Genomic DNA, 57,671 nt, shown 5'->3' with positions numbered 1-57,671 from the left:
AGCTTAGCTGTTTCACCAACAGTCATCGAGCCACGCACAATAATTTTCTTCGGTGTGTTATCCACTTTTTCTTTCTTAACCTGATCTGCACCACGGTTATTTTTACCGTACTTCTGATTGCCACGCTGTCCACCTTTGAATGCACCTGGCTTGTTGTCATCAAATCTGCGTGGTGCTGGTTTAGATGAACGCTTGTTCTTATCATCAGAATCCGTACGTTTAGAATCTACATTACTTCCTTGACCTTGACGATCAAAAGATGGACGTTGACCCGCATCGCGGCGTTGTCCTTGCTGTGCAGCAGGTGCTGGACGGCTGGATTGCGATGTAGATGTACCTTGTCCCGGACGTTGTGGAGGTCTGCTTGCGCCTTGACCACCTTGACCTTGTCCTTGGCTATACGGTCTGTTCTGTCCGCCTTGACCAGCAGGCCCTCTCGAAGCACCATCACGGTTGTATGACGAATTCCCTTGTCCTTGACCTTGTGGACGACCATCATTACGTCTTGGTTGCGCTCCACTTCCAGTTGGACGTTGTCCACTACCCTGTTGATTCCCTTGAGACGAACTACTCGCTGGTCTGTTTTGCTGTTGTGCAGAAGCAGACGTAGGTTGAGATGGGGATGAAGGTCGTGATTGAGTTGTTGATGACTGAGCTTGGGCTGGAGCAACTGCAGGCTTAGCAGTTACATTAGCTTCTTTATCAGCCGCAGGCACTGCTGCAGGTTTCACAGGCGCGTTATTAGCCGAACTTGGGCTCTTAGGTGCATCAGTCGCACGTTTAGCAGCTGCATTTGATTTAAGATCAGAGAAAAATTTCTCCACACCAGAAACCGCATCATTCTCCATTACGCTCATATGATTATTTACAGGGATATCCAATCTTTTAAGTATTGTTATGATTTCCTTAGAACTCATATTTAAAGATTTGGCATATTCGTATACGCGAAGCTTATCTTTATTATTGTCGTTTTTGTTTGTCAATACCTTTCACCTCCGAGATTTATAGCAAGCTCTTACGCAGCATTTGCACGAACCCTGGGTCCACTACGGCAATAGAAACACGAGCTTCTTTGCCAATGCTTGCTCCGAGCAATTCACGTGTTCCATACACAAGAATTGGAACGTTGTAGGACGTACATTTATCATTAAATTTCTTACGAGTACCCTCAGATGCATCTTCAGCTATGATCACGAGTTTGGCTTCACCAGATCGAATCGCCTTAAGTACCGTTTCCTCACCAGTAACAAGCTTGCGAGCCCGCGTCGCTAGTCCGAGGCCTGAATAGAATTTAGCAGTCATCTGAGTCATCCGTCATTTCTTGTTGATTTTGAATAAATTCATCTTCCACTTTCACAAAGTCGGTTTCTAGCCGATCGTAGATGTCAGGACTAACATTCGCCTTAAGTGCACGATCAAGCGCTTTGCTTTTCTTTGCTAATTTGAAGCATGACTGCTTCCCACACAAATAAGCTCCGCGGCCAGATTGCTTACCCTTTAGATCGATCATGATTTCTTCTTCGGGTGTTCTAACGATGCGAATCAGATCTCGCTTCGACATCATGACTTGGCATGCGACACATTTGCGTAGAGGAATTTTGCGCTGTTTCATCGTTTTTCACCTCTTAACCTGAAATCAAACAAATTAATCTAAAGGAACAGCGTCAGGACGAGCATCTTCGGAAAGTGAACGTGGTCTTCCGTATTCCTGCTCAGCTTGTGCTTCACTTTTAATATCAATTTTCCAGCCAGTAAGTTTAGCAGCCAGCCTTGCATTTTGACCTTTGATCCCAATTGCGAGTGAAAGCTGATAGTCAGGAACGATTACTCGTGCCATTTTCTCACTTTCAAACACTGTGACCTCAAGTACCTTTGATGGAGATAAGCTATTTGCTACATACTCCTTGATATCTTCCATCCAGCGAACAATGTCAATTTTCTCACCACGAAGCTCATTAACAATCGTCTGAACACGCAATCCCTTAGGACCAACACAAGATCCGACAGGATCAACTTCTGGATTACGGGAATGAACGGCAATTTTGGAACGGAATCCAGCTTCACGAGCAACAGAACGAATTTCCACAACACCTTGGAAAATTTCTGGAACTTCAAGCTCGAATAAACGTTTAAGCAGACCTGGATGTGTACGTGAAAGAATAATCTGTGGACCTTTAGTCGTATTCTCTACTTTAGTTATATAGGCTTTGACACGCTCACCTTGTTTAAACGTCTCGTTCGGCATAATTTCATTTAGTGGCAATACAGCCTCTACTTTACCAAGATCAATATAGACATTGCGAGTATCCTGACGTTGAATAATACCAGTAACAATATCCTCTTCTTTCTCAATAAAAGCGTTGTAAATGAGTCCGCGCTCTGCTTCACGAATACGTTGAGTAACAACTTGCTTCGCTGTTTGTGCAGCAATCCGCCCAAAGTCACGCGGTGTAACTTCAATCTCAACGATGTCATTTAGTTGATAGTTTGAATTCATCTCACGTGCAGCATGCAATGAGATTTCAGTTCGCATATCAAGCATTTCTTCCATAACCGTTTTGCGAGCATATACTTTTACGACTCCGGTTTGGCGATTGATGTCAACGCGCACATTTTGCGCAGAATTAAAGTTACGTTTATAGCTAGAAATCATAGCTGCTTCAATTGCATCGATAAGCAGCTCTTTGGATATACCTTTCTCACGCTCAATGTCAGAAAGTGCTTCAATAAAATCGATACTCATTAGAAAACAGTTCCCCCTTTCAGAAATACGCGTATGCGTTTTTGGGCATTTAAAATACGATTGCAAGACGTGCGCTTGCCACTTTGGCATAAGGAATTGCGCTTTGCGTCTTGCTGGTTTGCACGACTAACTGTACACCGTCGAAAGATAACAATTTACCCTCGAATTCTTTGGTACCGTCGATCGCTTCATATGTAGTGATAAACACATTTTTCCCAACGGCTTTGCGTACATCTTCTGGTTTCTTGAGCGGTCTTTCTGCACCAGGTGAAGATACTTCAAGGAAGTATGCAGTCGAAAACGGATCATTCGCATCAAGCTTAACTGATGCATATTCCGAAATACGGGAGCAATCTTCGATATCGATTCCACCTTCTTTGTCCACATAAATGCGTAAGAACCAATTGCTGCCCTCTTTAACGTATTCTACGTCAACAAGTTCGTAACCGTTCTCTGTCAAAAATTCCGTCAACATTTCATCGATGATCGTTTGAATTCCAGTGCTCAATCGTACTACCCTCCTAAAATTCTTGTGCGCGATGCTAATTCGCAATTGAATGTGTGTGAGTTATAACCAAAAAAGTCTATAGCAAAATGTAAAGAGTGGGTTTCCCCACTCTTTGTTCACGAGAAGATATCTTCATTATTGCCAATATCAAGTATACCATAACCGCCAAGGCATTGACAATACAATTTCCAAAAGGTAAACCGACCTGAATCACTCTTAAACGCTTGTTTTTCTTAGAATAATGACAGCTGATTAGACTCTGGCAAACCGCGGAAGCAGCCCATTTCGTTCAGTAATTCAACGACAGTTTTGGATGCTTTGGCACGAATTTGAAAATCTTCAATTGACAAGTAATCGCCATCCTCACGAGCAGCTGCAATATTCTTAGCTGCATTCTCACCAATTCCAGGCATAGCTGAAAACGGAGGAATAAGTGAGTTACCATCAATGATAAAACGACTTGCATCAGAGCGATATAGATCAATTGGTTTAAAGGATAAGCCGCGTGAAGTCATTTCAAGTGCCATTTCTAGAATAGAAATCATCGACTTCTCTTTTGGCAATGCAGCGAAGCCTTTTTCTTCAATTTCTAATAACCGCTTGAGAATCGCTGAATGTCCTTGACAGAGTAGATCAAGTTCAAAATCTTCGGCCCGTACTGAGAAGTAGGTTGTGTAATACTGAATAGGATAATATACCTTGAAAAATGCGCAACGCACTGCAGAAATGACATAAGCAGCAGCATGTGCCTTTGGAAACATATACTCGATTCGTTCACACGATTCAATATACCAAGCAGGTACTTTATGCTCCTTCATATTATCTTTCCATTCATCTGTAAGCCCCTTACCTTTACGTACGCTCTCTGTAATCTTGAAGGCAAGACCAGCATCCATACCAGCTTTATAGATTAAGAACAACATGATATCATCACGGCAACCAATAACCGTCTTAATGTTACAAATCCCTTTACGAATCAGTTCTTGCGCATTACCAAGCCATACGCCTGTTCCATGAGATAGACCTGATATTTGTAGAAGATCGGCAAAAGAGCTTGGCATCGTCTCTTGAAGCATTTGTCGTACAAATTTTGTCCCCATTTCGGGAATACCATACGTGGCGACTGGCGTTCGAATTTGCTCCGGCTTAACACCGAGTGCTTCTGTTGAGCTGAAAATACTCATCACCTTAGGATCGTTCATCGGAATCGTCGTTGGATCGACACCCGTAAGATCCTGCAGCATTCTCATCATAGTCGGATCATCATGACCCAGAATATCGAGCTTGAGCAAGTTTGCATCAAACGCATGGTAATCAAAATGTGTCGTCTTCCATTCTGCATTTACATCATCTGCTGGAAACTGAACTGGAGTAATGTCTTCTACTTCCATGTAATCTGGAACAACAACAATTCCCCCAGGATGTTGACCTGTTGAACGTTTCACACCAGTGAAGCCCGATGCTAGTCGACTTACTTCAGCACTACGCCAGCTTTTATTGTTCTCTTCTGCGTATTTCTTCACATAACCGAAGGCTGTCTTATCTGCGATCGTACCTATTGTACCTGCACGGAACACAGCTTTGTCTCCGAATAATATTTTCGTATAATTATGAGCAATTGGCTGATAATCTCCAGAGAAGTTAAGATCAATATCCGGAACTTTATCTCCCTTAAATCCAAGGAATGTCTCGAACGGAATATCCTGACCTTCGCCCTTAAGCTTACCTCCACACTGTGGACAGTCTTTATCTTTGAGATCGAAGCCACTTGGTATGCTGCCATCTGTAAACCATTCATTATATTTACATTCTCCACAGACATAATGCGGTGGTAATGGATTAACTTCAGATATCCCTAAGAAGGTTGCGACAATGGATGATCCAACTGAACCACGAGAGCCTACTAGGTAACCATCTTCATTCGACTTCTTCACAAGCCGCTCCGAAATTAAGTAGTTGGCAGAAAAGCCGTATTTGATAATCGGTACAAGCTCCTTCTCCAGCCGAGCTACAACGATTTCAGGTAATGGATCTCCGTAGATTTGTTTAGCTGTATCGTAGCATGTATTACGTATTTCATCATCCGCACCCTCAATGATTGGGGTATACAGCTTATCATTAAACAGATCAAAGGACTCAAAATCATCTGCAAGTGAATTCGTATTCGTAACAACGACTTCTTTGGCTTTCGTCTCACCGAGAAAAGTGAATTCTTGTAGCATTTCATACGTTGTTCTAAAATGTGCATCCGGCTTATTCATCCCCTTCAAAGGAGAAAAGCCTGTAATGCCATTTATCGTAATATCGCGGCAAAGCTTATCTTTGGGATTCAAATAATGGACGTTTCCTGTAGCTACAACTCGTTTGCCAAGCTTCTCTCCAATTTGGCAGACCCGTTTGATAGCATCCTGAAGCTCAGTCGTAGAAGCAACAAATCCTTTTTCAATTAAGTGTTGATTATAGCTTACTGGTTGAATTTCAAGTACATCATAATATTCAGCAACAGATTCAGCTTCTTCAACGGATTTGTTGAGTACTGCTTCAAAGAACTCGCCTTTCTCACAACCTGATAAGATGATAAGACCTTCGCGAAGCTCTGTTAGTTTGCTTTTGGGAATACAAGCGACCCGGTGGAAATATTCGGTGTGAGATAATGATATAAGCTTGTACAAGTTCTTTTTGCCAATTTCATTCTGAGCATAAATACAGCAATGGAAAGGTCTTGCAGTTTTGAGGTTAGATCCAACAAAATCATTCAGCCTTTGAAGGTCATAAATACCACGTTCAGCCGCCTCGTTAATTAGATGAAACAGAATAGATCCTAATGCAATCGAGTCATCAATCGCCCTGTGATGGTTCTCCAGTGATACTTTGAACTTATCCGCAAGTGTATTTAGTCGATGGTTCTTCATATCTGGGAATAACAATCTAGCGAATTCAAGCGTATCGAGTGCAGCGTTCGTCATGTCTGGATGCCCTAATAGCTTTAAGTTAGCTTGGATAAAGCCCACATCAAACCGTGCATTATGTGCTACGAGAATAGAGTCCTCACAGAACTCAACAAACTTCGGAAGCATTTCAGATAGTTCAGGTGCATCCTGTACCATCTCGTCTGTTATATTCGTCAATTGCTGTATATGATAAGGAATTTTTTCATGCGGATTAATGAAGGTTGAGAAACGATCAATTTCTTTGCCATCTCGCATTTTGACTCCTGCAAGCTCAGTAATCTTATTATTAACGATTGATAATCCAGTTGTCTCGATATCAAATACCACATAAGTTGCTGACTTCATTTCGGCATCAACAGGCGCCATTACGATCGGTACCGAATCGTTAATGACATTCGCTTCTACACCAAATATAACTTTAATTCCATGCTTTTTGGCATTTTTGTTCGCATCAGGGTAGCTTTGCACACCGCTGTGATCGGTAATTGCGATTGCTTTGTGTCCCCATTTAACTGCTTGTTTAATGTATTGATCAACAGAAGTGATCCCATCCATCGTACTCATCGATGTATGGAGATGGAATTCCACCCTTTTCTCAGGCGCATCATCTTTACGTGATATTTCTAACGAAGCAATTTCATTAATATCCGAAGGAATCATGACAAGCTCAGGCGTTTGCATAAAGCGATCATACTCTACACGTCCACGAATTTTAATCCAAGTTCCATTAGACAGCAAGCTAAATATTTTCACATCTTCCTTGGTTTTCGCAAAAGCTTTCACCATTAGTGAATCTGTGTAATCCGTTATATTAAACGTGAACAAGGTTGATCCATTACGAAGCTCCTTAGAATCTAGAGCAAAAACAGTACCTTGCAACGTAATTTTCTTCTCTTCGTCTTGCACATTCATAATCGGCACGGCTACATCACGAATATCATATCCAACCATTAACTTTACATCTGCTTCAGGCGTGCTTGAGCTCGAATCATTTTCCTGGGAAGCTGAAATCATCATTTCCTGCGTAACGTTGCGTTCTTCTTCTTCAATTTGCTTAGCAAATTTCTCGAATTCTGCATTAGAGGCCTCATTTACTTGATAACGAACATGTAACTCCACACCGAAGAAATCGCGAAAAAACGAAACGATAAAATTGTCAATGTTGCGTTTTTTCGCCAGTTCCATTCCAATCGCATCGAGCATGTGCAGTGTTAATTGATTTCCCGCAACATCGACCTTTGCTGTCGTCATCCATCCGTTAATGCTGACTGCTTCTCGTTGTACCCATGTAATGAACATCGCCCAGTATTCATCCACCAGATCAGCTGTCGTCACACCATCAAAATGCGTGACAAAACGTATTTTCGCAATATGTGCATGCTTGTCCGCGATCATTTGACAGAATGGACGAAATACATCATGTGGTACAAGCTTTGGAACAACCATGTGAAATTTCCAATCAGCTGTCTTACGGCTAACCTCCACCTGATCCAAGTACGCATCTGCAAAATAGTTCTGTGCGATGTCTGCTGGAACACCTGATTGGTTCATAAGCAGCTCAAATCGCTTGCGTTTCTCCCCCATTTGGCTCATGCGTGAAATCCTCCTTCAATAAGAAAGGGCAAAGGAATAATTGCATCGCTTTGCCCATCCATTATATTTATTAATCACATTAATTACTAAACTAACAAAAACAAAAACAAAAACTAATAGGAACGTCCAAAAACTACAGTATGTTTAGCTGCTTCTCCACAAACTAGACATTTCGTTTTCTCTTCAATTGGAGAGAATGGAATGTTACGCGAAGTTGCACCAGTTACTTCCTTAACATGTGTTTCGCATGCATCAGAACCACACCAGCCTGCTGTAGCAAATCCACGCTTCTCTTCTAAGAATGCTGCGAATTCATCTACAGTATCGACAGCAACCATATTCTCATCACGGAAGCTCTTCGCACGCTCAAACATTTGGGTATGAATTTCTTCCAGCATCTTCTGAACTTCTACAACGAAATCCGTTTGCTGTACGATACGCTTCTCACCTGTAATACGAGATACAAGGACAACAACACCGTTCTCCATATCACGTGGTCCAAGTTCAACGCGAAGCGGTATACCACGCATCTCGTACTCGTTGAATTTCCAACCTGGGCTTTGATCCGGGCGAGCGTCTACTCTTACACGAACGCCTGCAGCTTTAAGCTCAGCATACAATTCATCTGTGCGGGCAATAACTTGGTCTCTCGTCTTCGCAGGACCAATCGGAATCATGATAACCTGTGTTGGCGCAACCTTAGGTGGCATTGCAAGTCCACGATCATCACCATGCACCATGATAAGAGCACCAATGAGTCGTGTAGACACGCCCCAAGATGTTGTATGTACAAACGTATGTTGATTCTCACGATCTAAATATTTAATATCAAAAGCGACAGCGAATTTAGTACCTAAATAATGCGAAGTACCTGCTTGGACCGCTTTACCATCACGCATCATCGCTTCGATCGAGTACGTATCAACAGCACCTGCAAATCTCTCAGATGGTGTTTTTTGACCAACGATAACAGGGATTGCAAGGAAGTTCTCTACAAAGTCACGATAAATATCTAGAATCTGCATTGTTTCTTTGCGTGCATCAGCTTCATCTTCATGTGCTGTATGCCCTTCTTGCCATAGAAACTCACTTGTTCGTAAGAACGGCATCGTACGTTTCTCCCAACGAACAACGTTAGCCCATTGATTAATTAGAAGCGGCAAATCACGGTATGAATTGATCCATTCTGCGTACATATGTCCAATCATCGTCTCTGAAGTTGGGCGAATGGCTAGACGTTCTTCTAGTTTCTCTCCACCTGCTTCAGTTACCCATGGTAATTCTGGATTGAAGCCTTCAATGTGCTCTTTCTCCTTTTGAAAGAAACTCTCAGGAATAAAGAGTGGGAAATAGGCGTTACGGTGACCCGTTTCTTTGAACCTACGATCTAGCTCGCGCTGAATGTTCTCCCATAACTCATAGCTATCAGGTTTAAATACAATACAACCGCGTACAGGTGAATAACTCATTAAATCGGCTTTCTTAATCGTATCCAAATACCAGCGAGAGAAATCTTCGCTTTGTGGAGTAATTTCTTTAACAAATTGTTTATCTTGTTTATCGTTCGACATAATATCCTCCCAAAAGCTTTCCAAAGGAAAACTTGCATCGTAAGCATTAGCTATAAACTTGCTTCAACCATTATAACCGAATAAGTAGTTGTTTGACTACTTTATATTAGCTTGTAAATAAGCGAACAATGTCATTATAAGTAACAACAACCATTAACAGCATCATCGCCGCAAACCCGATAAAATGCACGATACTCTCACGCGCCGGATCAATTGGTTTCCCTCTAACTGCTTCAATTCCAAGGAAGACGAGTCTAGAGCCGTCAAGCGCTGGAAATGGAAGTAAGTTAAATAAGCCAAGATACAAGCTGAAGATTGCAGTCCACAATATATAGTAAGATAATCCATGGGAGGCAAAATCAGATGTAATTTGAACAATTCGAACAGGTCCACCAAGATCATCCATCTTCACTTCACCGAAAACGAGTTTCTTAAAGCCGTCAATAATGTTAACTGTCCAGCTAGAAACTTGATCCCATGTGCCCTCAAACACTTCACCAACTGAAGCCGTTCGCTTATCGCTACCAAGTACAACCCCAACAAGTACACTGCCTTGAGCTTTATCCATTTGCGGAGTAACTTGTAAACTTAATGATTGACTATTTCGAATCACAGACCATTCCATTGGTTTATCAACGGATTCTTGAATCATTTGTTTTAACTTAACTGTGTCTGATCCGACTTGCTGACCATTGACAGATGTTACAACATCACCAACCTGCAATCCCGCTGTCTGTGCAGGTGTAGCAGCGTTAACTTGATCAAGCTTAATATTCGATGGAATCCCTTGCATCATGACAACAACGGCAAACAACACAATAGCCAGCAAGAAATTCATCACAGGTCCCATGAAGATTGCGAGTGCACGCTGGCCAACTGTCTTAGATCCAAACTGACGATCATAAGGAGCAATTTGGGTTTCTGCCCCTCGTGTTACCATCATAGCTTGCTTATCAATATCAAACATTACATGCTCGTCATCTACCAGAAGACTTACTTGTAATTTCTTATTTAGATCAATATCTACCACTTCGCCTTGAATCACATTTGCACGCTGTTCAAGTTGATCCAAGTATAAGAAGGCTACTTGCTCCTGCTTGTTTAACTTAACTGCAATCGTCTGACCTGGCTTAATTTCAATAATCTCAGGATCCTCACCAGCCATACGTACGTAACCACCAATTGGAAGTAAACGAAGTGTATAGCGCGTCTCCCCTTTTTTGTATGAGAACAGCTTGGGTCCAAACCCAATCGCAAATTCACGCACGAGAATACCTGCACGTTTTGCAAAGTAAAAATGTCCGAATTCATGTATCGTAACCAAAACAAAAAACAACAAGATAACCTTAAGAGTCAATTCTATAGCAGACAAAACGTACCTTCCTCCTTTGAACTTATACCCGAGTATGTGAAATAACACAAAGCATATTAGCACCAATGTTACTCGAGGAAATTTTTTATGTTATTAGATTACATGAATTGATAAGCCAAAACAAGTAAACAGCTTCTGAAGAAGTATACGTAAGTTAATCCTTTTGGTAACAAAAAATGTCTACTATCATATTCATTAACCTTTGTAGAAGCTTCAGGTTGTTTATAAAGTCTATATACAATTTATGTGCCAAGCCTGTTATTCATTCGTTAACAGAAACAAAATAAGAGAGTTTGACAGCATCAAAGCTATCTCACTCTCTTGATCTAACCTATATTTGTAATTACTTTGGCGGCTGTTATTCGTGCCCAGCTATCCGTTTGCATGATCGAATCCAAATCTGGATTTGCAATGATATCATGCTGATCAATTGTCCGGAGAATAACTTCCTCAATAGCTAAGAAAGAGATGCCTCCATCCAAAAACTTAGCTACCGCAATTTCATTTGCAGCATTATATACTGTTGGTGTAGTCCCGCCTGCTCGTCCACATTCATAGGCCATTCGCATACATGGATAACGATTCATATCCATCTCACGAAAATGTAGCTTACCAATCTGCGCTAAATCTAAGTGCGAAGTAGTGTTTGAAATCCGATTTGGATAGGTAAGTGCATATTGAATAGGTACACGCATGTCTGGATTTCCGAGCTGGGCTATAATACTATGGTCATTAAATTCTACATACGAGTGAATGATACTCTCGGGATGAATAATAACATCAATATCATCAAAAGGCATATCAAACAGCCAATGAGCCTCGATTACTTCAAGACCCTTGTTAACCATCGTAGCAGAATCAATGGTAATTTTCGCTCCCATCGACCAATTCGGATGCTGCAGTGCTTCTTGGACAGTTACACCCCGTAGCTGTTCACGTGTTCGATCACGGAAAGATCCGCCAGAAGCCGTTATTGTTAGCTTACGAACATCTCCGCGCCGCTCACCGTTCAAGCATTGAAAGATTGCGGAATGCTCGCTGTCAATTGGAAGAATGGCAACACCGTTCTTACGAGCTGCTTCAGTTACAATGTGACCAGCGCTCACTAACGTTTCCTTGTTAGCAAGTCCGATTGTCTTTCCAGCTTGAATCGCCGCTAATGTTGGCCTTAGTCCTTGACTACCGACAAGTGCTGAAACAACATAATCAGCATCAGTCCCAGCTGCAACCTCCTGCAAACCCTCATCACCGTAATAAACTTCCACATGAGCTGGTACATGCTGTCTTAGCTCATCCGCCAGTTGTTTAGTCGAAATAGATACCTTTCGAGGTGAGAACGTCTTAATTTGCTCTAGCAATAATTTTATATTTGATCCTCCAGCTAGCCCTTCTACACGAAACTGTTCTCTATGCTGTGCAACCACATCTAGAGTTTGTGTTCCTATAGAACCAGTTGAGCCTAGGATCGCAATTGATTTATTCATCATACACCTCTAAACATTACAGGTTAAGAGTTAATAAGCCTAATACATGAACAATTGGAAAGGCAATTAGCCAAGAGTCCACACGATCTAGCACACCGCCATGTCCAGGAAGAATTGTGCCAGTGTCCTTAATACCTTTAACACGCTTGTAGGCTGATTGAATAAGATCACCAAATTGTCCGAATATGGCAACAACGAGCCCAATCAGAAGCGCTTGAGGCACAGTAAGAAGCTCTGGAGCTAATAGTGCAAAGCAAACAGCTCCAACAAGAGCAATCACAATTCCGCCTACGGAGCCTTCAATTGACTTCTTCGGCGAAATCGTTGGCCATAGCGGGTGTTTACCAAATTTAACTCCGACAAAATAAGCACCTGCATCAGTAATCCATACACAAACGAAAATTAGTAATGTGTAGAACAGCCCACCAGATTCAAGTAATCTTATGGATATCATATAGTGAAATCCATAACCGATATATACTGCGCCAAGAAATATGGCAGCAGCTTGATCGATTACAAAACGATTTTTACTTATCACATTAACCGCTAGTAACAGAAACATAGCAATCCACAGGATATTATAATTAAGGGTAATCCCTAGATCAAATTGCTTAACTTCCCATGGAATAGCAATCCATAGCAAAAGTAATAAACCAACTAACGAAGCAAGCTTGAATTTTAGCAGATCAAACATGCGTATGTATTCATAATATCCGATCGTTGCCATCAACAGAATCAGCCCTGAATACCAATAACCACCCAAATATAATAAAGACAAGAACGCTACTGCCGCAATTACGCCTGTAATGATGCGTTGCTTCAACGCAAACTCCTCCAATCGCTATTTCCGATTGATACTACAATCCCCCGTATCTTCTACCCCGCTGTTGATATTCAACAATTGCTTGATAGAAATGGTCCTCTGTAAATTCAGGCCATAGAGCATTCGTAAACCATAACTCGGAGTAGGCAATTTGCCACAGCAAGAAATTACTTAATCGCTGTTCACCACTTGTACGAATTAAGAGATCCGGATCTGGCAAGCCCGCAGTTAACATATAATCGGAAAACCTATCCTCATTAATTTCTTCAGGATGAAGGTTTCCTTCTTTCACATCTATCATCATTTGCTGAATACCACATAGCAATTCCTTACGTCCGCCATAATTCAAGGCAAAATTAAGAATCAAACCCGTATTCCCTTTGGTTCGCTCAATCGCGTCCTCAACTGCCTTTAACGTATGGGGAGGCAAGCCATCCTTCCATCCCGTCATGCGAATTTGGACATTATTCTTCATAAGGTCTTCAATTTCAAGCGGAAAAAACTCCTGTGGCAGCTTCATCAGGAAGTCTACTTCTTCTTTCGGTCGTTTCCAATTCTCCGTTGAAAAAGCATACATGGTGAGCACTTTAATACCAAGTGCATTCGCCACAAGTGTTATATTCTTGACATTTTTCATTCCGGAATGATGCCCCGCAACGCGTGGCAAACCACGTTGCTTCGCCCATCTTCCATTTCCATCCATAATAATAGCGACATGGGCAGGAATATTATCTTTATCAACTGCCTCGCTACTATTACGTGAATGTTGTGATGAAATAGAAGACGAAGGGCTGAACCATTGTTTCAAACGCTTCCACATGTGCATTTCCCCCAATAAAGGAAAGACTAAAACCCCCGTTAAATAGGGGGTTATGTTAAATTATACTTCCATGATTTCTTTTTCTTTAGAAGATAATACCTTCTCAACTTCTGCAATGTATTTATCCGTAAACTTCTGGATATCATCCTGATGTCCTCTAGATTCATCCTCAGAAATACCAGATTTCTCTAGTTTCTTAATGTCATCATTTGCGTCGCGACGAATATTGCGAATTGCAACCTTTGACTCTTCGCCAGTCTTGCGTGTTAATTTAACAAGCTCTCCACGACGTTCTTCAGTCAATGCAGGAACAACTAGTCGAATTAACGAACCGTCATTCGCAGGAGTTAGTCCAAGCTCTGACTTCATAATTGCTTTCTCAATCGCACCAATAGATGTTTTATCCCATGGTTGAATGGTTAAGGTTCTTGAATCAGGTGTTGAAATATTAGCAAGCTGAGAAACAGGTGTCATAGCTCCGTAATATTCAACTTGAATACGATCAAGTAATGCTGGAGTTGCACGTCCCGCTCTAAGTGAAGCAAGTTCCCTTTTTAATGAACTAATAGCTTTGTCCATGCGTTCTTCCGCATTTTTTTTAATGGACTGTGGCATTACGATACACTCCCTTTTACTATCGTTCCGATTTTTTCGCCTAGTACAACACGTTTAATATTACCACTATCTGTAATTGAGAATACAATAAGAGGCAAATTGTTGTCCATACAAAGTGAAGAAGCCGTTGCGTCCATGACGCCTAAGTTTTTGTTAAGCACATCAAGGTAAGTAAGTTCGTCGTATTTAACTGCAGTTGGATCTTTGAACGGATCTGCTGAATAAACGCCATCCACTTTGTTCTTAGCCATCAGAATAACTTCAGCTTCGATCTCCGCGGCACGGAGTGCGGCAGTCGTGTCTGTTGAGAAATAAGGGTTACCTGTTCCTGCAGCAAAAATAACGACTCGACCTTTCTCCAAATGACGGATTGCACGTCTGCGAATATAAGGCTCTGCAACCTGTTGCATATTTATCGATGATTGTACACGTGTTGGAACACCGCTATTCTCAAGCGCATCTTGCAAAGCAAGAGCGTTCATTACCGTTGCTAGCATTCCCATATAATCAGCTGTTGCCCGATCAATCCCTTTGGCTGAACCGGCAATACCTCTCCATATGTTGCCACCACCGACAACGATTGCTACTTCAACACCAAGATCAACAACTTCTTTCACCTGCTGGGCAACAGAAGTCATCATTTCGGATTCAATACCGTATCCTTGCGAGCCTGCTAATGCTTCTCCACTCAATTTTAACACAACACGTTTAAATTTAGGTTGCTTTAACACTTATTACCCTCCGTTTCGAAACAAGAACATTCAAAAGAAAACTGCATCTACCGCTTATAACAGCGATACAACACCCTCTTAAATTGAATCAGAAGAGCATAGAATAAATTTATACTTTCCAATTCTCTAAAAAAGAAGGAACACAGGGTGTGTTCCAGCTTTGTTTATGATCTTGTGTATATTAAAGTTTAGCTTGTGACATAACTTCTTCTGCAAAGTTTTCAACTTTCTTTTCTAAGCCTTCACCAAGCTCAAAACGTACGAAACGACGGATCGAGATATTCTCACCAATTACAGAAATTTTCTCATTAACGATTGTTGAGATTGTTTTGTCTGGGTCTTTGATGAAGGATTGCTCCATTAAGCAGTTCTCTTCGTAGTACTTAGCAATACGGCCTTCAACCATTTTATCAACGATTTTTTCTGGTTTACCTTCGTTAAGCGCTTGGTTACGAAGAATTTCTTTTTCCTTCTCAATCGCATCTGCTGGAACTTCTTCACGACGAACATACATTGGGTTAACAGCAGCAATTTGCATTGCGATGTCTTTAACGAAAGCTCTGAATTGATCTGTTTTAGCAACGAAATCAGTTTCACAGTTTACTTCGACAAGAACACCTACACGACCGCCAGCGTGTATGTAAGATTCAACAAGACCTTCAGTTGCAATACGACCAGCCTTGTTCGCTGCTGCAGCTAAACCTTTTTCACGAAGAATTTCTGAAGCTTTCGTAACATTACCTTCTGCTTCGTCTAATGCTTTCTTGCAATCGAGCATACCTGCACCCGTTTTTTCACGTAGTTCTTTAACCATTGCAGCTGTAATTACCGCCATTGACAAAACCTCCCAATATTTACTTGATCACTTTAAAAAAAGGGCGGCGAGAGGCTCTTACACCTTCAAACCACCCTTCTTTGGAATTTCTATTTAACTATTAAGCGTTGTTTTCTTCACCTTGATGAGCTTCTACTACTGCATCTGCAATTTTAGCTGTAAGTAGCTTAACTGCACGAATCGCATCGTCATTACCAGGAATAACATAATCGATTTCGTCTGGATCACAGTTAGTATCAACAATACCAACGATTGGAATACCAAGTTTACGAGCTTCCGCAACTGCGATACGCTCTTTACGCGGATCAATAATGAATAGCGCGCTTGGCAAACCTTTCATATGCTTGATACCGCCCAAGAATTTCTCAAGGCGATCTTTTTCTTTGTTAAGAATGATAACTTCTTTCTTAGGAAGAACGTCAAAAGTACCGTCAACTTCCATTTTCTCAAGTGCGTGTAAACGATCGATACGCATTTTGATTGTTTTGAAGTTAGTAAGAGTACCACCCAACCAACGTTGGTTAATGTAGTACATTCCACAACGTTCCGCTTCTTCTTTCACGGAATCTTGTGCTTGTTTTTTAGTACCAACGAACATAATAGTACCATTGCCTTCAGCTACAGATTTAACAAAGTTGTAAGCTTCCTCAACCTTTTTAACTGTTTTTTGAAGATCAATAATGTAAATGCCGTTTCTTTCAGTGAAGATGTATTTGTCCATTTTTGGATTCCAACGACGAGTCTGGTGACCGAAGTGTACCCCAGCTTCTAATAACTGTTTCATGGAAATTACTGCCATCCTCACACACCTCCTCTATAATGGTTAATTTTGTGCTCCTCCGCCATTCGCATCTTTACGCAACACTTATCATCCGATAAGCACCATTGCATAAATTGAACTGGCGTGCGTTTTAACACCGCTAATAACTATACCATATATGTGATTCATAATGCAATAGATTATGCATAACATTTTTCACTTAAGATCCTCTATGTGTTCTAAACATATTATGCAGCCGAGTATTTTACCAACCTATAACAAAAACCCATGAGCTCTGTCCATAGGTCTTATCATCAAGTTTGAGGTTTTACTAAATTATCAATGATTTCATCAAATGTTGGTGTACCTTTAAATAAATGAACACCAGTACGAATTTTGCCTGTTAATTTGCGCTTGACCATTTCATTCATAAAGGCATCCGAATCCGTAATTAGTTCACTACTATTTAGCATCTTAACAACCTCTTCAGTTGTCGTTCGATAAGCTACATATATGACAGTTTGCTTCTCAATCTCAGGCGGCGAGGTAGCTGGAGCAGTCGGTACTGGTGAGACTTTGGCCTGCTTGTCCAGCGCTTCCTTAACTCTGAGTTCAAGCTCCTGATTGAATTCATCTTGAGAGTAAACCTTTGCTGGGTCCAGCTTATCTTGTACCTGTGCTAAGGGAGCATCATTACTACTAGGTATCACGATCATTAACTGTAACAGTATGGCGCCTACAATCATACCAATGCCGATTCCCATCCAAAGCTGTCTCTTGTTCATTGGGGGGCCTCCTCTTGTTTGGAGAGCATTAAGATTAGAGAGATTTCACCCTTGTTTTTACCGAGTTTTTTGGCAATATACTCAATTGACTTGCCATTCTCATACATACTAAATAGTTCCTCATATCTATTTTTCAAGGTTGGAAGGATAGTTGGAACATCTTCAGCAGTTTCTTCTTGCACTGTTTCTTGATTTACTTGTCTATTCATTAATTCATCTGAGACATTCGTGATTTCCTTATTTGCTTGTCTAGATGTATCTTGCTCGATAATCACTTCACTCTGTGATGGCCTAACATTTTGCTGAAGTTCATTCAATGTTACTTTAAGATAAGTCATTTCCTGTGCCATGTCCAACGTCTGTTTTTCCAAGAACTCAATTTTACCTGTCTGCTTTGCTAGATGAAACTCATAATCACGTTTCGTATCTTTAAACAAATGAACAAGAGCCTCATTCTGCTCTTCTAAATCAGATGCAAAAAGCTCAATGGTTTGTTCAAACTCTTCCAAGGATTGATTATTTTGTTTAGGGGATTGTTTAGCATTCTTATTTAGAATTTGTGCGAACACAATAATAATAAGACCTATTAATACGATATAAAATAACGGTTCATCAGTCATACGCTCACCTATTTTCACATAGTTAAATCGATATGGCGCCCTTTATAGGGGTGTTTGCCTGATTGCTCGTTAATTCGCTCTTGTTCGGATTTACCTTGTTTCGCGTCCTGTTTGCCCTTCCCATCACGTCCGTTAGACTGTTGTTCCTCTTGGTTCGCATTAATCTGTCTGCCTGTTGTAGATTGTGTCTTCGTAGTTTGGGTTCTCTTCTGTTGCAAGGCACGATCAGATTCATGACCTATCATAGCTTGTTCTGCCATCGGCCTCTGTACATGTTGACCTTGTTTAATTCCGGCTTCATCATTCTTGTGAATAACAAATTGTAGATCAGCCCCATTAACATGCATAAGATGAACCTCCTCACTTCAAAGTGCATGTGACACAATCAAAATTCAGTTACAAGAAAACTGATTATGCGTACGGTATAATAGAAATTTCACCATCTGATAGACTAAAGGTACAGTGCGATAAAGGATCCTTCACAAATTTCGTATAACGACCAATAACGATTCTCACGCCTCCATACACAGTCGAGAAAACATTAACCTTCGCATTTTCTGTGTCTTCGAGCTTTTTTTCCAATTCCAATATGTGTTCTCTAAGATCGTTCTGTTCAGAAATAATTTGTTTTTTGGATTGACCTAGCTTAACACGCATTGCTACTTTATCTGGTGAAAGCTGCCCGGCACTAGCAAGTTGATCTAGTATCGAGAGTGCTTTGTTCGACTTATCTAAGTTCTCCATTAGCACTTTAAGCTGATTACGCAATTGAATTAGTTCATTACGAAGTTCAGGTAGAACACCTACCTCAACAACAGTAGCAGTTGACATGGCATTACCAATTGTACGGCACATTACACGCTCACCAGCCTGTATCGTACCTCCAACAATTAAACCTCTAGCACCCAAACAATTTACAGTATTATGAGCGCGTATTGTTGAGTGCATGATACTCTGTGACACGGTGATGTTATTACCCGATTCTACTAATGCATCCTGAATAAACGAGCTTCTGATATCACTTCCTGCTTTGATTTTGGCTTTATTCTGGCCTAGTATACCAGCAGCAATATCAATAGAGCCACTTGCTTCAAGTTCAGCGGCTTCAACGCCACCCGTTATGCGTATATCACCTTCAGCTTTAATTTTGAAACCTGGTTGCACATTCCCACGAATGACTACAGTTCCAACAAAATCAATGTTGCCAATGGAATAATCTAGATCACCATTCACTTCATAAACCGGAAATACGTTAATTTTATCACGATCTGTTTTGGTGACCATACCATCAATAGCAGCATAAACTGCCATTCCATCTTGATCTAAATATACATTCTTCCCGAGTTTAAACCGCGCTTCTTTACCTTGGATTGGCATGAGAATTTCACCAGTGATCGATTTCCCTGGAGTCCCCTCTGTTGCTAAATAACGTTGACCAATTATTTGATCTTTCTTGACGTTGCTTATAGTTACCAATTCTTTATAATTAACCGTACCATCCTCAAGCTGTAGTGGTTTTTGGGGAGCGGCATTCATATCAAATACATACTTTATGCTTCCATTTCGACCGTCTATAGGCTTAGTTCCGCTAGCAATAACCGTCCTTGTGTACATATAGGATTTGGGGTCCTTCGCGACTTCAATCAAATGCGCAAAGTTAATTCCGAACACTACATTCTGCTTACGAATCACTTCATGAAGCTGTTCGACTGTAATTATGAAAGAATCTGGTACCATCATAAATTGTAAATATGCATTTAACTTATCATCTGATAAAGTGATCTGTATGATTTTATCAAATGGTATATTCTGATTCCACATAACCTACACCACCTCCGCTAATAGCTATCTTCAAAGAGTTGAACCTTATATCGACCTAATGCGCCTCGCATTCGTAAGATGGCTTTAGAATGCAATTGTGATATGCGAGACGGTGATAAATTCATAACTTCAGCTATTTCACTAAGTGACAATTCTTCATAATAGAACAACGATACAACTGTACGTTCTTTTTCAGTAAGCTTATCAATTGCACGAGCTAACGTTTCCTTTAGGAAAAATTCATTGACCTTGTATTCCGGATTCTTGGCTTTTTCATCAATAATCAATGAAAGTCTAGTCTCAGATTCTTCCTCACGTATGGGATCGTCAATTGAACACACGGTTGTTACTGCTAATTCTTGGATCATCTGAGAAAACTCTTGTTCGCTTACTTCTAAATAAGCGCACATCTCTACATCTGTAACTGAACGTAAATGCTGCTGTTCCAACTTCTGATAAGCGTCCTCAATTTTTTTGGCCTTTTCACGAACGGATCGTGGAACCCAGTCACCTTGTCGTAAACCATCAATAATTGCCCCACGAATACGCCAAGTAGCATAAGTTTCAAACTGTAGTCCACGCTCATAATCAAATTTATCGACAGCGTCAATTAAGCCCATAGCTCCAAAGCTTTGTAAATCTTCTAGAGACACTGTCCTAGGTAGTCCAATGGAAAGCCTACTTGCAACATAGTCAACTAAAGGCAGATGAGATTCGATAATCTGCTGTTTAGCCTGCAACGATTGGTGTATTTTCCATTGTTTCCAAAGCTCGATATTTGCAAGATGTGACTGCTTTTTATCGATCATTCCATTTCACCGCCCTTAATTTGCTGACAGGTGACGAACCGCTTGCGCTAGACGCTCGGGATCCGACTCAGTTTTCGTTTCTAACTTTGGTGGGTTAAGTGGAGAGAAATCGGATTCAATCACACTTGATGCATTGGTATCCTCATCAGGTGTAACCAAATCAAAATGCTTTCCTACATGAGATTGCTCTGTCTCTTTATGTATTTCTTTAGATGCCTGAACATCTGTTACAGGATTTTTAGTATGTAGTAATAGTCCAATGACCCAACGAGCTACAAAAAGGAGAACAAACATAATTACAAAACTATAAAGTCCTCTTAAAAAGGAAGTAATGAATAAGTTTGTTTGAATAGAAAGCAAAAAAGTTCCTACAAATGCTACTAAGCCCCCAATAACATTCCAAAGTATAGTTCCAATCATAATCACATTTCCTTTACACCATGTTGAATACTTCGAATTTGCAATATCCCAGTTTCAGCATTGAATTCGATTGTTCGACCATAATTCGCACCTGTGTCCTCACCAATGATAGGAATCGTATATTGATGAAGCATAATTTTGCATGACTCTATGTTTCTTGGACCAATGCGCATCGTGTCTTGACCAGATGCAAAGGCAAACATTTGAGCCCCACCAGCCATTTTAGCTCTCATCCGATGAACAGAGGCACCTAGGTTCGTCATACGTCTAATCAATTCAGGTATAGCAGTGTCTGCATATTTAGCTATGTTAAAATTATCTTCTCTAGCAATATCAGAAGATGGCAACATAACATGAGCCATTCCTGCAACTTTTACATATGAATCATACAGAGTTAAACCAACACATGATCCGAGTCCTGTTGTCTTAAGCACTCCGGTCGAGTGCGCAACATTTAGATCAGCCATGCCTACCTTGATCAAATTATCTTGATTCATGCATGCTCTACTCCCAGAGATGCAAAAATTTCTGAAAATGAATCCGGGTCAGGAATAAAGAAAAAATGACCTTTCACCTCATGAGTTCCTTCCAAAAATTTCGTGTCTATCAACAATGCTTGATCTCCCATGTGACCGGATTGAATGAGACCAAAACTTAATATGGCACCCGCCATATCAATGGCTAATGCTGGAACAGAAGGTACCATAGTCAGTTTAGTGAAATCAGCTAACGAAGAAAGATAGGAACCAGCAAGAATATTGCCGATTTCATTCAGAGCCGATAATTCCATTTCTGAGAACCAAGCTTCATCTGCCATTTCAATTCCTACCATTTCCTCAAGCATGTTTTTAGCAGATTCCAGATTCATGATAAAAAATAGATTACCTGGAGCTTCACCTACAACACGGAGATAGATAACAAGGACTAGTTCTTCGGGTCCGCCAACTACAGAAGCAATTTCTTCAAATGGAAGAATATTAACAATCGGAACAAGCATATCTACGGGCTTATTAATAAGAACGGAAAGTGCAGTCGCAGCGTGACCTGCACCAATATTCCCGATTTCTTTAAGCACGTCCATCTGGATATCCGCTAGTTGCTTCACAATTTATACCTCAAGTTCTTCTAGTTGTAGAAGTTCCTGCTTATTAAGTACTTGTTCTAGATTCAACAATACAAGCAGTCGATCTCCTATTTTCGCGATACCGTCTAAATATTTAGCACGAATTCCGCCTACAATTTCGGGTGGATTCTCAACTAAATCGGAATCAAGATCCGCTACGTCGTTCGCTGAATCAACAATCATACCAACCTCTATATCCCCTGTTGATACGATGATCATACGGGAATTATCAGTAAGTTCCATCTCTGGTAACCCAAATCGAGAGCGTAAATCGATTACAGGTATAACGACACCACGCAAATTAATTACGCCTTTAATAAAAACAGGTGTTTTAGGGACGCGAGTTAATTTCTGCATTCTTTCAATTGTCTTCACTTTCTCAACTTCAACACCGTATTCTTCATGACCTAACGAAAAAACAATGATTTTTTTCTCTTCTGCCATTTGAGGAAACCTCCTTGATATTATTTAAGTAGAGCGTTGGTATCGATAATTAAAGCTACATTTCCATCACCAAGTATCGTAGCCCCTGACACAGCGAATAAGTTAGTCAAATATTTACCTAGAGGCTTGAGTACGATCTCTTGCTGTCCAATCAATTCATCTACAAGTACAGCTGCTAATTTGTCACCTTTACGAATAATGATAAGATCGCTTTCCGTTTTGTCACTAAGCTTATAGTTAGGTACTTGAAGTAGTGAACCTAATGTAAGAATAGGAATAACGGTATTTCGGTAATCAAGCATCGCGTTACCATGCACATGACGAATCTTGCTAATTTCAATAGAAGCCGTCTCCACAATAGAAGACAGTGGCAACGCATATTTCTCATCACCCAGACGAATGAGCATAGCTGAAATAATAGATAAGGTTAACGGCAATTGAACCGAGAACTTGGTTCCTTTGCCAAGAGTTGATTCGATCTGTACAAGACCACCAAGTGACTGGATTTTAGTTTTAACCACATCAAGACCAACCCCACGTCCAGATACATCAGAAATTTTCTCTGCTGTTGAAAATCCAGACTCAAATAATAGCTGGTAAACATCCTGATCACTCATATTAGAGCCTTGGTCAGCAGTTATAGAACCCTTCTTAATTGCGGATTGAAGTACTTTCTGACGATTAATTCCCTTACCGTCATCCTCAATCTCAATGAACACATGATTACCGCTATGGAAGGCACTTAAATGAACTGTACCCGTCTCACTTTTACCAGCTTTAATCCGTTCATCAACTGTTTCAACACCATGATCTAGAGAATTACGCAATAAATGAACCAGTGGATCACCTATCTCTTCAATAACTGTACGATCTAGCTCAGTTTCAGCACCTGTAATAACAAAATCAACTTTCTTGTTCAGGTTTTTGGCTAAATCTCGAACCATTCTTGGGAACCGATTAAATACAGAATCAATTGGAACCATTCGTAATTTCATGACCATGTTCTGTAAATCACTACTAACCCTGGCTAAATGTTCAACCGTTTCAGTTAACTCATTCTTGCGAATTTCTGAAGCAAGTTGTTCTAATCGCACACGGTCAATTAACAGCTCAGAGAACAAATTAATTAACTTGTCGAGTCGGTCTATATCAACCCGAATTGTACGACTAGCAACAGCCATATTAGGTGAAGCAACCGTCTTGGCCTCTGTGTTAGAACTAGCTTCATCTTGTAGTTTCGTAAGTATCGGGACTTCAGCTGCTGCAGTTTCTAGAACTGCGAGATTGGAAGTTGAAAGTTCAAGAGCTTCTTGATATAACATCTCATCTAAAGTTTCACGGTCCAAAGGAAGAATTCTGACGGATTCAACCTCTGAAATATTCATGAGTTCATTCGTTAGTGATTCATTGTCAATTTGCGAAATATAGAAAAGAGAAAATGAAAACTCAAATTTCTCCTGTTCTAAATCTTGAACAGAAGGATTTGATTTAACAACCTCGCCCCTATTTTCCAATACGTTAAATACCATATAAGCTCTAGCAGCTTTCAGAACGCACTGGCTTGACAACTTCACTTCAACAAAAAATACATGATACTTCGATTCGATGGACTGAAGAAGAACAGAATACTGGAATTCATCCAGAATTTGATCTACATTGACCTCATCCAGAATAGAGCTTGTACTGCTTGCTTGTACTGCTGTTGTCTGTTGTTTGGTCTCATAATCACCAGAAACAACAGACTTCAATTCCGCAACAATTTGGGTAACGTCGGCCTTACCAGTTCCACCTTGAATGATATCCTCTACCATTGTTTCTAGAGCATCTAGGCTCTTAAAAATACAATCAAAAATAAAAGGATTCATTTTAAGCTTAAGGTTTCGAACTAAGTCAAGAACGTTCTCCATTTCGTGAGTAAGTGAAGCTAAATCTTCAAATCCCATAGTAGCTGACATCCCTTTTAAGGTGTGAGCAGAACGGAAGATATGATGCACAATCGAGATATCTTCTGGATTGTTTTCGAGATTCAGCAAATTATCATTCAATGCCTGCAAATGCTCTCTCGATTCATCAATAAAAATGGATAAGTACTGGTTTAATTCCAAAATACGTACACCTCCGATAATAACTATTTGCTCTTCGCCCTAGGATGTCATAATTCACTCTGCACCGCTTGTACAAGTTGCTCTGAAATTTTATGTTGCGGTAATACATGAGTAGCTGCTTGCAGTAATACTGCCGATCTTGGCATCCCATAGACAACACATGTCTCTTCTGCTTCGGCGATCGTATTCTCCGCACCGCTTTCTAATAATGCGAGCATCCCTTTAGCACCATCACTGCCCATACCAGTCATAAGCACGATATGCCGCTTTAATTCTTTTAATGGAATAAGCGAATTAAACATAACGTCAACTGATGGTCGATGACCAGATACTGGATCTTCTTTAGATAATATAATACGGTATCCTTGCGTCACATCTTTAACTATCTGCATATGCCAACCTCCCGGCGCTACATATGCAGTTCCTCTTTGAACCTTCATGTTGTGTTCAGCTTCAACCACTTTAATCTGGCAAACATCATTCAATCGATTTGCGAGCGACTTCGTGAAATTTGGTGGCATATGCTGAACAATAAGTATTGGTGCTCTGAATGACGCTGGAATTTGAGTTAACACTGCATTTAATGCTCTAGGTCCACCAGTCGATGTTCCAATAGACACAATGTGCTTAAATGAATCCAGATTTCCATGAACCGCTGTAACCACTTCTTGGCTATTACCTGTTCTTGTAAATGGTTTAAGTGTTGTTGGTGTAGCTCTAGTTGTTGTTATAGGTGGTTTCGGTGCTGTTATAGGTGTTGTAGTCGCTCTTGTCACAGCTGCTGTAATATCTGGTGGTGGACTTGGCTGTTTAATGCTAGATTTTATTGCAATCATCAATTTCTCATGAATCTGTCTCTTAACCTTAAATAAATCCAAAGAAACAGAACCAGACGGTTTTCGAATAAAATCAATCGCGCCATACTCTAGCGCCTTAATCGTTTCATTCGTACCTGTGAGAGTTAATGAACTAAGCATTACAACAGGGGTCGGTTCTTCCGACATGATCCGCTTCAATGCATCTAAGCCATTCATTTCCGGCATTTCAATATCCATCGTCACAACATCAGGTTTAAGAAGCTTTACTTTCTCAACTGCTTCTTTTCCATTTTTGGCAGTATCAATGACTTGAAATTGTGAGTTATCCGCAATAAGATCACTAATAATCCTTCGCATAAAAACGGAATCATCAACAACTAATACCCGATATGATGCCATGTTATTCACCCTAATATAGTTAGATTGTGTAGATCTTGACGCTAAATTTACTTTTGCATAAGTCGAATCATCTTGCTCAAAAAGCCTTTAACCCCATTCGAAGTCACTTCTTTATCCACTGACCCTTCATTCGAAAGATAATCATCAGCTATTTTTTGAATACCTTTAGAAGCAATCGAATTGGGAAATGCCGTATAGAAAGGAACTTGTCGTTTGACAGCTTTCGACACATTCAGGTCAGAATCCACGAACCCTAACACCGAAATGTCAAGATTTAAGAACTGCTGTGCAACCAAACGAATTTTACTAGCAGTTTGTTTACCTTCCTTCACATCAGTAACTTGATTTACCACGAGCTGGAAAGAAACGACATGACCCATAGAATGAATCATCTTAATCAAGGCATATGCGTCGGTTATTGCTGTAGGTTCGGGAGTTGTGACGACTATTGTCTCATTTGCTGCTAAAATAAACTTCAACGTTTCTTTCGATAAACCTGCTCCGGTATCAAAAATAATATAATCCACATGTCCGGAAAGTTCATTCACTTGTTCATAGAAGTAATTTAAATCTTCATTTGTTAAGGAAATAAGATCATTAAACCCCGATCCACCTGCAATAAAACTAATTCCATATTTCGTTTGCTGCATAATTTCCCAGATCGTTTTTTGTTTCTTCAACAAATGATATAAATTAAATTGAGGCGAGATTCCCATCAGAACGTCAATATTAGCCATTCCAATATCTGCATCAAATATTAAAACCTTATATCCTTTAGCTTGTAATGCCAGTGCAAAATTAAGAGTGAAATTGGATTTACCTACTCCGCCTTTACCACTTGATACTGTAATAACTTTTGTCGTTCTGTCGTGTTTATTGTGCTCACCTTGTACAAGATCACGTAATGCTTGAGCTTGGTCATTCATCAACGTAATCCCCCAGGATGAGATCAATAATCCGATCTTCTTTGAATAACACAATATCGTCTGGTACATTCTGACCATTGGTTATGTAGGAAACGGTTAGTCCAAAATCATGTAATAAATTGATGATACTGCCATAAGAATCTGTTTCATCACATTTTGTTAAAATGAGCTTGTCTAACTTGAATTTTTGAAAATTAGTCGTAATAGCTTTCATATCGCGATACTTCGTTGTCATACTTAGAACCAAGAAGGTCTCGCTTTGTCCTTGTGCTTGTAAAAGCGTATGTAATTCAGATACGTACATCTCATTCCTGTAATTCCGTCCTGCGGTGTCCATAAATATAATGTCGACATCACTCAGCTGTTCAAATGCTTTGTTCAAATCTTTGGGTGAATAAACAACTTCAGTAGGAACATTTAAGATGTTAGCATACGTTTTGAGCTGTTCAACTGCTGCAATTCGGTACGTATCTGATGTAATAAAGCCAACCTTACGTCTATACTTCAATACCTGTTCAGCAGCTAGCTTAGCAATAGTCGTTGTCTTACCAACTCCGGTCGGCCCAACAAAGTGAACAACACGAGTCTGCTTATTAATTGTACGATCCGGTTCGGGAGCAAAAAACTGCACTAACTGATTATGTAATGAATCACGCACAGCAGCTTCAGTGTATTCTGCCCCTTCACTAGCAATTTCCTCAAGAGTAGTAGCGATTAGTTGCTGAGTGATTTCAAGACTAACTTCTTGCTCAATTAAACGTCTCTCATATTCAGATAACACTTCCGGAAGTACAGCTTGTGCTTGTTGCATACTCTGCGCAACTGACATTTTCTGCATCATCTCGCGCATGCTTCGCATTTCAGCTATTATTGCATCTTCTTTATATTTACTTAATGACTCTGACACTTCGGCTTTAACCTGTTTAGGCTGAATCTCAGCTTGTAAATCAGGCTTAGCAGACATACTCATGAGCGGTTTAATTAAATCTAACGGTAAAGTAGTCTCTGTTCTCGGGGTAACTGGTCCAGGCGGTTTATTGGCAACTGTAAGTGTATCAATTGCAGCAACTACTTCAATTTTCTTCTTGCTAAACATTCCAAGAAATCCTCCGTGCTTGACATCCTTTGTGCTCAAAATGACAGCGTCATTACCTAAGTCACTACGGATCTTCTGAATAGCGTCAGGCATGGAGTCTACTAAGTAACGTTTAACCCTCATAAGTTAACAACCCCTACGCTTTGAATTTCTACGCTTGGCTCTAACTCGCTGTATGATAAGACAGGAATTTCTTGCATGGTACGCTCTAGAAGCTGTCTTAAATACATCCGAATTGTCGGTGAAGTCAGAATCAGTGGTTGTTGACCAGATTGAACCATTTTGCCCACTTGTTCACTTAATTTATGATAAATCAGTTGCGAAGAAGATGGATCCAGTGCCAAATAAGAACCTTGATCCGATTGTTGAACACTTTCAGCAATTTTCTTCTCAAGTGACGGTCCAACCGTAATGACTTTCAACGCTTCACTTCCAGATGTAAACTGATTCGTAATTTGTCTAGATAAGGATTGACGAACATATTCAGCTAAGATATCTGGATCTTTGGAGTATGTACCATAGTCAGCAAGTGTTTCGAGTATCGTAACCAAATCACGAACAGAGACTTTCTCTCTTAGTAACTTAGCTAGAACTTTCTGAACTTCACCAATTGTAAGCACATTTGGAATTAATTCATCAACAAGTGCTGGATAGACTTCCTTCGTATTATCGATAAGCGTCTTCGTTTCTTGACGACCCAGCAACTCATGCGCATGCTTCTTAATGACTTCTGTTAAGTGTGTAGCTACAACGGATGGAGGATCTACGACTGTATAACCAGACAATTCTGCACGTTCCTTAGTCGTTTCATCAATCCATAGTGCAGGAAAACCAAATGCAGGTTCTTTAGTCTCAATACCACCCACTGAGTCATCATCAATACCTGGACTCATAGCAAGATAGTGATTTAGTAATAATTCACCACGAGCCACCATATTTCCTTTAATTTTGATAATATATTCATTCGGGCGTAGTTGAATATTGTCGCGAATTCGGATTACAGGTACAACAATGCCTAATTCTAGTGCACATTGTCGTCTAATGAGGATAATCCGATCAAGTAAATCGCCTCCCTGCTGTGTATCGGCAAGTGGAATTAAGCCATATCCGAACTCAAATTCAATAGGATCAACTTGTAATAGAGAAATAACACTTTCAGGTGACCGTACTTCTTCGATCTGCTGTTCTTCTTCGAGCTGCTCGTCCTGAACCTGCTTTCGATCCAAATTTTTCTGCATGCGATAACCAGCAATAACAAGAACCACTGCAAGCGATATAGGTACGTACCACGTAATTGGCGTAAATATCCCGAGAAATGCAAGTGTTGCTGCAACGATATACATCATTTTCGGTTGTGCAGTAAGTTGATTAATAATATCCTCGCTTAAATTCCCTTCGGAAGCCGCACGAGTTACGATCAAACCAGAAGATGTAGAGATGAGTAAAGCAGGAATTTGTGAAACTAAGCCATCACCAATTGTAAGGAGTGAATATTTGTGTAGAGCCTCCATAATTGGAAGACCTTCCATCCACATTCCGATCGCTAAACCACCAATCAAGTTAATTAGCAACATGATGATCCCAGCAATCGCATCACCTTTAACAAACTTGGATGCTCCATCCATTGCTCCGTAAAAATCCGCTTCTCGCTCAATCTTCTGCCTGCGTTCTCTTGCCTGAACTTCATTGATGAGACCCGCATTCAAATCAGCGTCAATACTCATTTGTTTACCGGGCATAGCGTCGAGTGTAAAACGCGCTGATACTTCAGCTACCCGTTCTGACCCTTTGGTAATAACAATAAAATTCACAAGCACAAGAATAAGAAAGATGACGAATCCAACAACTAGATTACCACCAGCCACGAAATTACCGAAAGCACTTACAACAGATCCTGCTTCACCTTCGGCCAAAATATTTCTAGTTGTAGATACGTTAAGCGCTAGCCGAAATAAAGTTGTGATCAATAATAATGCAGGAAAAATGGAGAATTGTAATGCTTCTCGCGTATTCATTCCCACTAACAAAATCATAAGTGCGAGTGCAATATTGATAATTAATAAAAAATCGAGAAGGTGAATATTGACAGGTATAACCATCATGAGCACGATGCCAATAATTCCAGACAGTACAGTTACATCTTTTAATTTCATGATTCCTGCCTCCTTTCACATTTATCTCTTTTTACTTTTAGTCTTGTATACAAAAGCTAACACTTCCGCGACAGCTTGGAATAGATCAGCTGGAATTGATTTTCCTATATCAACCTGTGCATAGAGCGCACGTGCTAAAGGTTTATTCTCCATTACCGCGATCCCATGCTCCTTACCCTTTTCCTTAATCTTAAGCGCTATATAGTCGGTGCCCTTAGCGATTACTGTTGGAGCCTCCATTTGCTTGTCATCATACTTTAGTGCAACCGCATAATGAGTCGGATTTGTAATAATAACATCAGCCTTCGGAATGTCCTGCATCATACGCATCATTGCCATACGGCGTTGCTTTTCTTTAATTTTACCCTTAATGAGCGGATCGCCTTCTGACTTCTTATACTCATCCTTGATATCTTGCTTAGACATCCGTAAATTCTTGTTATATTCATATCGCTGGTACATGTAATCGAGAAAAGCAATGACAACTAAAAGTCCACCTATCTTGAGACCAAGCGATAAAGTTACGGATACAACATAAGATAACACTTGTTCCAAAGGCACTCTACCAAGTGCTAGTATCCTATCCTTCTCACCCCATAGGGTAAAATAAACGACTAAGCCAATAATCATGATTTTAATGATCGATTTAAAAAACTCCACTAACGATCGCATAGAGAAAATGCGTTTAAATCCCTGAATAGGATTGATATTGCTAAATTTAACTTTGAGTGGTTCAGCTGTAAGCAAAAATCCGAACTGCATAATATTACCTAAAATACCAATTACCATTGCCGTCAGTAATAATGGAGCAAGGACAATCATAGCTTGAAAAAATATAGAGGTGAAAAAAGGTCTAACATTACCTTCTGTTAAATCCATTAGCAAACGATTCTGGAATATGTCATTAATTAACGACATAAACCTCTCTTTCATGAAACCGCCGAACATAATAAATAATAAAAATGAAAAAAACAATATGAAAGCAGCTGGTAGCTCCATGCTCTTAGCTACTTGGCCTTTTTCTCTCGATTCACTTTTCTTCTTCGGCGTGGCTTCTTCCGTTTTCTCTTGAGAAAACATCTGCAAATCAAGCTTCACAATGTAACGAGACACGGTCACCCCACCCCAAAGTTTTCTGGAAGAAAACTCACTTCGTAAGCAATAGCTTAGTTTTCCTAAGGAAAACTATCTTCGAAAGCATATACTTAGTTTTCTGGAAGAAAACTCTCTTCGTAAGCATTAGCTTAGTTTTCTAGAAGAAAACTTTCTTCAGTAAAATTTGCTATCCTGCAATAATTTGCATGAACTTCTCCATAGATCTAAGCATTTGGATGAATAAATTTTGGAAAAGTGATGATATACTGGACATCATAACAATTAGAATCACTAAACCTACTAATAATTTTAAAGGTATACCAATAACAAACACGTTAAACTGCGGAGCAACACGTGTTAGTAGACCAAGTCCTAAATCTGTTAAAAACAAAGCAACGAGGACTGGTGCTGCAAGCTGAAAAGCGAGTGAAAACACAGTTACAAAGGATTGCGTTATAAACGTTGAAACTTGTCCATCATACATCTTAGCAAATAATTCATTCGTTAATGGAATCCAGGTATAGCTTTCTAAAATCCCTCTTATAAATAAGTGATGACCATCTAAAGCTAGAAATAACAAGGTAGCAATCATAAATTTAAAATTACCAATAATCGGAGCTGCTGCTCCCGACATTGGATCAATTACATTCGCGATCCCAAACCCAATTTGAAAATCAATCAAAGAACCTGCAATTTGGAATGTTGTAAAAAACATATAAGCTATAAATCCTAGTGTAATGCCAACCAATACCTCTCGGATGACATACATGATGTACATCCCATCTAACTCAACCTGTACTTGCATTCCTACAGAAGCAAATGCAATAAAAGATAGGAGAGCTGCAAGACCAACTTTCAATATTGCCGGCAGATTTCGAGAAGAAAAGATAGGAACTACGACAAAGAAAGCACTTATTCGACATAAAATTAACAAAAAATTAGGCAACAACTGTAAGTATTGCTCCATGACATTCACAACCTAGCCAATATAGTTAGGTAAGTTATTAAATAAATTTGTTGTGAAATCGACTAATGTAGTCATAATCCAAGGTCCAAATAGAAGTATCGAAAGAAGTACAGCAACAATTTTAGGAACGAATGCTAACGTCTGTTCTTGAATTTGAGTTGTTGCTTGAAAAATACTAACAATAAGTCCTACAACGAGTGCAACAACGAGCATTGGAGCAGCGGCTTTAAGCACGGTAAAAAGCGCTTCGCCAGCTAGACGGATAACAAATTCCTGACTCATGGTGATGTCCTCCCTCCAGTAAGTAAAATCACTGCTTATTTACTAAAAGCAATTAATAAATTCTTTACGACTAAATGCCATCCATCAACTAATATAAACAATAAGATTTTAAAAGGAAGTGAAATCATAACAGGTGGTAACATCATCATACCCATTGCCATCAGTGTAGAAGATACAATCATGTCAATGATTAGAAATGGAATAAAGATGATAAAGCCCATTATAAATGCTTTCTTAAGTTCAGAGATCACATATGCGGGTACAAGAGCCGTTAAAGGAGCATCTTCCGCTTTCGTTGGATATTCCGCTTTCGAGTAATCCAGGAACAATTTCAGATCTTTCTCATATGTATGTTTCCACATGAACTGCTTCATGGGAATAGCAGCTTTCTGTAACGCTTCTGTTTGGGCAATTTCACCTTTTAGATAGGGTTGCAAAGCTACTTGATTCACCTCACCAAGTGTCGGAGACATAATGAAGAATGTGAGAAAAAGGGCAAGTCCCACAAGCACTTGGTTAGGCGGCATTGACTGTGTACCTAATGAATTCCGAACAAATCCAAGCACGATAATGATTCGAGTAAAACTAGTCATCATAATTAATATAGCTGGTGCTAAACTTAATATCGTCAATATCAAAATGAGCGTAATGGTAGTTGAAGCTCCTTCTGTTCCTGTCGATGATCCGATATTAAGATTTATGCCTGGTATAGGACTTGCAACAGCTGTATTCATTTGAAAAGCAAAAGTCAGAACGAAAACAAACGCTAGCATATAAATCAACTTTTTTAGGTTCATTCATCATTCAACCGATCTGTTTGTTTTTCCTGCAAAATTTCTTCAAACTTCTTTTTTCGATTCATCGAATTTTGCATTCTATCATAAAACACTTGCTGATAAGAAGGTGTTACTTCCTCTTCTATCGTTTGTTTATTTCTGAATTTCTTGACCCAATCACTGACTGATGGAAATTGCACAGGAGAAGTCTTATTTGTTAGCAACTCCGTTAAAAAAGCAACTTCATCAGGATCATCTATTTTTTCTAGTAACTGAATGTTCTCTCCAACACCTACTAAATATAGACAATGACCAATCTCAACGATCTGGATCGACTTGTTTTGTCCAAGTGGAACGCCGCCTAGTGAACGAATGGATTGGCCTGATCCGATCATCCGGTTTTTTTTGGCAAGTACACGCATGATCATATAGAACAAGGCGATCACGACTGCAAGCACCAAACAAACCTTAACGATCATAACAAACGATTCCCACACGCTTCCCGTTTGTCCGTTCATCTATATTCACTATCCTTCCAACTAACTTATGTATGCAGATTACCCTAAAGTTTTCTTAATTGCCTCGATTACACGATCTGCTTGGAATGGTTTAACGATGAAGTCCTTAGCGCCGGCTTGAATCGCATCAATTACCATTGCTTGTTGACCCATTGCAGAACACATAATCACTTTGGAATTAGGATCAATTTTCTTAATTTCTTTCAAAGCAACAATTCCATCCATTTCAGGCATTGTAATATCCATTGTAACTAAATCTGGGTGTAATTCTTTAAACTTTTCAATCGCTTGAGCTCCATCATTCGCTTCTCCGCAAACTTCATATCCATTCTTCGTTAAAATATCGCGGATCATCATTCTCATAAACGCTGCATCATCTACAACCAAAATTCTATTAGCCATAACGTAAAGTCCTCCTCAAAATAGTGCATTATCTAATTTTTTGAATACGATCCCATTGGCTTACGATATCAGTTACACGTACACCAAAGTTCTCATCAATTACTACAACTTCACCCTTGGCAATTAGCTTGTTATTGACCAAAATATCTACGGGCTCACCTGCTAATTTATCTAATTCGATAATCGATCCTTGGGATAGCTCCAAAATTTCTTTAATTTCTTTATTTGTTCTTCCGAGTTCAACCGTTACCTTCAGCGGAATATCTAACAATAGATTTAAATTTGTTTCATCTACGTTTGTATAACCACCTTGTGGTAATGCAGAGAATTGCACAGGTTGTACATTCACATTCCGGTTTGTTCCCTCACCGTAAGCTGCTGGCATATGAGGTGGAATTTGAACTGGCTGCTGATATACTGGCTGATTATAGTCAGGTTGCTGACGCATTTGAGAATAATCAGGAACTTGAGGAATCGGCTCTTGTGCATAAGGCGCAGACACTTCTTCAGTAATCTGTGCTATTGGAGCATCTACGGATGCTGCAGTTTGGCTCATACTATCACCTAATAAGGTAGAAATCATTTCTTTTGCAAAATCAAGTGGCAATAACTGCATAATATTAGAATCAATCAAATCGCCAATTATTAAGCGGAAAGAAACTTTTATTAATACATTATCTGTAGGTAGATTTGTATCCCCATTTGATAAATCTAATATATCAATTCCAGGAGGCGATATATTAATGAATCGATTAAAGATCGTCGACATCGATGTGGCCGAAGATCCCATCATTTGGTTCATTGCTTCTTGTACAGCACTAATATGTAACTCAGATAACTCGGACACAGACGGATGACCATCCCCGCCCATCATTAGATCAGCAATCACTTGAGCATCTTTAGTTCTGATCACAAGCAAATTCATTCCATTGAAGCCTTCCACATAATTCACATGCACTGCTACATGCGGTTGTGGAAATTCATTCACCAGATCTTCCCTCAAAACTATGGAAACATGAGGAGTCGTGATCTCTACCTTCTTGCCTAGGAGTGTCGAGAGTGCAGTTGCTGCAGACCCGAACGTGATATTTCCAATTTCTCCAAGTGCATCTTGCTCTAAAGGCGTTAAGAAATCATCGACTTCCGATTTACCCATAGCGGATTGTTCGGATGAATCATCGTTCGTTTGTCTAAGTAGTGCATCGATTTCTTCCTGCGAAAGATAGTCCTTACTCGTCATAGTCCTCAGCTCCTTCATTTACAATTTGCGTAATTTGTACTGCAATTTTACCTTTAACAGTACCTGGACTTCCCAAATATTTCAGTCGATCTCCAACCATCAATTGAAGCGATTGTCCGGCCTCTCTGTCAAGTTTAATGACATCACCAGCTGCAAGATTTAAAAACTCATGCACCGTAATTTGCGAACTGCCTAACTCTGCTACTATTGGTAGCTCAGCTTTCGTAAGGCGTGATTGCAAGGCATCAATTTCTTCTTGTGCACGAGTCTTTTTCTGAGAAACAAACCAATGATGAACGGATAACCTTGGCATAATCGGCTCAATTACAACATGCGGAATACATAAATTGATCATTCCCGTTGTATCTCCAATTTTGGTACTTAGAGAAATTAATGCAATCGTTTCATTGGGCGATACAATTTGCATAAATTGAGGGTTTGTTTCAAGCGCTTCAAGGCGCGGCTGAATATCTACGACCGTCTTCCAAGCTTCTTGTAAGCTATCGAATGCCTTAGCAAAGACTTTCTCCATCACAAGAGTTTCGATCTCTGTAAGTGCGTTTATTTTAGATGGAGAAGTCCCAAGACCTCCTAGCATTCGATCGAGCATAGCATATGCTACGTTCGGATGAACCTCCATCACCATTCTACCTTCTAATGGTCTCGCTTCAAATATGTTTAGGATCGTCATTTTGGGAATTGAACGAATAAACTCATCATAAGGCAGTTGCTCGACCTGCACAACGTTTATTTGCACAAAAGTACGTAATTGAGCTGAAAAAAATGTCGTTAAATACCGTGCAAAGTTCTCATGAATACGAGTTAAACTCCGAATATGATCTTTTGAAAAGCGAACTGCTCTTTTAAAATCATAGGTTCTAACCCGTTTTTCAGACTCTTCTTTCTTTAATTCTTCTGCGTCCATTTCGCCGGATGAAAGAGCAGCCAGCAGGGCGTCAATCTCATTTTGCGATAACACGTCTACCATGGAAGTCACCCCCTCTTAACCAAACTAATATGTGATCAAAAGCGTTTAATTTATCACCTTATCAGTGATATCAATACGCTTGATTTTTCCATTTTGAAAAAGCGGGTTTAATTGTTCCATTAAAGCTGATGTAAAATCATCGGAGCCTTGCTTACCTTTGATTTGTTCAACCTTGGTATCATTCAAAATTTTAATAATTGTTCCCTTAATGTAGGAATCAAGTAAATTTTCAAAATCAACCTTTGTCTTCTCATTCTCTAGTTGAAAAGCAAGAGAAGTTCGAATAACAACCGTACTTGTAGAATCTAGGTTCGTAACAATTTCTTTGACCACAACCGTGTTTTCTTTTACTTCTTTAGAACTAATTGGATTCGATGTACTTGTACTTTCGACACCATTTGTTGCTGATTGAATTTTTTTGTCCAGAGAGAACCATACCACGACAGCAGAAGTTAAAATCAGTGTAATTGCAATAAGTACAATAATAACCATAGTAAGCATTCGATTTTTCATTTAAGAGCTCTCCTCCGTATCCTTTGACATAATCGCCGCTCTTACAGAGCCTATTTCCTGCATATATTTCTGCACCAGACTGATAACAACAGTCGCTTTCTCAAGCACTGTAATCTTCCTGCCAGTTGTCAGCGTAATCATCGTATCGGGAGTCTCTTCTACGATCTCGATTAATAGAGCATTCACTATTATTGGTTTGCCATTAAGGCGCGTAAGAGAAATCATGTTCTCCTCCATATGTAGGTAGTAGGGGGGAGTTTCTCTCCCCCTCTAACTGACTAGATCATTTAATTAACGTTTTAGGTTTACAACTTCTTGTAAAATTTCATCGGATGTCGTAATAATTCTGGCATTCGATTGGAAACCACGCTGTGCAACAATCATTTCGGTAAATTCAGAAGTTAGATCTACGTTGGACATTTCAAGTGCTCCTGAAACAATGGAACCGACACCCGCTGTTCCTGGAGGTGTATCTAACACAAGTTCTTCACCTTCAGGAGTCGCATTAAGGGTATTACGATATAAATTACCACCAATTTTTTCAAGTCCTGCGGGATTGACAACAGTCGTCACAGCGATTGTATGTGGAACAGTTGTGTCGCCATCCTTAGTCTTCACAATTACCTGTCCATTTGAACCAATTGTGAAGGCTTCAGCATTCTCAATCTTGATAATTCCGCCACCATCATCGCAAACAAACAATCCATCAGCGTTTACCAATTGTCCCTTCGCATCCAAAGAAAAATTACCTGCGCGCGTTAAGTAAGGGACTTCTTGATCAACCGTTCCTTTTACTGCAAAAAACCCGTCTCCATCAATACGTAAATCTAACGGATAGTTTGTAGTCATTGCACTACCAGGAGTATGGATGACATCAATCCCACCGATCGCAACACCTAAACCTATTTGTTTCGGATTAACCCCACCGTTTTCGTCAGTAGCCGCAGTAATACCTGATGTAGTCTGACTCAGTAAATCTTTAAACGCGATACGGCTACCTTTAAAGCCATACGTATTAACGTTCGCAATATTGTTACCAATTACGTCTAGTTTCGCTTGAAAGCCTCTCATTCCGGATACCCCGGAATACATTGATCTCAACATTGTAAAACCTCCATATCAAATTTAACTAGTAATCAATTTCTTTTAGCACTGCATCAGTCGGTCAGCAGGCTTCTGACTTCCCTAAAGGGTCCAGTCCACTACGATATGATTACTGCGCTATCAATTTGTGTGAATACACTATCCCTCATTGACATACTGTCCATTGCAGTGATCACTGTTCGATTTGGCACATTAACGATCAATGCCGTTCCATTAAGCATCATGAGTGTGTCTTTAGCTCCTTTGGAAGCTGCACGATCTATCGCACTCTCAAGCTGAGCTAGTTGTTCCGGTTTGAACTGTATGCCTCTCTCTTGTAATCGTAATTCTGCATGATGGCTAAATTTAACAAATTGTTGCTGCAAAATCGTTTGAAAATCGGACTTCCCATTAATCGGTTGCTTTGTTCCATTAATGGCTGGTTTACGGATCTGCGCTGGAGAAACAGAATTCGTATACAATTGTCCAATCGTTATTTTGTCACTCATTTTGGAGGTTCCTCAGGATTTGGCTCTGGTTGTTGTTCTGGTTGATCTTCCGGTTTCTCATCGGGCTGAGGTTCTACTACTTCTTGATTATTTTCAATCTTCGTTAATGATTCTAGTGGAATTTCTTCACCTTTGACTGTTGCAAATTGTGTACCCTCACGAACGATAATTGAATCTACTACGCCAGATTTCATATGAAGCTCACCTGTCTCACTTTTACCCATCCAGCTGACGGTTTTACCAATTAGAGAGGATGCCATTCCTAAAGACTGACGAAGAAGCTTTAGTTCTCCAGACATATTCGTTAACTGCTCTACAGAAGTAAATTGAGCCATTTGAGCAATAAACTCTTTATCTTGCATAGGTTGCATTGGATCTTGATTCTGCATCTGTGTCATAAGTATTTTGAGAAAGTCATCTTTACCTAGTGTAGATTTAGCTTCCTTCTTCTCAGTACCTGTCGATGGTCTCCCAATCACATCAGATGTTTTTACAAAAATAGAGTCTGCCATTTGTTATCACCTCGTTATAACCCTTTATACAAATTCGTTATGCTGATGCATGGAATGATGAACTCTCAATCCCTGCATTACGCATTGATTCCTTCGCGTCTACAATTTCTTGCATCAATTCCATTTCTTCTATTCCATAGCTGTCAGAATTAGATTGCGAGCTTGTAAACTGATCTTGGTTAAATGACTGTTGTCGTTGTCCTTGATCCTGGAACATCATGGAGCTAGCTGAACTATTCTGAGTTACTTCTAATCTTTCCACTTGGAAACCTTGATTCTGAAGCATCATCCTTAATTGAGGTAGCTGACTTTCCAGCATTTCTTTGGCTCCCAATGTGTGTGTAGCAATCTGTGCGATTAAATTACCATTGTGCATCGTAAGCTTCACATCAATATGACCTAAGTTTTGTGGTTGTAATGTCAGTTTCGCTTCTGAAAGTCCATCTCCCAATAAAGATACCTTCATCGTCTTTACAACAAACTGACTCATATCTTCAGCAAAATTCGCTGCATTCACCGTTGGTTGTATAGCTTTGGTTGCGTCCGCCATTTGGAGTGGATTCTTGAGTCCGGTTTGTAAAGCTGAACCAAGTTCCAGATTACTGCTTAAGTCTGATGCAGTTGATACTTCTGCCTGCACTTCTGTATTCTCAATATCACTAGTAAGTGATGCAAAGCTATGTATGCTTTTGGCTGCTAATATCTCCAACTTCGAAAGCGATGACTGTACGGCAATCTTCTCTACAGGCTGATCTGCGTTTAAAGCATTACCTGTTGTTGAAGCTTGTCCATTGACAATCGCTCCTTTGATACGTGGCAATTGTTTCTCTTGCATCGCATTTTTATCAGTAGCTACAGCTAGATTCTGAGCCAGAAGTTCTGCCCCTTGTAATGCACTGTTAGCTTGATTAGCGATAGAAGCATTGTAGGGCTCCATTACTTGCTGAAGCTGGGCTAGTAAGTGCTGCAAGATCGGATGATTAGGCTGCTGTTGGTTGAGTGTAGATAATGTCATAAGCGTGCGTTGCATGGATAGTACATCTGCTTGTGATCCACTCATTTCAGTCGCACCTTGATTACTTATGGTTTGTAAATTCATTATTGAATTACCTAAACCAGCTGTTTGTGCTGCCCAGGCATTTAATAAAGAATTCGCATCTTGTAGCCAATTCTGTACGTCTGAATCATTTAACAGCATATTAGCAAGGTCAGAATCATTATTCATCGCTTCAAGAATACTTGCTACTAATGACTGATCACTTGGAGCATCTGCCTCTAAGTTTCCAAGAAGCTGTTGTATAGATTGTGGCATCAAGCTCATCGCTACAAGCAGTTCACTATTCACTGAACTTGCTTGTTCCTGTGTATCTGCTGAACTAGCCTCTGTTTGTAGTAAATTAGCGAATGTGCCATTGCCTGATTTACTCGTAGACGTAGTAGCTTGTCCAGCTATAGCAGTTGCTGAAGATGAAGTCGAACCATTTACAGAAGCTTTAGTACTAGAATTCGTTACTGTTGGTATATCCATTTCTTTTTCACCCCCTTTCATATGTCCTTAGAATTACTTGCCTAATTTCAACGCAATTTCAGCCGTTAAATCTTTATCTTGATCAGTTAGTGCAGACATGATTCTAGAGCGTGACGCTGTGTCCATCCCAGTAATAATGGAGATTACCTTTGATGGAGTTACGGTGTACATTTCTAAAAGCAAAGCAGCAGCACTTTTGGGTGTCATATTACCAAACGTTTGACCTAAGTCCGTCTGACTAAGAGGTTCAGCTTGTTTGGAGTTTTTCTCTGATTCATTCAACTCAAGGCGTTTTCTTAATGCTTCCATCTCTAAGTCTCGAAGTGGAGTCTTATCCTTCAATGCAATTGAAGCTTCAGCTGCCTTCTTAGGATTCATTTTCTCTAATACTTTCACACGATCATCTGTCTTCATCATTGACATGACGAGTACAGTTTCATTTAGAGTTAAGTTTTCTAAGATTGGCGCCGCCTTGCTAGGGTTCATCTTGGCATAGACATTAGCTAATTCTTGAACTTGCTGATTGTATTCTTCTTCTGTTTTTGTTTTGAGCTCTAGTTGCTCTTCAAGCGCAGCTATTTTTGCTTTAAGATTTTGAGCTTCTTGCTCTTTTGTAGAGGTTGTTTGACCCGTTTGCTGAACTTTAACTTCAAGATCAGCAATCTGAGCATTCAATTTCCCAATTTGTTCATCTTTTGTTTGAATTGTTTTTTCTACTGTTTCAACTTCTTTGCCTGGATCTGAAGCATCTGCTTCATCTTTAGGAGCTGGAATAACCGCTCCAATTACAGGTATGTTATGTAATGAACTCTGAACTTTCTTGGTTATATCGACACCAAGTACAAAGTACAATACAAACAATAAAACGATTATAAAAACAACGGGAATGAGAAACCAAATCAGAAATCGTTCGAATCCGTTATAAGAAGGATTTTCTGTTGTATTAACATTCGACATGTCGTTTCATTCCCCCTACATTTCTGACAAAATGCTTGTCTTTTTTTCACAAAGCGCGCTTAAAACGATTCGTTGCCATTTCGTCCAGAACGTTCTGCTCGTTCTTCAGTGAAATTGATACGAATTCCTGATAAGCTTTGTCCTTTGCTTTAGTCCATACCTTTTCATCAACCATTTTCTCAGTTAGAACCTCTTGTTTCTGTATCACAATGCGCTGAGCTACGTGTACATCCTGCTGTTTATTGGCAATTTGCATGTCAAGGTATTCAGAATACTCCTGTAGCAATAAAATATGAGAAATCGTAACTGTCTCAAAGGAAGCGTTAGTGATCATATCCCCAAGTTCTGTCTTGAGCTTCATTAAATCACTTAATGAATGCTCCTCAGCTCGTAACTTACTAAGTGATTCAACTAAGTGCCACTCTGCTTGTGTTTTTTGAGAACCTTTTAAATTTACGATTTGCTGAAATGCATAATTAAAAGCCATTTTCACTCACTCACTCATTTCATCGTGAATTCAGTCAACAAGCGTTCTGCTGCATCTGCAAAATTCAATTTATCATTGGTTTTTTGCTTGGTGTAATCCCAGATGGCTTGAATATATTGAATAGACAAATCGATATCAGGATTAGATCCTATTTGATAAGCTCCAAGATTAATTAAATCCTCAGAACCCTTGTAAATCGACAGCAAACGCTTAAGTTGCTCTGCTGCTTCCTGATGCTCAGACGAGACGATTTCGTTCATTACGCGAGAAACACTAGCTAGTACATCTATTGCAGGGTAATGACCTTTGTTAGCTAACGTTCGATTCAAAACGATATGTCCATCTAGAATCCCTCTGACTGCATCTGCAATAGGTTCGTTCATATCATCCCCATCAACCAGCACTGTGTAGAACGCTGTAATGGAGCCCTTGGGACCTGTACCTGAGCGCTCAAGCAATCGAGGTAACATCGCAAATACGGACGGAGTATATCCTCTTGTTGCAGGTGGCTCACCGATCGCTAGCCCAACTTCACGCTGTGCCATTGCAAAACGAGTAACTGAATCCATCATCATCATGACATTAAGCCCGCGATCACGGAAATATTCAGCTATTGAGGTTGCGATCATTGCGCCTTTAATCCGGATAAGTGCAGGCTGATCAGAAGTTGCTACGATAACAACCGAGCGAGCTAAACCTTCTGGGCCGAGATCACGTTCTATAAAATCAAGAACCTCACGACCACGCTCACCGATAAGAGCAATAACGTTAACATCTGCTTCCGTATTACGTGCAATCATCCCCATCAACGTACTTTTACCTACACCTGAACCTGCGAAAATACCAACACGTTGACCCTTACCAATCGTAAGCAATCCATCAATACAACGAATACCAACACTAATTGGCTGTAATACACGAGGTCTTTGTAGTGGATTACCAGGTAAATTATTTGTAGAGTAAGAACTCATTCTAGAAGGTAGATAGGAACCGTCCAGTGGTTGTCCAAGACCGTCAAGTACTTTACCTAGCAATTCATGTCCAACCTGAACAGTAAGTGGTTTACCAGTTGCTACAACATCACATCCGGGGCCAATGGAATCTAGATTGCCAAGTGGCATTAGGATTACTTTATTCCCCTTAAATCCAACGACCTCCGCTTTAAGGGGTTTGTCAGATTTATGAGGATAGATGTAACACAGTTCACCAATATTCACATCTGGTCCTTCAGATTCGACCGTTAAACCAATAACCTGAGTTACTTTACCATTCATACGCAGTGGATCAAGGTCATTAAGTGCTCCTTGATATTTAGCAGCTTTCGGCAACGGATGACTACTCATGATTGAACACCCTCGTCACTAACTGCCATGTGCAGCAGTGCGGATTTAATTTCATTTAATTGTGTATCGATTCGAGCATCAATGGAACCAAATGCAGAACGTACCACACATCCGTCATCTGTTACCGTACTATCAGGCAGTATTTGTAGTTCTGCTTGTGAATCTATTGAAATTGCAAGCTCTTCTCGAGCACTAAATATGTAATCAAAATGCTTAGGCGAGACGCAAAGCGTAATTATACCCTTTTCTTTTCTGCGAGACAGTACTTTTTGTACCATATCAAGTGTCCATGATGGTTCAATCGTTAATTGATGTGCAATGATTTTCTCAGCAATTGAACAGCTCAGATCGATTAAGAAGGGTTCCGATTCATGAATAATTTGATCTTTTACTACATGGGCATCTTTGAGTATTTGCCTAGCCTCTTGCAATAAGCTCTCATAGCTTGCAAGCACTTCCGCTTCAGCTTTGGATTTGCCTTCATCATACCCTTGCTCAAAGCCCTCATGTTTAGCCTGTTCATGCATGTCCTCGTCCATTGAACGTCTCTCTGACCACCAAGAATCAATATCAGCAGCCGCTTGTTCTCGCAAAGTCTTAGTTTCATCTAAGGCTTTGCGAATTTCTTCTTCAGCTACTGCTTCTGCATCTTGAAGAATTTGACTTTTGAGCTGCTTCGCTTCGTTCAGCAATTGTTCTCCGGCTAAATTCTCAATGGACTCTTCAGCTACATCCATCTCCCTTGGAGCTTCGAACACCTTGAATTGGATAACTTTCTTATTATCTAACGGTTGATAACCTGAAGGTTTAATCAGATTAGACAATAATATCATCTCCTCCACCACGGGCAATGATAATTTCCCCAGCTTCTTCTAAGCGACGAATGGTAGCCACAATTCTTGTCTGAGCTTCTTCGACATCACGTAAACGTACTGGACCCATAAATTCCATATCTTCTCGGAATGTATCCGACATACGCTTAGACATATTACTGAATATCGATTCACGTACCTCTTCACTAGCAACTTTAAGTGCAAGCTGAAGATCATTGTTCTCCACGTCACGAATAATGCGCTGAATAGAACGATTGTCGACATTGACAATATCTTCGAAGACAAACATGCGTTTCTTGATTTCTTCTGCCAATTCAGGATCTTGGATTTCAAGAGAATCAAGAATTGTACGTTCAGTCCCTCGATCAACTCCGTTCAAGATTTGAACAATCGCTGCTATACCACCTGCTGAAGTGTAGTCCTGCGTCACTGTAGAAGAAAGCTTCTGTTCAAGTATCCGCTCTACTTGTGTGATAACCTCAGGCGAAGTAGAATCCATCAAAGCAATTCGTTTAGCAACGTCTGCTTGTTTTTCTTGAGGTAAAGAAGACAGAATGATTGACGCTTGATCCGGCTGTAAATAAGCAAGAACTAATGCAATCGTTTGAGAGTTCTCATTCTGAATAAAGTTCAAAATTTGACCTGGATCTGCTTTCCGAGCAAAATCAAATGGTCTAACTTGTAATGTTGCAGTTAAACGATTAATAATATCGATCGCTTTCTGTGATCCGAGTGCTTTCTCCAAAATGTCTTTAGCATAAGCAATACCGCCTTGTGTTAAGTATTCTTGTGCCAAACAAATTTCATAGAACTCAGACATGATAGAATCTTTATCAATCGTGTCAACTTTACGTACATTCGCAATTTCAAGTGTTAGTTGCTCAATTTCTTCTTCACGAAGATGCTTAAAAACTTGTGCCGATACTTCAGGACCTAAGCTGATCAGAAGAATTGCTGCTTTCTGACGTCCTGATAACCCTTGTTGAGCGATTCTAGCCAAAAAAGCACCTCTCTATTCTTCTACTAACCAAGTGCGGAGCAAATTAACGAAGTCCTCAGGCTTCTTGCGAGCTAAAGATTCTAGCTGTTTGCGCACTTGATTTTCATTAGATTCAAAATTAATACTCGGGTGTTCCACATTGATTGGCATATCCATGATTTCTTCTTGCTCTTTGACTTTTCTTCTGCGACGAACAAGAGCAAACGCACCAAGCGCAATTAGAAGAGCTGCGAGTCCACCAATTCCTGCATAAAGCCAGTTCGTATTGACACCTGAACTTTTGGCAGCAGTCGAACGAGCGAATGGTTGTGGAATAACAACTACTCTCTTAGCCAATTCTTCATCAGTTAATGTTTGACCTGAATCTGCAAGTGCGATTCTTACAATAGACACGAGCGCATTCTGAACATAATCTTTGGTTTCCTGCGAAAGTGAATTAGGATCCTCAGGGATTTGTGGTTCAATTCCAACAGTGATACTCAAATCTTTCACAGCATAAGGCGATTGCACAATATTGTTCGTTATACGGTTAACTTCATAATTGATCGTTTTTGAAGATTCTTCTCCATTAGATTTTCCTGAACTTGATTGTCCTACATAATTAGGAACTTCTTGCTGTCCTGTTCCAGGAACCCCGCCTGCCGCTGCTCCACCATCTGTTGTATAGGATTTAGCAGCTTCTTGGAGTGAGATTTCTAAGCCTTTTTGTTCGCCCTGATTTGGCGCTGTCACTAATTGTTCAACTTTTTTTACTTGATCAAAGTTCATATTTGCTGACACATTGACGATAACTTTATCAGGGCCAAATAATACGCCTAATATCGATGTCACATTTTGCTTAATATCTAGCTCATAATCCCGTTTAATCACGAGATGATTCTCTACCTCACTAAGACCGATACTACCAGGTTCACCATCTTTCGTTGCGACGAGTGGTTTGCCATATTGGTCAGAAACAGTAATATTGGAAAGAGGTAGATCCTTAACACTATGAGAGACAAGGTTGTAAACTGTATCAATTTGAGCTTGATCAAATTTAGAGCCCGGTTTTACTGTCAAAATAACAGAAGCAGATGCCATATTACGACTATCCTGCATGAATAACGATTGCTCCGGATAGTTAACTAGTACAGTTGCGTCAGATACAGCATTTATTTTGAGAATCAATTTACGCAGTTCGCCTTGCAAAGCATCAACATACTTTACATTAAATTCTTTGTCAGTTGATCCAAGAGTACCGCCTTCACGGAAAACAGCGAATCCACCTGTTCCACCGTTCACAAGCCCCTTCGAAGCGACATCCACAATGACAGATGCTGCTTTATTCTCAGGAACAGATATCATTTTGCCATCGGCACTTATTTCGTATTGAATGCCCACTTCTTCAAGATAAGTTTTGATCTCAGATGCCGCTTCAGGCTGTAAATCCGTGAATGCTGGCTTAAATACCGTTCTGGACATATTGTAAGAAAGGAGTACGATCGCCAAAATTACAATAACTACTGTTGCAATAAATATCGATTTCTGTTTTAAGCTGAAATTGTTCCAATATTGTTTCGTATTAGTCCAATATCGGAGTACGGTCTCGTTCACTGTGCCACCTCATCCAAGTCAATTAATCCAAGTTTTAGATTTGCATCCGCATGATTTCTTGGTACGCCTCGATTGCTTTATTTCGAATCTGAATCGTTGTCTCTAGTGCAATCTGCGCTTGCTCGGCAGCTATTGTTAGTTGGTGAGCATCGGTTATAGAGAGATTACCTTTCATGAATGCTTCATCAAGTTCAGTTACTTTCTTCTGCTTATCACTAAGTGAAGTAAGTGCATCATCTAAAAATGACCCGAACTGCTTACCTAGATCTGCTGCACCTAATTTTTCATTATTTTTCAAAGGTGAAATTGCAGTTGCAGCGCTTGGGTTCATAATTATTTTATCTATCAAGCTTATCTCTCCGTTTCAAAACTTAAATTTGTGTTTATATGTATGTATTGATTACTTACCGATCTCTAGTGCTTTCATAATCATTCCTTTAGAAGCATTGAGTGCAGTTACATTCGCTTCGTATGAGCGTGTAGCCGATATCATATCAACCATTTCTTTTAGAACATCAACGTTTGGCATATACACGTAACCTTCTGCATTTGCATCAGGATGTGTCGGATTATACACAGGCTTAAGTGGTGAACTGTCTTCAGTAATTTTACTAGCCTTAACTCCTTGGGCAGCCCCACCCGCCATAGCGCCCTGCAACATTTGTGCAAATGAATTCTGGTTGTTCGGTTCAAAAGTAACTAGTTTGCGTTTATACGGCTCCCACTTCCCATTGACGAATTGAGCACGAGTCGTTTCCGCGTTACTTATATTAGAAGAAATTAAATCCATTCTCAATCTTTGAGCTGTTAGCCCCGATGCACTGATGTCAAATGCATTTGAAATTCTCATCATCTACCTTCTCCCATCCAGAGCTGTTCTAATACTTCGAAATTCGTGATTAAGCTGTGTAACTAGCACGTTATACTTTAACTGATTTTTGGCCAACAGAGCATTCTCGTAGTCAATATCAACATTGTTCATGTTGTTATTCACGGTTGTGTTCTCATCAATTCTTATTTGGGGGTCTGGCGCAGTTAATGCTTGCCGACCAATCGGAATATGCCGCGAATTAGTCCTTCTTCCTTCAAGGGAAGTTGACATGACGTCAAGTTCTTGCTGCAGTAGTTCCTCGAACACAACATCGGAGCGTTTAAATTGAGGGGTATCATTATTAGCGATATTATTGGCAATTACATTCTGTCTCAGCGCGGTAGAATCTAGAGCCTTCTGAAACAATTGAAACGATGAGTTATTAATTGGAAACATCCTATATTTCTCCCCTTATTCTAAAAATCCGACTCAATAATTATATTTCACAGTACTATGTTGTATTCAACGCTAATTCTCGATATCCTTCTTGTCGAATCAAATAGTTTTATAAATAAATTGATCGAATGGTGGATTAATACCTCGTTTTCTGCCTATATATATCATCCATAAAACAACAAAATTTCACAATAAGAAAAAAGCCCTATCTTTTCACAAAGATAAGGCTTTAGAACGTTTTTTTACCTGATTTTACGACCTAACTTTCATTTGTTCGATTGCAGGTAGCAAGTTATTGTTAAGGATACGAATATACGTTCCTTTCATTCCTAGAGAACGAGTCTCAATCACGCCAGCGCTTTCTAGTTTACGAAGAGCATTAACAATCACCGAACGGGTAATTCCAGCGCGATCAGCAATTTTACTTGCGACAAGCAAACCTTCTTTACCTTCAAGTTCTTGGAAAATATTCTCAACAGCTTCTAGTTCACTGAATGACAAAGAACTAATTGCCACTTGTACTACAGCACGGTTTCTTGACTCAACTTCTATTTCTTCTGTACGCTCACGAAGAATTTCCATCCCTACGATTGTAGATCCGTACTCAGCAAGAACGAAATCATCGTCAACAAATGGCTGATCTACACGGCTTAAGATAATCGTACCAAGTCTTTCTCTTCCGCCAACAATCGGAACAATAGACATATATTTGAAGTCAGATTGATTACTTAGGTGTGCTGCAATCGCATGCGTTGCTTCATCCGGTGTTATATTCGAAGCTGTCTCACCATAGCGAAGTAATGCATCATTAAAATCATCTGGAATTTTTTTATCTTCAAGGATTGATCTGCTTAATTCTGTAAATGGCAGTTGGTTAATAATTGAGAATCCGAGTACTTTTCCCTTACGGCTCACCACATAAATGTTAGCCTTCAGCACGTCTCGAAGCATTTCAGCCATATCCATAAAGGATACAGTACGATCGGCTTCTTGTTGTAGCAATCTGTTCAACTTGCGGGTTTTTGTCAATAATGTCATTGGGTTGCCTCCATTCAATACGTTCACTTCATGTTGTAGTTCTTGTTCGTTACAGAATGTACTGACTTAAGTCGCGGTTTTGCGCGATATCGGATAGCTTTTCTCTTACATATTCAGGAGTAATTACAATTTTTTCTAGAGTGATTTCAGGAGCTTCGAACGATAAATCTTCAAGCAACCTTTCTAGAATCGTATGCAATCTTCTAGCGCCGATATTCTCAGTATTCTGATTAACTTCTACAGCGATTCTTGCAATTTCTTGCACTGCTTCTGCTGAAAACTCTACTTCAATGCCTTCAGTCCTAATTAATTCGGTATATTGCTTAGTCAAAGCATTCTTTGGTTCGGTCAAAATAAGCACAAACTCGTTTAAAGTTAAATTACTCAATTCAACTCGAATTGGAAATCTTCCCTGTAACTCAGGAATCAAGTCAGAAGGCTTAGCGATATGAAAAGCCCCCGCTGCAATAAATAACACATAGTCAGTTTTAACGGGACCGTATTTGGTTATAACAGTTGATCCTTCAACGACAGGCAATATATCTCGCTGTACGCCTTCTCGTGAAACATCAGGTCCACCGCCCCTGCCTGACGAAGCAATTTTATCGATCTCATCGATAAAAATAATACCGGATTGCTCCGCACGTGTTATTCCTTCCTGGGTTACATCATCCATATCTAACAACTTATACGCTTCTTCCTGAGTCAGCACCTTACGCGCTTCTTTTACAGGAAGCTTGCGCTTCTTCGTACGCTTCGGCATGAGGGACCCAAACAATTCTTGGATGTTCGCCCCCATCCCTTCATTGCCCTGAGCACCCAGCATATCAAGCATATTAGGTGAAACGTCTTCAACCTCAACTTCGACGATGACGTTTTCCAGCTCACCTTTAGCTAGCTTCTGCTGCATCTCAGACCTACTCGCAAGGAGAGACTGATCTTTTTGAATATTCTCCTCGTCGTTCTCCTGCTCTTGATTACCACCAAACATCATTTCAAATGGATTTTTTTGTGCCTTACCACTTTTGGGGCTCGGTACAAGTAAAGTAACCATGCGTTCATTCGCAAGAATTTCAGCCTTTTCCTTTACTTTGTCCATTCGCTCGGATTTTACCATACGAATTGATGTTTCGAGTAAATCTCTTATCATTGATTCGACATCACGGCCAACATATCCGACTTCTGTGAACTTAGTCGCTTCCACTTTAACAAATGGAGCACCGACTAACTTCGCAAGCCTTCTGGCGATTTCTGTTTTACCAACGCCTGTTGGTCCGATCATTAATATGTTTTTAGGCACAATTTCATCACGAATTGATTCATCAAGCAAAGAACGACGATATCGATTACGTAGTGCAATCGCCACTGACTTTTTCGCTTTTTTCTGACCGATAATGTACCGATCTAGCTCTTCTACTATTTGTCTCGGAGTTAATGCATTTTTATTCATTCAAATCGCCTCTTTCTCCAATTGATCTTCTGATTTGCAATAATCTTGCTTCGGAAAATGTTAGAGTTCCTCTACGACGATCTGATGGTTCGTGTAAACGCAAATGTCTGCAGCCATTTGCAACGCGGCTTCAGCGATTTCTTTAACTGACATATGCGGCGCGTAACGGTGAAGTGCTCGGCCAGCAGCCAAAGCATAACTCCCCCCGGAACCAATTGCCGCAATACCGTCGTCAGGCTCGATGATTTCACCGTTTCCTGAGAGAAGTAATATCCCTGTGGAGTCCATAACAAGCATCATCGCTTCCAGTTTACGCAGCACTTTATCTTGACGCCAATCTTTAGCTAGCTCAACTGCTGCTCGCTGTAGATTGCCGTGGTGCTCTTCCAGCTTGCCTTCAAACTTTTCAAACAATGTAATTGCGTCTGCTACCGATCCAGCAAATCCAGCAATCACCTTACCTCGGTACAGACGTCTCACTTTCTTAGCCGTTTGTTTCATAATCATCGAGTTTCCGAACGTTACTTGTCCGTCTCCAGCAATTGCTCCTTGACCTTGATGGTGAATGGCAAAAATGGTAGTTGCATGAAACGTCATATCCATCGAATCACCTCATCATAAGAACTAGAATTTTTTTCACAATCCCAAATACTCTGTGAAATACAAAGCTTATTCAGGCCACCAAGGATCTATTCCTAGATTTTTTGGTTAAAAAATATAACAGCAAAAAGCTTTTCGCTCCTTGCTGCTACATAATAACGTGAAGTTTGTTAAATAGTTCACAATCACAAACGTAAGCACTAAGAAAGCTCAAGTCATTATAGCATAACTTGTATCTAATGTCATAATTTTTCGTTACATTTTTTCCATAAAATTTTGGATACTTGCTAAAGCCCTATTTGCCAGTGCTTCATTCTTATCTTTTTTGTTACGAATTTTTGTCTCAAGAACTGGCAATAAACCAAAATTCGCATTCATTGGCTGGAAATGTGAAGGATCAGCTGAAGTGATGTAATGTGCCATAGATCCTATAACTGTATCCTCAGGCAATATGACTGGAGTCTCACCTTGCGCAACCTTTGCAGCATTAATTCCAGCTATTAGACCAGCAGCAGCGGATTCAACATACCCTTCTACACCAGTCATTTGACCTGCAAAAAAGAGTGTGTCTCTATTTTGGAACTGATAAGTAGGTTGCAGCAACCTTGGTGAATTGATAAATGTGTTTCGGTGCATCACACCATATCGAACAAACTCGGCGTTCTCAAGTCCCGGTATCAATGATAAAACACGCTTTTGTTCACCCCATTTAAGGTGAGTTTGAAAACCAACTAAATTAAATAAAGTACCCGCTGCATTATCTTGACGAAGCTGAACTACAGCATATGGTAGCTTACCTGTATGTGGATTAACAAGCCCAACAGGCTTCATCGGCCCAAATAATGCTGTTTGTTTGCCCCGCTTCATCATGACTTCAATTGGCATACAGCCTTCAAAATAAATTTCCTTCTCAAATTCCTTGATAGGAGCAACCTCAGCGTTAATCAGCTCATTGTAGAACACATCGAACTCTTCTTCGGTCATCGGGCAGTTTAAGTAAGCCGCTTCACCCTTATCATAACGTGATGCTAAATAGACCTTGCTCATATCAATTGAATCCTTCTCAACAATTGGAGCTGCTGCATCATAGAAATATAGATACTCTTCACCCATTAACTCTTTTAGATGTGAAGAAAGACCTGGCGATGTTAACGGACCTGTTGCCACAACAACAATTCCTTCTGGCAAAGCTTCTAATTCTTCGTTACATACTTCAATTAACGGGTGATTACGTAGTGTATCTGTTATTTCCCCAGAGAAATTATCACGATCCACTGCAAGTGCTCCGCCAGCTGGTACTGAGTTACTATCTGCAGCACGCATGATAAGGGAATCTAATCTTCTCATTTCTTCTTTAAGAACACCTACAGCATTCGTAAGACCACCAGCTCTTAATGAATTCGAACAAACTAATTCTGCGAACTTATCTGTAATGTGTGCAGCCGTTTTGCGAACAGGACGCATCTCATATAATTTAACCGGAACACCGCGTGAAGCGATTTGATAAGCCGCTTCACTACCTGCAAGACCTGCTCCGATAACGGTAACTTGATTATTGGACAAAGAAAACACCTCGTATTTATGTTAGTAAATATATGTTTGTATAAACATCAATTCACTCATCATCTTGTGATTCATCTTGAACTTCTTCCTTGTATGAACATTCGGAACAATGAAGATGAACACCATTCTTACTACGCTTCTCAACCATGTATGCATTGCAATTCTGACAAGGCTTAGAAACTGGCTTATCCCACGATATAAAATCACATTCTGGATAGCGATCACAGCCATAGAAAATACGACCCTTTTTAGAGCGTCGTTCTACAACAGCACCTTGCTTGCATTTAGGACAGCCAACGCCGACATCTTTGACGATTGGTTTCGCATTACGGCAATCAGGGAATCCGGAGCACGCAAGGAACTTGCCGAAGCGTCCCATTTTGTACACGAGATGTTTACCGCATTTTTCACAAACTTCATCTGAAACTTCATCTTGTATTTCGACTTCTTTCATTTCCTCTTCAGCAAAAGCAAGTCTTTTACCAAAAGTAGTATAGAAAGTATCGAGAACACGTACCCAATCCTCTTGACCATCCTCTACGTGATCGAGCTCTTCCTCCATATGGGCAGTAAACTCAACATCGAGAATCTCAGGGAAAAATTCTACCATTAATTGAATAACCAGTTCCCCAAGCTCTGTAGGAACGAATTTCTTCTCATCAATAGCAACATAGCCTCTTTTTTGGATCGTCTCGAGTGTTGGAGCAAATGTACTTGGTCTTCCTATACCTAGCTCTTCCAGAGTTCGTACAAGACGTGCCTCAGTATAACGTGGTGGTGGCTGAGTAAAATGCTGTTTAGGATCAACAGTTTGCATCTTAATCTCATCACCTACTGCAAGTGGCGGAAGTAGTTTATCTTCCTCTGTCGTTCCATCGTCATTACCTTCAACATAAACCTTCATAAAACCAGCGAATTTAAGCTTCGAGCCCGTAGCTCGGAAATTAACATCACCAGCTCCGATACCTACAGTCATCGTATCAAGGATTGCAGACGACATTTGAGAGGCTACAAAGCGTTCCCAGATCAACTTATACAAGCGGAATTGATCACGGCTTAAAAACGACTTGAGCGTCTCTGGTTCACGAAGTACAGATGAAGGGCGAATACCTTCATGCGCATCCTGAGCATTCGTATTCTTCTTCGCATAAATTCGCGGTGTTTCTGTCAGATACTGTTCGCCATATTTACCCTTAATGAAATCTCTTGTTTCCTCTTGAGCAACTGGAGAAATTCGCGTTGAATCTGTACGCATGTATGTGATTAAACCAACTGTGCCTTCTTTACCAAGCTCGATTCCCTCATATAATTGCTGAGCTACGGACATCGTTTTGGATGCTCTAAAGTTCAATTTACGAGCAGCCTCTTGTTGTAAAGACGACGTAATGAATGGAGGCGCTGGATTGCGAAGTCTTTCTTTTTCCTTAACATCCTGAACGATGTAGGGCTTTCCTTTAATAGAAGCTAGAATAGTGTCGACATCTGCTTCTGTTTTTAACTCCTGTTTCTGTCCATTCACACCATAGAACTTAGCTTCAAGTGGTGATTGTCCAGCTAGTAAACCAGCAGTAATTGTCCAGTATTCTTCAGGAATAAATGCTTTAATTTCATTCTCGCGGTCGATTACGATTTTGACTGCAACCGATTGTACTCTACCCGCAGACAAACCCTTTTTAACCTTTTTCCAAAGCAAAGGTGAAATTTTGTATCCTACAAGTCTATCTAGAATACGCCTTGCTTGCTGAGCATTAACAAGGTCTGTATTAATTGTACGTGGCGTTTTGAATGCATCTTTAACTGCCTGTTTCGTAATCTCGTTAAATACAACACGACATGGTGCTTTATCATCTATATCTAGATAATAAGCAAGATGCCACGCAATTGCTTCCCCTTCGCGATCCGGGTCAGCTGCGAGATACACGTTCTTCACTTTTTTTGCAGCATCTTTAAGTTCCTTAAGTACAGACCCTTTTCCACGGATCGTTATGTACTTAGGCTCAAAATTATGTTCAACATCAACACCTATTTGACTTTTAGGAAGGTCTCTAATATGACCCATTGATGCTTTAACAATATATTTACTGCCTAAATATTTGCCAATCGTTTTCGCTTTGGCAGGTGATTCCACAATGACTAAAGAATCCGCCATAGGTCGCCCTCCCCCTTTTTATTTTAGATATATATTTTAGAAAGAAATGTATGTCGATCCTGGGAGCGATGCAATCCTTTTTTTCATAAGCAAATAAATCTCATGAATTTTGTATACATACTTTCCGTTAAATCCTGACATATGTCCTTTTTGTCCTGCGGCTATCATACTTTATTTATAAGTCCGTGGTCAAATTTGTGGTCATAAGCGAATTTTAGCATGCTACTCATTATTAACATTGTTTTGAAAAAATTTTCTCTTCTATATATAACTAAATACATTACGAAAATCAATGAGATAATGATTCATAATTAATCATTTTTAGAATATTTAAATAATTTAGTTATAAAGTCCTAATACAAAACTGATAAGCTAAACTATTCCATATATGTAGAATAAGTTCTTAGTATATGTACAATATCGCCAGTTTTGCAATTAAAAAAAACTCTATCTACATAAAGGTTTCATTTTATTTTACTTTTTTATAATTGAAATCCTCCCACGCCTTAATAATTCGCATTTCTTTATCCTTAACCTCAATAAACTTTTTCTCAATCAGATTTCTGGTAGCTGCTTTAACACGTCCAGGTGATCTACCTGTATAGCGGCAAAGATCATCTAAATTAAGTTGAACCCAATCTTGTCTATATAGATTGAAAAGCACACGTAAAATCTTTCGTTCATCATCATTTAGCATACTACACACCTCAAACAAAAATATTCGTTCTCACCTTACATGTATTTATCAGTTTGTGCGAAAAAAATACCCACGTATGTTTGTGTGGGTATTTGAGAAAATCATTAATGTCACTTAAATTATTCACTTTTATTTTCTTGTAAATAGTACCAATAATTTAACAAGAAAAATCTCAAACTTGTACCCAATAACATTACACTAGTTATTAATGTAAAGAAACTAATATAACATAACACCATAGACCAGATTCCTAACAAAGTCAGACTCATTTCAAATGGAATATAGGTAACTCCATATGTAAATAGGGAAGAAATTAAAGTTAAACCAATTAATCCACCAGTATAATAAAAACTAAACATAATGTTTATCAAATAATTAATTTTACCTTCAGAATTAATGGAATTAATAACTTTCGTACTAAGAGTTGCACTTAGAATAGATAATCCACTAATAACAAAAGCAAGAAGGCCGAATAATCCGCCAGTATTAGCAAGTAATAATGTTCTAACTAAACTTACAACTTCATCAATACCTTCTTTACTAATACTATTAGATAAATTTGATTTAAAATTCAACCAACTGCTTGAGTTACTTGCAACAATTAATAATACTAAAGTTAGTATGCAACTTAAAAGTAACGATACTAATGCTTCTTTACTATTCCATAAATCACAATACTTTTTAGTCTTGATCAAAAGATGTTTAAATCGATTATTGTTGAAGTAATAATCGATATCGTGTTCATTATTCTCCGTCTTTGTGCTCTTCTCTGCTTGTTTCTTTTTCACTCTTCATCATTTCCTCACTTAGAACTTTTAAAATGAGTAATTCTGATATCCCAGCCCTTGTTTTTTCCATTATTTCAGGAATTGAATCTTTTGCATTTGCAGAAATAGGTCTAGTAAAAGGGGCATCATCCTTGCTATTGACTGTAACGTCTTCTTTAGATTGATTTTTTCCAGATACTATCATTTCTCCATACCCTCGGGTTACTGCTCCTATCCATTTTTGTATATATGCTGCTGCAATATTTAGCCCTTTTTTTGCAGTTCCAGCAAAGTTCATTTGAAACTTCGTTGCGTTTGTCTCTTTAATTTGATCCGCATTTGATCCCATAAGAGCTGCAAAATCTTCTTTATCACCATTTGGTGGTATTACTTTCACATTTACTTCTTTTACAAATGAAAATACCTTAAGTCTTTCCTGTAATTTTTTTAAATCTGATTCTACATATATTTTAACCTCACCGATGTCACAACATGCCTCAAGCAGTTGTGTAAACTTTTCGATAAATTGGTTCCTGCCAAATAGCCTTTTCGGTACGAACCCAATTATCTCTTTTTCAATATTAAAACTAAATGTTACATATTGAGCCATTTTTTCGTCCTTAATTTCAGTTACATCATCTTCAACTTGATTATAGCTTGCGTGAACACCTGGAGCATATAACACTACACGTCCATTTATTACAAATTTTTCTGGATCCTTATCTAAAGTAATAAACTTAAATGTACCATCAGAATCACGCAAACTAACATTAGTACTAATTCCATCATAAAGCTTAAAAAGTAGTTCAGCTCTCTTTTTCTCATCTGAATAGATATTGTATATCTCTTCATTAAAATTAAACTTAGCAAAATAAACTCTTGGCATTATGTCAAACCTCCATGTTTTGATATTATTCATGAAAGTTCGACATTTCACCGAAAATTCCTGCAATACGTCTATTTATTCGCTAGCACAAGATCATATGTTCTGTTAATAAAGCTTATCATATCACCGATATTTCTTCTATAAGTATTCTTAATATATCCAAAACCTATCTTAATGTATTACTTGTTTTTTATGCGTAACGATATAGCTAGTCCACGCCAAAACTCATCAGTGCCAACCGGATTATTAATTATGCCACCAAGATCAGCAGAGCCAAACTCCTTCACAAACCAAATAGGAGCT

General features: G+C 39.6%; 61 protein-coding genes (2 of these 61 running past the window's edge). All 61 read right to left on the bottom strand.

Annotation, left to right across the window (positions count from 1 at the left end):
- A protein-coding gene (gene infB / locus AC1DOK_RS06075; protein WP_477553432.1) for a translation initiation factor IF-2 crosses the window boundary here: on the bottom strand, nt 1-917 show its beginning. Its footprint begins 1,696 nt before the window's first position; 917 of the gene's 2,613 nt are visible here — the first part of the coding sequence; its start codon is at nt 915-917; the stop codon falls past the left edge of the window.
- 85 nt (nt 918-1,002) lie between these two features.
- Nucleotides 1,003-1,302, bottom strand: a complete 300-nt coding sequence (locus AC1DOK_RS06070) for a YlxQ family RNA-binding protein (RefSeq protein WP_477553349.1) — start codon at nt 1,300-1,302, stop codon at nt 1,003-1,005.
- On the bottom strand, nt 1,292-1,612 hold the full coding sequence (gene rnpM, locus AC1DOK_RS06065) for an RNase P modulator RnpM (RefSeq protein ID WP_477553348.1): 321 nt from the start codon (nt 1,610-1,612) through the stop codon (nt 1,292-1,294). The genes AC1DOK_RS06070 and rnpM overlap by 11 nt, the downstream gene beginning before the upstream one ends.
- 33 nt (nt 1,613-1,645) lie before the next feature.
- Entirely contained in the window at nt 1,646-2,743 is a 1,098-nt protein-coding gene (gene nusA / locus AC1DOK_RS06060) for a transcription termination factor NusA (protein WP_477553347.1), read from the bottom strand.
- 49 nt (nt 2,744-2,792) lie between these two features.
- The gene (gene rimP, locus AC1DOK_RS06055; protein WP_477553346.1) at nt 2,793-3,251 is read right to left on the bottom strand and encodes a ribosome maturation factor RimP; all 459 of its coding nucleotides are present in this window, start codon (nt 3,249-3,251) and stop codon (nt 2,793-2,795) included.
- A gap of 233 nt (nt 3,252-3,484) precedes the next feature.
- Entirely contained in the window at nt 3,485-7,795 is a 4,311-nt protein-coding gene (locus AC1DOK_RS06050; RefSeq protein WP_477553345.1) for a PolC-type DNA polymerase III, read from the bottom strand.
- A gap of 113 nt (nt 7,796-7,908) precedes the next feature.
- Complete coding sequence (proS, locus tag AC1DOK_RS06045) at nt 7,909-9,366, bottom strand: proline--tRNA ligase (protein WP_477553344.1); 1,458 nt, start codon at nt 9,364-9,366, stop codon at nt 7,909-7,911.
- A 106-nt stretch (nt 9,367-9,472) separates the two neighbouring features.
- Nucleotides 9,473-10,738 (bottom strand): RIP metalloprotease RseP, encoded by a 1,266-nt coding sequence (rseP, locus tag AC1DOK_RS06040; RefSeq protein WP_477553343.1) that lies wholly within the window; start codon nt 10,736-10,738, stop codon nt 9,473-9,475.
- A 326-nt stretch (nt 10,739-11,064) separates the two neighbouring features.
- Nucleotides 11,065-12,222, bottom strand: a complete 1,158-nt coding sequence (locus AC1DOK_RS06035) for a 1-deoxy-D-xylulose-5-phosphate reductoisomerase (RefSeq protein ID WP_477553342.1) — start codon at nt 12,220-12,222, stop codon at nt 11,065-11,067.
- Between the two features lie 16 nt (nt 12,223-12,238).
- The gene (locus AC1DOK_RS06030) at nt 12,239-13,045 is read right to left on the bottom strand and encodes a phosphatidate cytidylyltransferase (protein WP_477553341.1); all 807 of its coding nucleotides are present in this window, start codon (nt 13,043-13,045) and stop codon (nt 12,239-12,241) included.
- A gap of 34 nt (nt 13,046-13,079) precedes the next feature.
- Complete coding sequence (locus AC1DOK_RS06025; protein ID WP_477553340.1) at nt 13,080-13,865, bottom strand: isoprenyl transferase; 786 nt, start codon at nt 13,863-13,865, stop codon at nt 13,080-13,082.
- 60 nt (nt 13,866-13,925) lie between these two features.
- Nucleotides 13,926-14,480 (bottom strand): ribosome recycling factor, encoded by a 555-nt coding sequence (gene frr, locus AC1DOK_RS06020; RefSeq protein ID WP_477553339.1) that lies wholly within the window; start codon nt 14,478-14,480, stop codon nt 13,926-13,928.
- Entirely contained in the window at nt 14,480-15,211 is a 732-nt protein-coding gene (pyrH, locus tag AC1DOK_RS06015) for a UMP kinase (protein WP_477553338.1), read from the bottom strand. Before pyrH ends, frr begins: the two co-directional genes overlap by 1 nt.
- 181 nt (nt 15,212-15,392) lie before the next feature.
- Nucleotides 15,393-16,046: a translation elongation factor Ts gene (gene tsf / locus AC1DOK_RS06010; RefSeq protein ID WP_477553337.1), complete on the bottom strand. Its 654-nt coding sequence runs from the start codon at nt 16,044-16,046 to the stop codon at nt 15,393-15,395.
- Nucleotides 16,047-16,146: 100 nt separating this feature from the next.
- Nucleotides 16,147-16,845 (bottom strand): 30S ribosomal protein S2, encoded by a 699-nt coding sequence (gene rpsB, locus AC1DOK_RS06005; protein ID WP_477553336.1) that lies wholly within the window; start codon nt 16,843-16,845, stop codon nt 16,147-16,149.
- Nucleotides 16,846-17,120: 275 nt separating this feature from the next.
- On the bottom strand, nt 17,121-17,591 hold the full coding sequence (locus AC1DOK_RS06000) for a hypothetical protein (protein WP_477553335.1): 471 nt from the start codon (nt 17,589-17,591) through the stop codon (nt 17,121-17,123).
- Nucleotides 17,588-18,211 (bottom strand): DUF6115 domain-containing protein, encoded by a 624-nt coding sequence (locus AC1DOK_RS05995; protein ID WP_477553334.1) that lies wholly within the window; start codon nt 18,209-18,211, stop codon nt 17,588-17,590. The genes AC1DOK_RS06000 and AC1DOK_RS05995 overlap by 4 nt, the downstream gene beginning before the upstream one ends.
- Before the next feature lie 14 nt (nt 18,212-18,225).
- Entirely contained in the window at nt 18,226-18,558 is a 333-nt protein-coding gene (locus tag AC1DOK_RS05990; protein WP_477553333.1) for a hypothetical protein, read from the bottom strand.
- Nucleotides 18,559-18,622: 64 nt separating this feature from the next.
- Nucleotides 18,623-20,032, bottom strand: coding sequence for a DUF342 domain-containing protein (locus AC1DOK_RS05985; RefSeq protein ID WP_477553332.1), 1,410 nt, complete (start codon nt 20,030-20,032; stop codon nt 18,623-18,625).
- A 17-nt stretch (nt 20,033-20,049) separates the two neighbouring features.
- Complete coding sequence (locus AC1DOK_RS05980) at nt 20,050-20,841, bottom strand: FliA/WhiG family RNA polymerase sigma factor (RefSeq protein ID WP_477553331.1); 792 nt, start codon at nt 20,839-20,841, stop codon at nt 20,050-20,052.
- Between the two features lie 15 nt (nt 20,842-20,856).
- Nucleotides 20,857-21,261 (bottom strand): hypothetical protein, encoded by a 405-nt coding sequence (locus AC1DOK_RS05975; RefSeq protein WP_477553330.1) that lies wholly within the window; start codon nt 21,259-21,261, stop codon nt 20,857-20,859.
- 2 nt (nt 21,262-21,263) lie between these two features.
- Nucleotides 21,264-21,758, bottom strand: coding sequence for a chemotaxis protein CheD (locus AC1DOK_RS05970; protein WP_477553329.1), 495 nt, complete (start codon nt 21,756-21,758; stop codon nt 21,264-21,266).
- Nucleotides 21,755-22,342 (bottom strand): chemotaxis protein CheC, encoded by a 588-nt coding sequence (locus tag AC1DOK_RS05965; RefSeq protein WP_477553431.1) that lies wholly within the window; start codon nt 22,340-22,342, stop codon nt 21,755-21,757. Before AC1DOK_RS05965 ends, AC1DOK_RS05970 begins: the two co-directional genes overlap by 4 nt.
- 27 nt (nt 22,343-22,369) lie before the next feature.
- The gene (locus AC1DOK_RS05960; protein ID WP_477553328.1) at nt 22,370-22,828 is read right to left on the bottom strand and encodes a chemotaxis protein CheW; all 459 of its coding nucleotides are present in this window, start codon (nt 22,826-22,828) and stop codon (nt 22,370-22,372) included.
- A gap of 20 nt (nt 22,829-22,848) precedes the next feature.
- Complete coding sequence (locus AC1DOK_RS05955) at nt 22,849-24,933, bottom strand: chemotaxis protein CheW (RefSeq protein ID WP_477553327.1); 2,085 nt, start codon at nt 24,931-24,933, stop codon at nt 22,849-22,851.
- Between the two features lie 47 nt (nt 24,934-24,980).
- Nucleotides 24,981-26,150 (bottom strand): protein-glutamate methylesterase/protein-glutamine glutaminase, encoded by a 1,170-nt coding sequence (locus AC1DOK_RS05950; protein ID WP_477553326.1) that lies wholly within the window; start codon nt 26,148-26,150, stop codon nt 24,981-24,983.
- 47 nt (nt 26,151-26,197) lie between these two features.
- The gene (locus tag AC1DOK_RS05945; protein ID WP_477553325.1) at nt 26,198-27,076 is read right to left on the bottom strand and encodes a MinD/ParA family protein; all 879 of its coding nucleotides are present in this window, start codon (nt 27,074-27,076) and stop codon (nt 26,198-26,200) included.
- Nucleotides 27,069-28,295: a flagellar biosynthesis protein FlhF gene (gene flhF, locus AC1DOK_RS05940; RefSeq protein ID WP_477553324.1), complete on the bottom strand. Its 1,227-nt coding sequence runs from the start codon at nt 28,293-28,295 to the stop codon at nt 27,069-27,071. The genes AC1DOK_RS05945 and flhF overlap by 8 nt, the downstream gene beginning before the upstream one ends.
- Nucleotides 28,292-30,325: a flagellar biosynthesis protein FlhA gene (gene flhA, locus AC1DOK_RS05935; RefSeq protein WP_477553323.1), complete on the bottom strand. Its 2,034-nt coding sequence runs from the start codon at nt 30,323-30,325 to the stop codon at nt 28,292-28,294. The genes flhF and flhA overlap by 4 nt, the downstream gene beginning before the upstream one ends.
- Nucleotides 30,326-30,346: 21 nt before the next feature.
- Nucleotides 30,347-31,405, bottom strand: coding sequence for a flagellar biosynthesis protein FlhB (flhB, locus tag AC1DOK_RS05930; RefSeq protein WP_477553430.1), 1,059 nt, complete (start codon nt 31,403-31,405; stop codon nt 30,347-30,349).
- 202 nt (nt 31,406-31,607) lie between these two features.
- The gene (fliR, locus tag AC1DOK_RS05925; RefSeq protein ID WP_477553322.1) at nt 31,608-32,387 is read right to left on the bottom strand and encodes a flagellar biosynthetic protein FliR; all 780 of its coding nucleotides are present in this window, start codon (nt 32,385-32,387) and stop codon (nt 31,608-31,610) included.
- Nucleotides 32,388-32,399: 12 nt separating this feature from the next.
- Nucleotides 32,400-32,669 carry a flagellar biosynthesis protein FliQ gene (gene fliQ, locus AC1DOK_RS05920; RefSeq protein ID WP_477553321.1) on the bottom strand — a complete coding sequence of 90 codons (270 nt, stop codon included), beginning with the start codon at nt 32,667-32,669 and terminating at the stop codon, nt 32,400-32,402.
- A gap of 35 nt (nt 32,670-32,704) precedes the next feature.
- Nucleotides 32,705-33,466: a flagellar type III secretion system pore protein FliP gene (fliP, locus tag AC1DOK_RS05915; RefSeq protein ID WP_477553320.1), complete on the bottom strand. Its 762-nt coding sequence runs from the start codon at nt 33,464-33,466 to the stop codon at nt 32,705-32,707.
- Complete coding sequence (locus AC1DOK_RS05910) at nt 33,463-33,963, bottom strand: flagellar biosynthetic protein FliO (protein WP_477553319.1); 501 nt, start codon at nt 33,961-33,963, stop codon at nt 33,463-33,465. Before AC1DOK_RS05910 ends, fliP begins: the two co-directional genes overlap by 4 nt.
- A 39-nt stretch (nt 33,964-34,002) precedes the next feature.
- Nucleotides 34,003-34,365, bottom strand: coding sequence for a response regulator (locus AC1DOK_RS05905; protein ID WP_477553318.1), 363 nt, complete (start codon nt 34,363-34,365; stop codon nt 34,003-34,005).
- A gap of 28 nt (nt 34,366-34,393) precedes the next feature.
- Complete coding sequence (gene fliY / locus AC1DOK_RS05900; protein ID WP_477553317.1) at nt 34,394-35,605, bottom strand: flagellar motor switch phosphatase FliY; 1,212 nt, start codon at nt 35,603-35,605, stop codon at nt 34,394-34,396.
- Entirely contained in the window at nt 35,595-36,593 is a 999-nt protein-coding gene (fliM, locus tag AC1DOK_RS05895) for a flagellar motor switch protein FliM (RefSeq protein ID WP_477553316.1), read from the bottom strand. The genes fliY and fliM overlap by 11 nt, the downstream gene beginning before the upstream one ends.
- A 45-nt stretch (nt 36,594-36,638) precedes the next feature.
- On the bottom strand, nt 36,639-37,106 hold the full coding sequence (locus AC1DOK_RS05890) for a flagellar basal body-associated FliL family protein (protein ID WP_477553315.1): 468 nt from the start codon (nt 37,104-37,106) through the stop codon (nt 36,639-36,641).
- Nucleotides 37,107-37,331 (bottom strand): flagellar FlbD family protein, encoded by a 225-nt coding sequence (locus AC1DOK_RS05885; RefSeq protein ID WP_477553314.1) that lies wholly within the window; start codon nt 37,329-37,331, stop codon nt 37,107-37,109.
- A gap of 66 nt (nt 37,332-37,397) precedes the next feature.
- Nucleotides 37,398-38,210 (bottom strand): flagellar basal body rod protein FlgG, encoded by an 813-nt coding sequence (gene flgG, locus AC1DOK_RS05880; protein WP_477553313.1) that lies wholly within the window; start codon nt 38,208-38,210, stop codon nt 37,398-37,400.
- Between the two features lie 98 nt (nt 38,211-38,308).
- Complete coding sequence (locus AC1DOK_RS05875; RefSeq protein WP_477553312.1) at nt 38,309-38,698, bottom strand: TIGR02530 family flagellar biosynthesis protein; 390 nt, start codon at nt 38,696-38,698, stop codon at nt 38,309-38,311.
- Nucleotides 38,695-39,210 (bottom strand): flagellar hook capping FlgD N-terminal domain-containing protein, encoded by a 516-nt coding sequence (locus AC1DOK_RS05870; RefSeq protein ID WP_477553311.1) that lies wholly within the window; start codon nt 39,208-39,210, stop codon nt 38,695-38,697. The genes AC1DOK_RS05875 and AC1DOK_RS05870 overlap by 4 nt, the downstream gene beginning before the upstream one ends.
- Before the next feature lie 37 nt (nt 39,211-39,247).
- Nucleotides 39,248-40,738, bottom strand: a complete 1,491-nt coding sequence (locus AC1DOK_RS05865) for a flagellar hook-length control protein FliK (RefSeq protein WP_477553310.1) — start codon at nt 40,736-40,738, stop codon at nt 39,248-39,250.
- Between the two features lie 33 nt (nt 40,739-40,771).
- Complete coding sequence (locus AC1DOK_RS05860) at nt 40,772-41,695, bottom strand: hypothetical protein (protein ID WP_477553309.1); 924 nt, start codon at nt 41,693-41,695, stop codon at nt 40,772-40,774.
- A 46-nt stretch (nt 41,696-41,741) separates the two neighbouring features.
- On the bottom strand, nt 41,742-42,182 hold the full coding sequence (gene fliJ / locus AC1DOK_RS05855; protein WP_477553308.1) for a flagellar export protein FliJ: 441 nt from the start codon (nt 42,180-42,182) through the stop codon (nt 41,742-41,744).
- A gap of 14 nt (nt 42,183-42,196) precedes the next feature.
- The gene (fliI, locus tag AC1DOK_RS05850) at nt 42,197-43,525 is read right to left on the bottom strand and encodes a flagellar protein export ATPase FliI (RefSeq protein ID WP_477553307.1); all 1,329 of its coding nucleotides are present in this window, start codon (nt 43,523-43,525) and stop codon (nt 42,197-42,199) included.
- A complete protein-coding gene (gene fliH / locus AC1DOK_RS05845; protein ID WP_477553306.1) occupies nt 43,522-44,358 on the bottom strand; it encodes a flagellar assembly protein FliH in 837 nt (278 codons plus the stop codon). The genes fliI and fliH overlap by 4 nt, the downstream gene beginning before the upstream one ends.
- Nucleotides 44,342-45,358, bottom strand: coding sequence for a flagellar motor switch protein FliG (fliG, locus tag AC1DOK_RS05840; protein WP_477553305.1), 1,017 nt, complete (start codon nt 45,356-45,358; stop codon nt 44,342-44,344). The genes fliH and fliG overlap by 17 nt, the downstream gene beginning before the upstream one ends.
- 12 nt (nt 45,359-45,370) lie before the next feature.
- Nucleotides 45,371-46,951 (bottom strand): flagellar basal-body MS-ring/collar protein FliF, encoded by a 1,581-nt coding sequence (gene fliF / locus AC1DOK_RS05835; protein ID WP_477553304.1) that lies wholly within the window; start codon nt 46,949-46,951, stop codon nt 45,371-45,373.
- Nucleotides 46,952-46,985: 34 nt separating this feature from the next.
- The gene (gene fliE, locus AC1DOK_RS05830; RefSeq protein WP_477553303.1) at nt 46,986-47,300 is read right to left on the bottom strand and encodes a flagellar hook-basal body complex protein FliE; all 315 of its coding nucleotides are present in this window, start codon (nt 47,298-47,300) and stop codon (nt 46,986-46,988) included.
- Nucleotides 47,301-47,351: 51 nt separating this feature from the next.
- Complete coding sequence (flgC, locus tag AC1DOK_RS05825; protein WP_477553302.1) at nt 47,352-47,801, bottom strand: flagellar basal body rod protein FlgC; 450 nt, start codon at nt 47,799-47,801, stop codon at nt 47,352-47,354.
- A gap of 3 nt (nt 47,802-47,804) precedes the next feature.
- On the bottom strand, nt 47,805-48,218 hold the full coding sequence (gene flgB / locus AC1DOK_RS05820) for a flagellar basal body rod protein FlgB (protein WP_477553301.1): 414 nt from the start codon (nt 48,216-48,218) through the stop codon (nt 47,805-47,807).
- Between the two features lie 252 nt (nt 48,219-48,470).
- Entirely contained in the window at nt 48,471-49,256 is a 786-nt protein-coding gene (gene codY, locus AC1DOK_RS05815) for a GTP-sensing pleiotropic transcriptional regulator CodY (RefSeq protein ID WP_477553300.1), read from the bottom strand.
- A 49-nt stretch (nt 49,257-49,305) separates the two neighbouring features.
- A complete protein-coding gene (hslU, locus tag AC1DOK_RS05810) occupies nt 49,306-50,706 on the bottom strand; it encodes an ATP-dependent protease ATPase subunit HslU (RefSeq protein WP_477553299.1) in 1,401 nt (466 codons plus the stop codon).
- A 60-nt stretch (nt 50,707-50,766) separates the two neighbouring features.
- Nucleotides 50,767-51,309, bottom strand: coding sequence for an ATP-dependent protease subunit HslV (gene hslV / locus AC1DOK_RS05805; protein WP_477553298.1), 543 nt, complete (start codon nt 51,307-51,309; stop codon nt 50,767-50,769).
- A gap of 252 nt (nt 51,310-51,561) precedes the next feature.
- Nucleotides 51,562-52,869 (bottom strand): FADH(2)-oxidizing methylenetetrahydrofolate--tRNA-(uracil(54)-C(5))-methyltransferase TrmFO, encoded by a 1,308-nt coding sequence (gene trmFO / locus AC1DOK_RS05800; RefSeq protein ID WP_477553297.1) that lies wholly within the window; start codon nt 52,867-52,869, stop codon nt 51,562-51,564.
- A 52-nt stretch (nt 52,870-52,921) separates the two neighbouring features.
- Nucleotides 52,922-55,018, bottom strand: coding sequence for a type I DNA topoisomerase (gene topA, locus AC1DOK_RS05795; protein ID WP_477553296.1), 2,097 nt, complete (start codon nt 55,016-55,018; stop codon nt 52,922-52,924).
- A gap of 469 nt (nt 55,019-55,487) precedes the next feature.
- Nucleotides 55,488-55,715, bottom strand: coding sequence for a hypothetical protein (locus AC1DOK_RS05790; protein ID WP_477553295.1), 228 nt, complete (start codon nt 55,713-55,715; stop codon nt 55,488-55,490).
- A 119-nt stretch (nt 55,716-55,834) separates the two neighbouring features.
- The gene (locus tag AC1DOK_RS05785; protein ID WP_477553294.1) at nt 55,835-56,503 is read right to left on the bottom strand and encodes a hypothetical protein; all 669 of its coding nucleotides are present in this window, start codon (nt 56,501-56,503) and stop codon (nt 55,835-55,837) included.
- Nucleotides 56,460-57,368 (bottom strand): hypothetical protein, encoded by a 909-nt coding sequence (locus AC1DOK_RS05780; protein ID WP_477553293.1) that lies wholly within the window; start codon nt 57,366-57,368, stop codon nt 56,460-56,462. Before AC1DOK_RS05780 ends, AC1DOK_RS05785 begins: the two co-directional genes overlap by 44 nt.
- A 179-nt stretch (nt 57,369-57,547) precedes the next feature.
- Nucleotides 57,548-57,671: the final stretch of a glycoside hydrolase family 73 protein gene (locus tag AC1DOK_RS05775; protein WP_477553292.1), read on the bottom strand. The gene runs 539 nt beyond the window's last position; 124 of the gene's 663 nt are visible here — the last part of the coding sequence; its start codon lies beyond the right edge, outside the window; it ends in the stop codon at nt 57,548-57,550.

The sequence above is a fragment of the Paenibacillus sp. P5_B5 genome (assembly GCF_056400365.1).
Note: the sequence above shows the minus strand (reverse complement) of the source record. Positions and strands in the feature narration are given on the sequence as shown.

Excerpts from the sequence above, each read along its gene's own strand:
- hslU (WP_477553299.1), bottom strand. The coding sequence starts at position 50,706 with ATGAATAAAAATGCATTAACTCCGAGACAAATAGTAGAAGAGCTAGAT.
- AC1DOK_RS05945 (WP_477553325.1), bottom strand. The coding sequence starts at position 27,076 with ATGAATGACCAAGCTCAAGCATTACGTGATCTTGTACAAGGTGAGCAC.
- codY (WP_477553300.1), bottom strand. The coding sequence starts at position 49,256 with ATGACATTATTGACAAAAACCCGCAAGTTGAACAGATTGCTACAACAA.
- AC1DOK_RS05975 (WP_477553330.1), bottom strand. The coding sequence starts at position 21,261 with ATGATTGGAACTATACTTTGGAATGTTATTGGGGGCTTAGTAGCATTT.
- hslV (WP_477553298.1), bottom strand. The coding sequence starts at position 51,309 with ATGGATATGACGTTTCATGCAACTACCATTTTTGCCATTCACCATCAA.
- AC1DOK_RS05980 (WP_477553331.1), bottom strand. The coding sequence starts at position 20,841 with ATGATCGATAAAAAGCAGTCACATCTTGCAAATATCGAGCTTTGGAAA.
- AC1DOK_RS05780 (WP_477553293.1), bottom strand. The coding sequence starts at position 57,368 with ATGCCAAGAGTTTATTTTGCTAAGTTTAATTTTAATGAAGAGATATAC.
- frr (WP_477553339.1), bottom strand. The coding sequence starts at position 14,480 with ATGCCACAGTCCATTAAAAAAAATGCGGAAGAACGCATGGACAAAGCT.
- AC1DOK_RS06035 (WP_477553342.1), bottom strand. The coding sequence starts at position 12,222 with ATGAATAAATCAATTGCGATCCTAGGCTCAACTGGTTCTATAGGAACA.
- rpsB (WP_477553336.1), bottom strand. The coding sequence starts at position 16,845 with ATGGCAGTAATTTCCATGAAACAGTTATTAGAAGCTGGGGTACACTTC.
- AC1DOK_RS06050 (WP_477553345.1), bottom strand. The coding sequence starts at position 7,795 with ATGAGCCAAATGGGGGAGAAACGCAAGCGATTTGAGCTGCTTATGAAC.
- AC1DOK_RS06070 (WP_477553349.1), bottom strand. The coding sequence starts at position 1,302 with ATGACTGCTAAATTCTATTCAGGCCTCGGACTAGCGACGCGGGCTCGC.
- AC1DOK_RS05790 (WP_477553295.1), bottom strand. The coding sequence starts at position 55,715 with ATGCTAAATGATGATGAACGAAAGATTTTACGTGTGCTTTTCAATCTA.
- proS (WP_477553344.1), bottom strand. The coding sequence starts at position 9,366 with ATGTCGAACGATAAACAAGATAAACAATTTGTTAAAGAAATTACTCCA.
- fliQ (WP_477553321.1), bottom strand. The coding sequence starts at position 32,669 with ATGAGTCAGGAATTTGTTATCCGTCTAGCTGGCGAAGCGCTTTTTACC.
- AC1DOK_RS05910 (WP_477553319.1), bottom strand. The coding sequence starts at position 33,963 with ATGAACGGACAAACGGGAAGCGTGTGGGAATCGTTTGTTATGATCGTT.
- fliR (WP_477553322.1), bottom strand. The coding sequence starts at position 32,387 with ATGGAGCAATACTTACAGTTGTTGCCTAATTTTTTGTTAATTTTATGT.
- AC1DOK_RS05865 (WP_477553310.1), bottom strand. The coding sequence starts at position 40,738 with ATGGATATACCAACAGTAACGAATTCTAGTACTAAAGCTTCTGTAAAT.
- flgB (WP_477553301.1), bottom strand. The coding sequence starts at position 48,218 with ATGTTTCCAATTAATAACTCATCGTTTCAATTGTTTCAGAAGGCTCTA.
- AC1DOK_RS05960 (WP_477553328.1), bottom strand. The coding sequence starts at position 22,828 with ATGGCAGAAGAGAAAAAAATCATTGTTTTTTCGTTAGGTCATGAAGAA.
- flhF (WP_477553324.1), bottom strand. The coding sequence starts at position 28,295 with ATGAGGGTTAAACGTTACTTAGTAGACTCCATGCCTGACGCTATTCAG.
- fliY (WP_477553317.1), bottom strand. The coding sequence starts at position 35,605 with ATGACGAGTAAGGACTATCTTTCGCAGGAAGAAATCGATGCACTACTT.
- fliM (WP_477553316.1), bottom strand. The coding sequence starts at position 36,593 with ATGGTAGACGTGTTATCGCAAAATGAGATTGACGCCCTGCTGGCTGCT.
- AC1DOK_RS05905 (WP_477553318.1), bottom strand. The coding sequence starts at position 34,365 with ATGGCTAATAGAATTTTGGTTGTAGATGATGCAGCGTTTATGAGAATG.
- flhA (WP_477553323.1), bottom strand. The coding sequence starts at position 30,325 with ATGAAATTAAAAGATGTAACTGTACTGTCTGGAATTATTGGCATCGTG.
- AC1DOK_RS05995 (WP_477553334.1), bottom strand. The coding sequence starts at position 18,211 with ATGACTGATGAACCGTTATTTTATATCGTATTAATAGGTCTTATTATT.
- fliI (WP_477553307.1), bottom strand. The coding sequence starts at position 43,525 with ATGAGTAGTCATCCGTTGCCGAAAGCTGCTAAATATCAAGGAGCACTT.
- AC1DOK_RS05990 (WP_477553333.1), bottom strand. The coding sequence starts at position 18,558 with ATGCATGTTAATGGGGCTGATCTACAATTTGTTATTCACAAGAATGAT.
- flhB (WP_477553430.1), bottom strand. The coding sequence starts at position 31,405 with ATGTTTTCTCAAGAGAAAACGGAAGAAGCCACGCCGAAGAAGAAAAGT.
- AC1DOK_RS05875 (WP_477553312.1), bottom strand. The coding sequence starts at position 38,698 with ATGAGTGACAAAATAACGATTGGACAATTGTATACGAATTCTGTTTCT.
- flgG (WP_477553313.1), bottom strand. The coding sequence starts at position 38,210 with ATGTTGAGATCAATGTATTCCGGGGTATCCGGAATGAGAGGCTTTCAA.
- nusA (WP_477553347.1), bottom strand. The coding sequence starts at position 2,743 with ATGAGTATCGATTTTATTGAAGCACTTTCTGACATTGAGCGTGAGAAA.
- AC1DOK_RS05970 (WP_477553329.1), bottom strand. The coding sequence starts at position 21,758 with ATGAATCAAGATAATTTGATCAAGGTAGGCATGGCTGATCTAAATGTT.
- flgC (WP_477553302.1), bottom strand. The coding sequence starts at position 47,801 with ATGAGAATTTCAAATGCATTTGACATCAGTGCATCGGGGCTAACAGCT.
- AC1DOK_RS05885 (WP_477553314.1), bottom strand. The coding sequence starts at position 37,331 with ATGATTTCTCTTACGCGCCTTAATGGCAAACCAATAATAGTGAATGCT.
- tsf (WP_477553337.1), bottom strand. The coding sequence starts at position 16,046 with ATGGCGGTAATTACAGCTGCAATGGTTAAAGAACTACGTGAAAAAACG.
- AC1DOK_RS05965 (WP_477553431.1), bottom strand. The coding sequence starts at position 22,342 with ATGGACGTGCTTAAAGAAATCGGGAATATTGGTGCAGGTCACGCTGCG.
- fliH (WP_477553306.1), bottom strand. The coding sequence starts at position 44,358 with ATGATATTATTGTCTAATCTGATTAAACCTTCAGGTTATCAACCGTTA.
- AC1DOK_RS05985 (WP_477553332.1), bottom strand. The coding sequence starts at position 20,032 with ATGTGGAATCAGAATATACCATTTGATAAAATCATACAGATCACTTTA.
- fliJ (WP_477553308.1), bottom strand. The coding sequence starts at position 42,182 with ATGGCTTTTAATTATGCATTTCAGCAAATCGTAAATTTAAAAGGTTCT.
- AC1DOK_RS06000 (WP_477553335.1), bottom strand. The coding sequence starts at position 17,591 with ATGAACAAGAGACAGCTTTGGATGGGAATCGGCATTGGTATGATTGTA.
- AC1DOK_RS05870 (WP_477553311.1), bottom strand. The coding sequence starts at position 39,210 with ATGGCAGACTCTATTTTTGTAAAAACATCTGATGTGATTGGGAGACCA.
- AC1DOK_RS06025 (WP_477553340.1), bottom strand. The coding sequence starts at position 13,865 with ATGTGGAAGCGTTTGAAACAATGGTTCAGCCCTTCGTCTTCTATTTCA.
- AC1DOK_RS05860 (WP_477553309.1), bottom strand. The coding sequence starts at position 41,695 with ATGTCGAATGTTAATACAACAGAAAATCCTTCTTATAACGGATTCGAA.
- topA (WP_477553296.1), bottom strand. The coding sequence starts at position 55,018 with ATGGCGGATTCTTTAGTCATTGTGGAATCACCTGCCAAAGCGAAAACG.
- AC1DOK_RS05950 (WP_477553326.1), bottom strand. The coding sequence starts at position 26,150 with ATGGCATCATATCGGGTATTAGTTGTTGATGATTCCGTTTTTATGCGA.
- AC1DOK_RS05890 (WP_477553315.1), bottom strand. The coding sequence starts at position 37,106 with ATGAAAAATCGAATGCTTACTATGGTTATTATTGTACTTATTGCAATT.
- fliP (WP_477553320.1), bottom strand. The coding sequence starts at position 33,466 with ATGAACCTAAAAAAGTTGATTTATATGCTAGCGTTTGTTTTCGTTCTG.
- rnpM (WP_477553348.1), bottom strand. The coding sequence starts at position 1,612 with ATGAAACAGCGCAAAATTCCTCTACGCAAATGTGTCGCATGCCAAGTC.